At 66.6% G+C, this 54,226-nt stretch carries 61 protein-coding genes and 1 tRNA gene (1 of these 62 cut by a window edge); 27 read left to right on the forward strand and 35 right to left on the reverse strand.

Translation table 11 applies throughout. The annotated features are described in order from the left end of the window. Positions 1–150: 150 nt before the first annotated feature. The 5 genes from ACFPOB_RS15825 to ACFPOB_RS15845 all read left to right on the forward strand — a co-directional run bounded on the left by ACFPOB_RS15825 (position 151) and on the right by ACFPOB_RS15845 (position 2,501). A complete protein-coding gene (locus ACFPOB_RS15825; RefSeq protein WP_377799374.1) occupies positions 151–1,257 on the forward strand; it encodes a tyrosine-type recombinase/integrase in 1,107 nt (368 codons plus the stop codon). A gap of 119 nt (positions 1,258–1,376) precedes the next feature. Further along, positions 1,377–1,649: a hypothetical protein gene (locus ACFPOB_RS15830; protein WP_377799375.1), complete on the forward strand. Its 273-nt coding sequence runs from the start codon at positions 1,377–1,379 to the stop codon at positions 1,647–1,649. Further along, positions 1,646–1,942, forward strand: coding sequence for a hypothetical protein (locus tag ACFPOB_RS15835; protein ID WP_377799376.1), 297 nt, complete (start codon positions 1,646–1,648; stop codon positions 1,940–1,942). Before ACFPOB_RS15830 ends, ACFPOB_RS15835 begins: the two co-directional genes overlap by 4 nt. Beyond that, complete coding sequence (locus ACFPOB_RS15840; protein WP_377799377.1) at positions 1,939–2,190, forward strand: hypothetical protein; 252 nt, start codon at positions 1,939–1,941, stop codon at positions 2,188–2,190. Before ACFPOB_RS15835 ends, ACFPOB_RS15840 begins: the two co-directional genes overlap by 4 nt. Continuing rightward, the gene (locus ACFPOB_RS15845) at positions 2,187–2,501 is read left to right on the forward strand and encodes a hypothetical protein (protein ID WP_377799378.1); all 315 of its coding nucleotides are present in this window, start codon (positions 2,187–2,189) and stop codon (positions 2,499–2,501) included. Before ACFPOB_RS15840 ends, ACFPOB_RS15845 begins: the two co-directional genes overlap by 4 nt. Positions 2,502–2,599: 98 nt before the next feature. On the opposite strand, the gene ACFPOB_RS15850 is transcribed toward ACFPOB_RS15845, so the two are convergent. The 18 genes from ACFPOB_RS15850 to ACFPOB_RS15935 all read right to left on the reverse strand — a co-directional run bounded on the left by ACFPOB_RS15850 (position 2,600) and on the right by ACFPOB_RS15935 (position 15,977). Continuing rightward, the gene (locus ACFPOB_RS15850; protein ID WP_377799379.1) at positions 2,600–2,932 is read right to left on the reverse strand and encodes a hypothetical protein; all 333 of its coding nucleotides are present in this window, start codon (positions 2,930–2,932) and stop codon (positions 2,600–2,602) included. Then, positions 2,929–3,681 carry a hypothetical protein gene (locus ACFPOB_RS15855; protein ID WP_377799380.1) on the reverse strand — a complete coding sequence of 251 codons (753 nt, stop codon included), beginning with the start codon at positions 3,679–3,681 and terminating at the stop codon, positions 2,929–2,931. The genes ACFPOB_RS15850 and ACFPOB_RS15855 overlap by 4 nt, the downstream gene beginning before the upstream one ends. Next, positions 3,678–5,933, reverse strand: coding sequence for a phage tail length tape measure family protein (locus ACFPOB_RS15860; protein ID WP_377799381.1), 2,256 nt, complete (start codon positions 5,931–5,933; stop codon positions 3,678–3,680). Before ACFPOB_RS15860 ends, ACFPOB_RS15855 begins: the two co-directional genes overlap by 4 nt. A 2-nt stretch (positions 5,934–5,935) precedes the next feature. After that, positions 5,936–6,337 carry a phage tail terminator-like protein gene (locus tag ACFPOB_RS15865; RefSeq protein ID WP_377799382.1) on the reverse strand — a complete coding sequence of 134 codons (402 nt, stop codon included), beginning with the start codon at positions 6,335–6,337 and terminating at the stop codon, positions 5,936–5,938. Between the two features lie 3 nt (positions 6,338–6,340). Next, a complete protein-coding gene (locus tag ACFPOB_RS15870) occupies positions 6,341–6,916 on the reverse strand; it encodes a hypothetical protein (protein ID WP_377799383.1) in 576 nt (191 codons plus the stop codon). Continuing rightward, positions 6,916–8,511 carry a terminase large subunit gene (locus ACFPOB_RS15875; protein WP_377799384.1) on the reverse strand — a complete coding sequence of 532 codons (1,596 nt, stop codon included), beginning with the start codon at positions 8,509–8,511 and terminating at the stop codon, positions 6,916–6,918. Before ACFPOB_RS15875 ends, ACFPOB_RS15870 begins: the two co-directional genes overlap by 1 nt. After that, positions 8,486–8,899: a phage terminase small subunit P27 family gene (locus ACFPOB_RS15880; RefSeq protein WP_377799385.1), complete on the reverse strand. Its 414-nt coding sequence runs from the start codon at positions 8,897–8,899 to the stop codon at positions 8,486–8,488. The genes ACFPOB_RS15875 and ACFPOB_RS15880 overlap by 26 nt, the downstream gene beginning before the upstream one ends. A gap of 20 nt (positions 8,900–8,919) precedes the next feature. Next, complete coding sequence (locus ACFPOB_RS15885; protein ID WP_377799386.1) at positions 8,920–9,402, reverse strand: endonuclease; 483 nt, start codon at positions 9,400–9,402, stop codon at positions 8,920–8,922. Further along, entirely contained in the window at positions 9,402–10,340 is a 939-nt protein-coding gene (locus tag ACFPOB_RS15890) for a hypothetical protein (protein WP_377799387.1), read from the reverse strand. Before ACFPOB_RS15890 ends, ACFPOB_RS15885 begins: the two co-directional genes overlap by 1 nt. Before the next feature lie 6 nt (positions 10,341–10,346). Beyond that, positions 10,347–10,706, reverse strand: a complete 360-nt coding sequence (locus ACFPOB_RS15895) for a hypothetical protein (RefSeq protein ID WP_377799388.1) — start codon at positions 10,704–10,706, stop codon at positions 10,347–10,349. After that, on the reverse strand, positions 10,706–11,311 hold the full coding sequence (locus tag ACFPOB_RS15900) for a head-tail connector protein (RefSeq protein ID WP_377799389.1): 606 nt from the start codon (positions 11,309–11,311) through the stop codon (positions 10,706–10,708). Before ACFPOB_RS15900 ends, ACFPOB_RS15895 begins: the two co-directional genes overlap by 1 nt. Positions 11,312–11,411: 100 nt before the next feature. Continuing rightward, a complete protein-coding gene (locus tag ACFPOB_RS15905; protein ID WP_377799390.1) occupies positions 11,412–12,587 on the reverse strand; it encodes a phage major capsid protein in 1,176 nt (391 codons plus the stop codon). Between the two features lie 9 nt (positions 12,588–12,596). Then, positions 12,597–13,097, reverse strand: coding sequence for an HK97 family phage prohead protease (locus ACFPOB_RS15910; RefSeq protein WP_377799391.1), 501 nt, complete (start codon positions 13,095–13,097; stop codon positions 12,597–12,599). Continuing rightward, the gene (locus ACFPOB_RS15915) at positions 13,094–14,296 is read right to left on the reverse strand and encodes a phage portal protein (protein ID WP_377799392.1); all 1,203 of its coding nucleotides are present in this window, start codon (positions 14,294–14,296) and stop codon (positions 13,094–13,096) included. Before ACFPOB_RS15915 ends, ACFPOB_RS15910 begins: the two co-directional genes overlap by 4 nt. 75 nt (positions 14,297–14,371) lie before the next feature. After that, the gene (locus ACFPOB_RS15920; RefSeq protein ID WP_377799393.1) at positions 14,372–14,641 is read right to left on the reverse strand and encodes a hypothetical protein; all 270 of its coding nucleotides are present in this window, start codon (positions 14,639–14,641) and stop codon (positions 14,372–14,374) included. Further along, positions 14,638–15,012, reverse strand: a complete 375-nt coding sequence (locus tag ACFPOB_RS15925) for a hypothetical protein (protein WP_377799394.1) — start codon at positions 15,010–15,012, stop codon at positions 14,638–14,640. The genes ACFPOB_RS15920 and ACFPOB_RS15925 overlap by 4 nt, the downstream gene beginning before the upstream one ends. Continuing rightward, entirely contained in the window at positions 15,009–15,749 is a 741-nt protein-coding gene (locus ACFPOB_RS15930; protein WP_377799395.1) for a hypothetical protein, read from the reverse strand. The genes ACFPOB_RS15925 and ACFPOB_RS15930 overlap by 4 nt, the downstream gene beginning before the upstream one ends. Before the next feature lie 3 nt (positions 15,750–15,752). Next, positions 15,753–15,977: a helix-turn-helix domain-containing protein gene (locus ACFPOB_RS15935; RefSeq protein ID WP_377799396.1), complete on the reverse strand. Its 225-nt coding sequence runs from the start codon at positions 15,975–15,977 to the stop codon at positions 15,753–15,755. A gap of 132 nt (positions 15,978–16,109) precedes the next feature. Between ACFPOB_RS15935 and ACFPOB_RS15940 the strand changes: the two genes are divergently transcribed. From ACFPOB_RS15940 to ACFPOB_RS15960, 5 genes are read left to right on the forward strand one after another with little or no spacing between them, the layout of a single operon-like run. Further along, on the forward strand, positions 16,110–16,811 hold the full coding sequence (locus ACFPOB_RS15940) for a helix-turn-helix domain-containing protein (protein WP_377799397.1): 702 nt from the start codon (positions 16,110–16,112) through the stop codon (positions 16,809–16,811). 42 nt (positions 16,812–16,853) lie between these two features. Continuing rightward, positions 16,854–17,240, forward strand: a complete 387-nt coding sequence (locus tag ACFPOB_RS15945; RefSeq protein WP_377799398.1) for a hypothetical protein — start codon at positions 16,854–16,856, stop codon at positions 17,238–17,240. After that, the gene (locus ACFPOB_RS15950; protein ID WP_377799399.1) at positions 17,237–17,680 is read left to right on the forward strand and encodes a hypothetical protein; all 444 of its coding nucleotides are present in this window, start codon (positions 17,237–17,239) and stop codon (positions 17,678–17,680) included. Before ACFPOB_RS15945 ends, ACFPOB_RS15950 begins: the two co-directional genes overlap by 4 nt. A 2-nt stretch (positions 17,681–17,682) precedes the next feature. Further along, positions 17,683–17,940, forward strand: a complete 258-nt coding sequence (locus ACFPOB_RS15955) for a helix-turn-helix transcriptional regulator (RefSeq protein WP_377799400.1) — start codon at positions 17,683–17,685, stop codon at positions 17,938–17,940. Then, positions 17,930–19,018 (forward strand): tyrosine-type recombinase/integrase, encoded by a 1,089-nt coding sequence (locus ACFPOB_RS15960; protein WP_377799401.1) that lies wholly within the window; start codon positions 17,930–17,932, stop codon positions 19,016–19,018. Before ACFPOB_RS15955 ends, ACFPOB_RS15960 begins: the two co-directional genes overlap by 11 nt. Before the next feature lie 21 nt (positions 19,019–19,039). Here ACFPOB_RS15960 and ACFPOB_RS15965 read toward each other — a convergent pair. Continuing rightward, positions 19,040–19,115 (reverse strand) — tRNA-Glu (locus tag ACFPOB_RS15965). 117 nt (positions 19,116–19,232) lie between these two features. Beyond that, entirely contained in the window at positions 19,233–20,351 is a 1,119-nt protein-coding gene (locus ACFPOB_RS15970; protein ID WP_377799402.1) for an alkene reductase, read from the reverse strand. A 224-nt stretch (positions 20,352–20,575) separates the two neighbouring features. Here ACFPOB_RS15970 and ACFPOB_RS15975 point away from each other — a divergent pair, with 224 nt between their 5' ends. From ACFPOB_RS15975 to ACFPOB_RS16005, 7 genes are all read left to right on the forward strand, one after another. Further along, positions 20,576–21,331, forward strand: a complete 756-nt coding sequence (locus ACFPOB_RS15975) for a ComF family protein (RefSeq protein WP_377799433.1) — start codon at positions 20,576–20,578, stop codon at positions 21,329–21,331. 45 nt (positions 21,332–21,376) lie between these two features. Next, positions 21,377–21,637, forward strand: a complete 261-nt coding sequence (gene grxC / locus ACFPOB_RS15980; RefSeq protein WP_377799403.1) for a glutaredoxin 3 — start codon at positions 21,377–21,379, stop codon at positions 21,635–21,637. A 10-nt stretch (positions 21,638–21,647) separates the two neighbouring features. Continuing rightward, positions 21,648–22,511: a carbon-nitrogen hydrolase family protein gene (locus ACFPOB_RS15985; RefSeq protein WP_377799404.1), complete on the forward strand. Its 864-nt coding sequence runs from the start codon at positions 21,648–21,650 to the stop codon at positions 22,509–22,511. Between the two features lie 66 nt (positions 22,512–22,577). After that, entirely contained in the window at positions 22,578–23,069 is a 492-nt protein-coding gene (locus ACFPOB_RS15990; RefSeq protein ID WP_377799405.1) for a DUF1178 family protein, read from the forward strand. Between the two features lie 203 nt (positions 23,070–23,272). Next, complete coding sequence (locus ACFPOB_RS15995) at positions 23,273–23,671, forward strand: MarR family winged helix-turn-helix transcriptional regulator (protein WP_377799406.1); 399 nt, start codon at positions 23,273–23,275, stop codon at positions 23,669–23,671. Between the two features lie 47 nt (positions 23,672–23,718). Further along, on the forward strand, positions 23,719–25,032 hold the full coding sequence (locus ACFPOB_RS16000) for an MFS transporter (protein WP_377799407.1): 1,314 nt from the start codon (positions 23,719–23,721) through the stop codon (positions 25,030–25,032). 14 nt (positions 25,033–25,046) lie between these two features. After that, complete coding sequence (locus tag ACFPOB_RS16005) at positions 25,047–25,739, forward strand: SDR family NAD(P)-dependent oxidoreductase (RefSeq protein ID WP_377799408.1); 693 nt, start codon at positions 25,047–25,049, stop codon at positions 25,737–25,739. Between the two features lie 7 nt (positions 25,740–25,746). Here ACFPOB_RS16005 and ACFPOB_RS16010 read toward each other — a convergent pair whose 3' ends face one another. Continuing rightward, positions 25,747–26,418 (reverse strand): RraA family protein, encoded by a 672-nt coding sequence (locus ACFPOB_RS16010; RefSeq protein WP_377799409.1) that lies wholly within the window; start codon positions 26,416–26,418, stop codon positions 25,747–25,749. A gap of 31 nt (positions 26,419–26,449) precedes the next feature. Continuing rightward, complete coding sequence (locus ACFPOB_RS16015) at positions 26,450–27,682, reverse strand: aminotransferase-like domain-containing protein (protein WP_377799410.1); 1,233 nt, start codon at positions 27,680–27,682, stop codon at positions 26,450–26,452. A gap of 191 nt (positions 27,683–27,873) precedes the next feature. Here ACFPOB_RS16015 and ACFPOB_RS16020 point away from each other — a divergent pair, with 191 nt between their 5' ends. Together ACFPOB_RS16020 and ACFPOB_RS16025 are read left to right on the forward strand one after the other, a co-directional pair. Next, positions 27,874–29,859, forward strand: coding sequence for a methylmalonyl-CoA mutase family protein (locus tag ACFPOB_RS16020; RefSeq protein ID WP_377799411.1), 1,986 nt, complete (start codon positions 27,874–27,876; stop codon positions 29,857–29,859). A 318-nt stretch (positions 29,860–30,177) separates the two neighbouring features. Then, the gene (locus ACFPOB_RS16025) at positions 30,178–31,182 is read left to right on the forward strand and encodes a trypsin-like serine peptidase (protein ID WP_377799412.1); all 1,005 of its coding nucleotides are present in this window, start codon (positions 30,178–30,180) and stop codon (positions 31,180–31,182) included. 182 nt (positions 31,183–31,364) lie between these two features. Here ACFPOB_RS16025 and ACFPOB_RS16030 read toward each other — a convergent pair whose 3' ends face one another. Both ACFPOB_RS16030 and ACFPOB_RS16035 read right to left on the reverse strand, forming a co-directional pair. After that, positions 31,365–32,234: an urea carboxylase-associated family protein gene (locus ACFPOB_RS16030; protein WP_377799413.1), complete on the reverse strand. Its 870-nt coding sequence runs from the start codon at positions 32,232–32,234 to the stop codon at positions 31,365–31,367. A 72-nt stretch (positions 32,235–32,306) separates the two neighbouring features. Next, entirely contained in the window at positions 32,307–32,990 is a 684-nt protein-coding gene (locus ACFPOB_RS16035) for a J domain-containing protein (protein ID WP_377799414.1), read from the reverse strand. Between the two features lie 287 nt (positions 32,991–33,277). On the opposite strand from ACFPOB_RS16035, the gene ACFPOB_RS16040 reads away from it, so the two are divergent. Beyond that, positions 33,278–33,541: a BolA family protein gene (locus tag ACFPOB_RS16040; RefSeq protein WP_377799434.1), complete on the forward strand. Its 264-nt coding sequence runs from the start codon at positions 33,278–33,280 to the stop codon at positions 33,539–33,541. A gap of 15 nt (positions 33,542–33,556) precedes the next feature. Here the strand turns inward: ACFPOB_RS16040 and ACFPOB_RS16045 are convergent, their stop codons facing one another. Then, complete coding sequence (locus ACFPOB_RS16045; RefSeq protein ID WP_377799415.1) at positions 33,557–34,402, reverse strand: LysR family transcriptional regulator; 846 nt, start codon at positions 34,400–34,402, stop codon at positions 33,557–33,559. A gap of 101 nt (positions 34,403–34,503) precedes the next feature. Between ACFPOB_RS16045 and ACFPOB_RS16050 the strand changes: the two genes are divergently transcribed. After that, positions 34,504–35,406, forward strand: a complete 903-nt coding sequence (locus tag ACFPOB_RS16050) for an alpha/beta fold hydrolase (protein ID WP_377799416.1) — start codon at positions 34,504–34,506, stop codon at positions 35,404–35,406. Here ACFPOB_RS16050 and ACFPOB_RS16055 read toward each other — a convergent pair. The 5 genes from ACFPOB_RS16055 to ACFPOB_RS16075 all read right to left on the reverse strand — a co-directional run bounded on the left by ACFPOB_RS16055 (position 35,369) and on the right by ACFPOB_RS16075 (position 40,333). Further along, positions 35,369–36,574 (reverse strand): MFS transporter, encoded by a 1,206-nt coding sequence (locus ACFPOB_RS16055; protein ID WP_377799417.1) that lies wholly within the window; start codon positions 36,572–36,574, stop codon positions 35,369–35,371. The two genes, ACFPOB_RS16050 and ACFPOB_RS16055, sit on opposite strands and share 38 nt — an antisense overlap. 61 nt (positions 36,575–36,635) lie before the next feature. Continuing rightward, the gene (locus ACFPOB_RS16060; protein ID WP_377799418.1) at positions 36,636–37,805 is read right to left on the reverse strand and encodes an acetyl-CoA acetyltransferase; all 1,170 of its coding nucleotides are present in this window, start codon (positions 37,803–37,805) and stop codon (positions 36,636–36,638) included. A 220-nt stretch (positions 37,806–38,025) separates the two neighbouring features. Next, entirely contained in the window at positions 38,026–38,397 is a 372-nt protein-coding gene (locus ACFPOB_RS16065; protein ID WP_377799419.1) for a DUF4087 domain-containing protein, read from the reverse strand. Between the two features lie 11 nt (positions 38,398–38,408). Further along, on the reverse strand, positions 38,409–39,362 hold the full coding sequence (locus ACFPOB_RS16070) for a glycoside hydrolase family 19 protein (protein WP_377799420.1): 954 nt from the start codon (positions 39,360–39,362) through the stop codon (positions 38,409–38,411). A gap of 68 nt (positions 39,363–39,430) precedes the next feature. After that, entirely contained in the window at positions 39,431–40,333 is a 903-nt protein-coding gene (locus ACFPOB_RS16075; RefSeq protein ID WP_377799421.1) for an EamA family transporter, read from the reverse strand. A 186-nt stretch (positions 40,334–40,519) separates the two neighbouring features. Between ACFPOB_RS16075 and ACFPOB_RS16080 the strand changes: the two genes are divergently transcribed. The 4 genes from ACFPOB_RS16080 to ACFPOB_RS16095 all read left to right on the forward strand — a co-directional run bounded on the left by ACFPOB_RS16080 (position 40,520) and on the right by ACFPOB_RS16095 (position 45,367). Next, positions 40,520–42,079 (forward strand): D-alanyl-D-alanine carboxypeptidase family protein, encoded by a 1,560-nt coding sequence (locus ACFPOB_RS16080; RefSeq protein WP_377799422.1) that lies wholly within the window; start codon positions 40,520–40,522, stop codon positions 42,077–42,079. A 29-nt stretch (positions 42,080–42,108) separates the two neighbouring features. Next, entirely contained in the window at positions 42,109–43,026 is a 918-nt protein-coding gene (locus ACFPOB_RS16085; RefSeq protein WP_377799423.1) for an EamA family transporter, read from the forward strand. A gap of 6 nt (positions 43,027–43,032) precedes the next feature. Beyond that, positions 43,033–44,148: a CobW family GTP-binding protein gene (locus ACFPOB_RS16090; protein ID WP_377799424.1), complete on the forward strand. Its 1,116-nt coding sequence runs from the start codon at positions 43,033–43,035 to the stop codon at positions 44,146–44,148. 121 nt (positions 44,149–44,269) lie between these two features. Continuing rightward, entirely contained in the window at positions 44,270–45,367 is a 1,098-nt protein-coding gene (locus tag ACFPOB_RS16095) for a GNAT family N-acetyltransferase (protein WP_377799425.1), read from the forward strand. Here the strand turns inward: ACFPOB_RS16095 and ACFPOB_RS16100 are convergent. The 3 genes from ACFPOB_RS16100 to ACFPOB_RS16110 form a co-directional block, all read right to left on the reverse strand. After that, on the reverse strand, positions 45,339–46,955 hold the full coding sequence (locus ACFPOB_RS16100) for an acyl-CoA synthetase (protein WP_377799426.1): 1,617 nt from the start codon (positions 46,953–46,955) through the stop codon (positions 45,339–45,341). The genes ACFPOB_RS16095 and ACFPOB_RS16100 overlap by 29 nt on opposite strands. A gap of 250 nt (positions 46,956–47,205) precedes the next feature. Continuing rightward, positions 47,206–48,264: an ABC transporter substrate-binding protein gene (locus ACFPOB_RS16105; RefSeq protein WP_377799427.1), complete on the reverse strand. Its 1,059-nt coding sequence runs from the start codon at positions 48,262–48,264 to the stop codon at positions 47,206–47,208. 186 nt (positions 48,265–48,450) lie between these two features. After that, positions 48,451–48,924 (reverse strand): Lrp/AsnC ligand binding domain-containing protein, encoded by a 474-nt coding sequence (locus ACFPOB_RS16110; RefSeq protein ID WP_377799428.1) that lies wholly within the window; start codon positions 48,922–48,924, stop codon positions 48,451–48,453. A gap of 113 nt (positions 48,925–49,037) precedes the next feature. On the opposite strand from ACFPOB_RS16110, the gene putA reads away from it, so the two are divergent. Further along, on the forward strand, positions 49,038–52,190 hold the full coding sequence (putA, locus tag ACFPOB_RS16115; RefSeq protein ID WP_377799429.1) for a bifunctional proline dehydrogenase/L-glutamate gamma-semialdehyde dehydrogenase PutA: 3,153 nt from the start codon (positions 49,038–49,040) through the stop codon (positions 52,188–52,190). Between the two features lie 141 nt (positions 52,191–52,331). On the opposite strand, the gene ACFPOB_RS16120 is transcribed toward putA, so the two are convergent. Together ACFPOB_RS16120 and ACFPOB_RS16125 are read right to left on the reverse strand one after the other, a co-directional pair. Beyond that, on the reverse strand, positions 52,332–52,595 hold the full coding sequence (locus ACFPOB_RS16120) for a hypothetical protein (RefSeq protein ID WP_377799430.1): 264 nt from the start codon (positions 52,593–52,595) through the stop codon (positions 52,332–52,334). A 319-nt stretch (positions 52,596–52,914) separates the two neighbouring features. Beyond that, complete coding sequence (locus ACFPOB_RS16125) at positions 52,915–53,259, reverse strand: hypothetical protein (RefSeq protein WP_377799431.1); 345 nt, start codon at positions 53,257–53,259, stop codon at positions 52,915–52,917. A gap of 819 nt (positions 53,260–54,078) precedes the next feature. On the opposite strand from ACFPOB_RS16125, the gene ACFPOB_RS16130 reads away from it, so the two are divergent. Next, positions 54,079–54,226, forward strand: the 5' end (the start) of a protein-coding gene (locus tag ACFPOB_RS16130; RefSeq protein WP_377799432.1) for a hypothetical protein. The gene runs 593 nt beyond the window's last position; 148 of the gene's 741 nt are visible here — the first part of the coding sequence; the start codon lies at positions 54,079–54,081; its stop codon lies off the right edge, out of view.

Consider the following 54,226-nt stretch of genomic DNA (forward strand, 5'->3'; position numbering starts at 1 on the left):
CCGATGATCTGCTCTTCCGTGAATCGTGAGGGGCGCATCGTCCGTCTCCGTGAGTGACGGACTCTACTCAAATCTGGAGGAAGATCAGGGTCTCAGGTCACACGTCCGAACCCGCCCCGGCTCAGCAAAGACGTCGACCGGCACGGCAACGTGCGGTGGTATGTTCGCGTGCCAGGTAGGCCGAAGGTCCGCCTGACGCAGGAATACGGCTCGGATGCCTTCTGGAGCGCCTATCGCGACGCGCTCGCGGGCAAGCCAGCAGCCAGCGTGACTGGCCTAGAGAAGGTCGAGAAAGGCAGTTTCCGCGAGCTCTGCGGGAATTACTACGCCAGTCCGGAGTTCAAGCTGCTAGACACATCCACTCAGTCCTGGCGCAAGCGCGCGCTCGATCTCGTTTGCCAGACGAAAGGCAATCTGCCCGCCGATCGTATGGAGTCGAAGCATGTCCGCCGACTGCGGGACGAATTGGAGAAAAGGGGCGCCGCCAATCAGCGCTTGAAGGCTCTCAAGGCGCTGTTCAGCTGGGCAGTTGAAGCCGAAGAGGTTCCGACCAACCCGGCGCGTGATGTGAAGCTGGTGAAGTACAAGACCAACGGCCACCACTCATGGACGGTCGACGAAGTCCTGAAGTTTGAAAAGCGTTGGCCGCTCGGCACAAAGCCCCGGCTCGCGATGATGCTGCTCTATTACTCCGCAGGCCGTAGAGAGGACGCGGTTCGGCTCGGCCCATCCCATATCCAAAATGGCCGACTGCGTTTCCAGCAAGCCAAGAACGAACATCGCTCACCGGTTGATATCGACATGCCGGCCGATCCGCGATTGCTTGAGGCAATCGAAGTCACCCCCCACGGCGAGGAAGCTTTTCTCGAGACGCAGTATGGCGAGCCGTTCACGCCGAACGGCTTTGGCAACTGGTTTCGCGAACGCTGCAAGGATGCCGGCGTGCCTGGGCGCGCCCACGGCTTGCGCAAGGCTATCGCGGCAAGGCTGGCGGAGAGCCAGGCAACGCCGCACGAGCTCATATCGGTGACCGGCCACAAGACGCTTGAGGAGGTCGAGCGCTACGCCCGCGCAGCGCGTAAGCCGCTAATGGCGGATTCAGCGATGATGAAGCTTCAGGCTGGATCGATAATTGTCCCACCGGTTTCTGAGGTGGGACGGGAAGAAGAAAAAAGCCTTATAAAACAGGCTCATTTGGCCGCAATGGCGCTCCCTAGGGAAGCGCGGCTTTTAAGCGAATTCAACGACTTAGCTTAAGGTTTGGGGCGAAACCGCCTCATTGAAAAGTAAAGCGTTTTGGCGACGCACCCCAAACCTTTCCGGGGCCATGTAACCGCCCCTCGCCTGCTCTGAATCCATAGCACGAGGACACCACCATGACGACGAGCACCAGTTCGGCGGCCGGGATCGGCTTGCCGGAACCACTGACAGACATCGCGAATGACCTGATAGCCCGAGCGGGCGATCTCCGGCTGCTCGGGGAGATCACCTACTGCAAGGTGGCCGAACTCAGCGCCAAGGCCGGCACGCACGAGCATGCGATGCTTGCCCATGCCACGGTGCTGATCCGGATCATGGAGGAGTCCGCCGCGCGGTTGGAAGCCAGGGCAGCAGAGATGCATGCTGCAGTCAGCGCGGTGCGGTCATGAGCACCGACGCTTGCAGAGCGAACGCGTTCGACGCGCTGGAGGCCGATATCGCCGAGCTGAGCGGCGCTGAAGCGGTGCTCGGCATTGTGCACCGGGGCGTCCTTGAGCGGGTCACTGCTGAGAGAGCCAGTCACTTCCAGATCCCGAACGGCATCGCGTCGGCTTACCGCGTCTACCTGCTGACTGAGGAGCAGGACGAGGCGCTGCACCACGCGCTGCTGCACCTCGGCGACGCGGTGCGCCAGCTCGATCGCAACTATCGGGCGGTCGCGCAGCAGGAGCCGCTGTCATGAGCGCGACCTTCCAGCCCGGCTACCACCGCGTCCGCGATATCGTCCCGGTCGGTTCGCCACCGTCGACCCGTGTACTCTGGATCGCACCGCTTCCTGAGGACGCGGAATGGCCGATGCCGCGCCCCTGGCTCGGCGCCTGGCTGACCGAGGCTGATGCTCGGTTCGCCTCTCTCGCGGTGATCCGCGGCGAGCCCGAGCTCATCACCAGCATGATCATCGAACGCATCGAAACGGCGGTGGCGTCATGACCAGCGCCATCGTCCGCGCGCAGATCGAGCACTGCGCGGTATGGGTAGCTGCGGAGATCGGCGACGACGACGTGGCGGCGCAGGAGGCGTTTGACGACGCCTTTGCGGTGCTGACCGAAACGCACCCGGCGAGCATGGAGGAGGCCGCGGCTCGCCTGCGCTTCCTCGCCTATGTCGGCAACGTCTATGCCGGCTGCGAGGGCATAGGCGCCAAGGTGCGCGCTGGGATGCTCATGGTCGCGGCTTGGCTGGCGCTTGCGGCGACGGCTCGCTCGTGCGATAACACCTCATCGCGCGAGCGGGCTTCCTGAGCCAGCGCCAGCGTCCACGGCATCAGCCACCGGACCAGAGCCGAATCAGGCCGCGAAGCAGGGCCCCGGACGCGGGGCCTTTTGCTTGTCTGGCCCCTTCAATGCAGCCCCTTCCTCGCCGCGCGGCGGGCCTTGCGGTTGCCCGGTGGCGGAGCAGGCGGGGGAGACGCTGCGGCAAGCCGAGCGTCCAACGCGATCTCTGCGACGGCCTCCGCGAACCGCCTGTTGACCGCCTCGCCATATGCCGCGAGATCGTCCGGCGTGGCCCCGTCCGCGTGCAGCGCGGCCATCCGCTCGACGATGAGCTTCAGCCGCTCGACTTCGAACAGCGCAACAACCGCCGGCTCCGCGCCGAGGCAGTTGGCGAACATCGCCTTCGCGTGGCCCGCGCCCTCCAGCCGGCCGAGCGCGGCGTAGTCTTCGACGTTCATGCGCCGGCCTCCTGGCTGAGTTCGTCGTCGTTCGCGGGCTGGCTCAGCGTCGTGTAACTGAACCCGGCCTCCGGATCGATCGGCTTGCCGATCTCGTCATGCCAGCGGAGCACTATTTGCGACGAGAGGTTGTCTTTCTGAAACTGGGTTAGCTGGCAGATTCCGCCCACGCCGTAGCCCATGAGGTCGCGGCCATGGTGGAGCGGCATGGGAGACTTCCGCTGCGCCAGCATCAGCTTCAGGCCGAAGGTGGCAGGATGCTCGGTGAATGGCTCGCGCGGGTCGATCCCCTGTTCCCGCAGCGCCGCTTCAGATGCCTCCGGCTTTGCGTAGGCAGATATCGGCATGAGCGAAAATGCCTCGTAGCCATCCCAGCCGACGGTTGCGAGCTGATACCCCTCGTATCGCTGCCGCTCATCTGAATAGCCGCCGATCAGCCAGATAAACTCATTGGCTGTATGTTGGGCGTCGCCGAGCTCGAGCTGCTCCTTCACGAAGCGCGCAGCGTCCGGAAGATGCTCTAGCAGTTCGTCGAAGCCCTGCGGCGGATCGCGTGGCGCAAGCTGGAAGAATATCTGGAGGTACATGAGTGTCGAGCCAGCGCCTGACGCAGCGACGACGCCGCCCCAAGTCGGTTCCAGCAATTGCTTCTGATGTATCTGGCGAACGATCCCATCGGCGTCATAGGCCACGCCGTCAGACAGCATCGTGATGCCATCGTTCCTCACCCACATCATGATTGAGGTCATGCCGCAGCCCTCTCGCAGATCATCGGCTTTCCGCCCATCCCGGAGGGCGACATTCCAGCCCCCTCCATCGCCCCAACGTACCCGCCCTTGTCGAAACCAGGCAGGGCGCTGCGATGCAGGCGATCGAGGTTGCCGACGCCAAGCCAGTCCGTGGCCGCTTTCGAAAACACGAACTCGCCGCGGTGCACGATACCGGCAGGGTCGAGCCGCCCGCCGGGGCCGGTGTAACCGCCCTTGTCGAAGTATGGCCCCTGACCGGAATAGCCGCCGGCGCCGAAACTGAAAGGGCCGCCAGCAGTGCCGAAGAAATTGTAGCCCCCGCCGCCGAAGCCTCCCATGATGCTGCCGAACAGCCCAGTGATGGCCTTATTGAGCGCGGCTTGAAGCAGCGTGTCGACGATCCTGGTGGCTTGGTTCTGCAACGCCTCGGCTGCGGTCTTGCCGGCGCGCATGTCCTGCAGGAAGCCACTGCCGGCCGTGGTGAGCAAGTCCTTCGTCTCGCGCAGATAGTCGTTCATCCGCATTGTGTCGGCGAGCGGCGAGGACATGTCCAAGCCGAGCGGCCGGAGCCGCTGCGCGATCCTGGCCTCACCATCCGTCCTGCCGATCTGCGCGCGCTCAAACTCAAGGTCATAGGCGAGCTTGGCCTCGCCGAGCGCCTGTGCGGCCTGCCGACGTGCGTCGACCTCTTTCTGGATCGATGCCGACATTTCCGCGCTGATATCGAGCCCGCGCTTCTTCGCGGCCGTCTCCAGCTCGATCGCCAGCTTGGACGCCTCCAGCGCCGCGCCGCTCTGCCCGACCAGCCGGAGCTCTTCCTGCAGCTGGCGGGTCCGGCCTTCCGCCGTGACCAATGCGCGCTGGAATGCGTCCTCGCTTGCGGTGCTGGACCGGCCGCCGCCGCGCGAAGCTTTCTTGGCCGCTTCCTCTGCCTCGCGCTCGCCGATCCGCTTCAGGGCTTTCTCGTATTCGCGCGCCGCCGCGGTGCGCTCCTCAAAGCCGCCCGACTGGTCGACGGCGCTCCTATAGGCCTGCGCCGCCTTCTCCCGGTCGCTGAGGTTCGGCAGGCCGAGCCCGGCGAGATCCGACAAAGCCTTGCCATAGGCCGCCAGATTGCCGATGCCGGAGCCGGCCGCCGCGCTCATAGCGCGCACCGCGCGTTCCGAGGCGCCAAGGGCTTGCTCGACCTTGAAGGCGTCGTTCGTCAGGTTCAGCAGCTCGCCGGAAAGCTGGCGCACCTTCGCGTCGCTACTGGACGAGCCGATCGCCGCAACCTGATCGCGGAAGGCGCGAATGCTTGGCGTGCCGGCTTCGAACTCCTGCCGGAGCTGCACCACGGCATCCGAGAACGCCTTGAACTTCGGCGCCGCCAAGAACTCCCACTGGACCAAGTCCTGCGGCACGCCGAACTGCGTGGCGCTGCTCGGCATGGCGTTCGTAACCGAGCGCGACAGATCGCCGGCGAGCCGCTTGAAATCCTCGCGGAGCTTGTCAGTCGTGGCGCGAAGCTGCGTCTCCAGCACTCGGCTGGATTCTCGGCCGAAGAGCTCGGCGCCGCTCGCCGCCTCGCCATAGGCATCCCGGATGCTTTTGATGATCTCCGCGTGCGTTTCGAGCCGATCATTGACGGTCTGCGTCTGGCCGATGGCGCTGCTGGCATACTGGACGATGGCGCCGAATGCTGCGATGCCCCCGATGGTGATCAGCGAGAGCGGCGAGACCAGCGAGGCGAAGGCGGCGCCGAGCGCTGAGACGCTGCCACCGGCCTGCTGCATCGCGCCCGTCAATTGGGTGCCTTGTTGGAGCGCGATCAGCATCGGCGACTGGCCGCCGGCGAGCTGGACGCCGATGTCCTGGAACTGCGCGGCGATGTTTCCGACGGCGCCGGAGCCAGGCCGGTTGGTCGACACGGCGAGGTTGTCGTTGGCCTTCGTCAGACCGATTGTGCGCTGCTCCAGCAGCCGCATGGCATCGGCGCGCTTCTGGACATCGATCAGGCCCTGAGCATATGCACGATCGAGCGTCCGCACACCCTGTTCGTAGCGCGACTGAAGCCGATAGTTGTCATCCACGGATCGGAGCAGGCGATCATATGCTCCGGCTGCGCTGAGCTGCCGCTTTTCGAGCTTGTCGGTTGCGACGGCGAGCCCGTCCTGAGCCGCGCCGAGCTGCTTCAGTTTCGCGGTGGTCTCGGCGATGCCTTCCGACACGCCGCGGATCCTGATGACAGAGATTTCCTCTGCGGCTGCCATGGTCAGGCCTCCTGGAAGGTGAAGTGATAGGGGCAGGTGAAAGCGGCGACGTGGTATCCCCCTTCGCCGTCATCGATCGTCGCGGGCGAGCCTGGCGCCTGGCACGTCACACCGTTAAAGCTGACATCGCGGAACAGGGCGGAGAGCTCTTCGCCCCATGTGCGCAGCGCGGCCTTCCCGGTCCCGGTCGGAACGCTCATCACCAGCCGGAAGCGGCCCTCCTCGCGATACATGCGCTGTCCGAGCGGCCAGCGCTTCGTCTCGCTGAACGGAAACTGGACCGTGACGAAGGCAGACCCATCGCCCGGCGTCGTCTCCTGATCGTTCTCGGCATGGATCGCGGCGCCGGACCAGTTCGCCCGCAACCGCGCCTCCACGGCTTCTTCAACCTGCCTGTGCGCCATGGCTCACCTCGGAATGATCGTGATCGCGGGCTGGCGATCGGCCTTGGCCCGGCCGCTGGTGACGGATCGGAACGTGAAGCGGACCCGCGCGACATTGCCGAAGCGCTTGGCGGCGATGTCCGCGACGGCCTGATAGACGCCTTCGGGTGCGGCCTTGCTGATCCCTGCCTCGATCCGGCGCGCGTAGGGCGTGACGTTGACGAATGCGAATTCCTGCGCGGCGGCCGGGGCGCTTTCGGGCGTCGTTTCTTGGCCGTCGGCGAACAGGATGTGCGAGCGCCGATACTCACCAGTCAGCACTGGTGAGGCCTGCGCCAGCATGTCCGCGATGCTGAGCAGAGTGGTGCGGATCAGCTCGAATTCGAAGACGATCTCACCATCCGGCTTGACCGAATCCACCGAGGCGCCGCGTCGATGGTCGACAATCGTTTCATGCGGCGGCACGGTGCCCCGTCGCGCCCGGTGCGCCGCCTGCGCCTCCGCCAGCTTCTCCTTTGCGAAGGCAGCCAGCTTCGCCGCCCGCGCCTCCGGCGACAGATGGCGTGCGATCACCACCTCTATGATCCGATCGCGCGCCATCAGATCACCAGCAGGCCTTCCGGCCTGTCCTCGGTCTCATAGACGCTGCCGCCGGCGCCGGCCGATGCCCGGTTCACCGCCATGGCGGAGGCCACGGCGCCGTCGATCGAGGCATGGCGCTTGCCCTTGGCCAGGCGCGTCATGTGCCCGTGCGAATTCGTCTCCACCTCGACGTTCATGAAGGTCCACCGCAGCACCGGGTGTCCGCCGTGCCGGAACCGCTTTGCTGTCAGGGCGCGGTCCAGTTCCGCAATGGCCGGCATCATGGAGAGCGAGCCCTGCCGGTGCTCGACTGCTGGGAATCCGTCCTCCGTGAGGTTGTTCAAGGTGTTCCGTGCCAGCGCCGGATCGATCGCGATCTCGCGCACGTCGTACTCGTCGCATAGGTCGCGGATGCGCTGCTCTACCCGCCGGAAGTCGACGACATTGCCCGGCGTCGCTTCGATCAAGCCATCGGCAGCCCATCGGACATAGGGCGCGCCGGATTGCTCCTGCCGTTGGCGCAGATTGTCGCCAGGGCAGAAGAAGAAGGGCAGGACCGTGTAGCCGCCGGCCTCGTCGGGGAAAGCCGCAACGATAACGGTGAGGTCTCCCGACGATGACAGGTCGACGCCAAGCCAGCATGACCGGCCGCGAAGCTCGTCGAGATCGATCGGCTCGGCCCCGGCATCATAGGTGTCCGAATCCACGAACGGCGCGGCGGAATGATCGAGCCGGATCCCGAGGTGGAACTGCTGGAAGGCCTCGCGGTCCGAAGGCCGATGCAGGGCCTCCCGCGCCTCCTGCCGGAGCCCGGGGAGATCAGGATAGCCATGAACCATTCCGGGATTGGTAGCGTGCCAGACAGCTTCATCCTGCCAGTCCGAGCCCTTCGGCGCCTCGAAGATGATCGGCAGGAAGCCATCGTCTACGATCTCGCCGGCCGCTACCTTCTTCGCATAGTCGAAGATCGGGAAGTCCGGCGTGGCGTCGCCTCTGCCGGCTGTGGTCGTGATGACGAGGAGCGTGCCGGGCACCTTGCCCATGGCCGATCGGATCGACTGCCAGAGCGCATCCTTCTTGTGCGCCCAAAGCTCGTCAATCAGGGCAAAATTCGGCGAGCGGCCATACTGCGTCGCCGCGTCCGCGCTGATCGCCTCGTACACGCTCCTGCTGGTGGTATGCACCAGCCGGTTCCGTGAATCCTGCGGCTGCGCCTTCGCGGCGAGCTGCGGCACGGCCTGGACGATCGACATGGCTTCGACGTAAGCGATGCGAGACTGCTTCCGATCCGCCCCCGCGCTGAGCACCTGGCCGCCGGGGATGCGCTCCGGGCCGAATGTATGCAGCAACGCCAGCACAGCACCGAGGCTGGTCTTTCTGTTGCCGCGGCCGACCTGCAGATAGACCACGCGCGTCTTCCGCTGGCCGTCCGCATGGGCCGGGCCATAGATGCGGCGCACGATCCGCTCCTGCCATGGATCGAGCTGGAATGCCTTGCCCGGCGCCCGGCTCTTCGGGTGCTTCAGCAGCCGCAGGAACTTCACCGCCCGCTCGCCATAGCCGAACGGATCGGGGATGTCCGACCCGTCATAAATCCATGTCGGACCAGTCATCGGCGCCTCCCTGCGGTTCCGGGGCGGCCTTGAAATGCGCACGGGCGCGAGCGGTCGGGCTCAACCCGAGCTCGGAACCAAGCCGCACGATGAGCTCGTGGCTCTTCGACATAAGTTGCTGAGCCGGATGCACCCGCATCTCGCCGGCCTTGCCTTTGATGAAAGAGCCATCCCGCTTGATCGCCCGGACGCAGAGCGCCACCTGCCAGATGGCGAGCACGTAGCTCGTCACCAGCGGCAGCGTAATCTCCGAGAGCAGGCCGCGCGCCGCCAGATCGGCGCACACCCGGTTCCATTCGGCGCGGGCCGGCGGCGGGACGTGCGACGGCGGGGTGAAATCGGACAACTTGTCCGTTTTTCCATCCTCCTCCGCCGGCGGAACCAGCATCAGGTTCGCTTTTCTCCCTCTCATCGTGACTTATCCCTGCGATCCGAATTCGGGCTGATGTCGCGCGCTGGCCCCCAAGCGGTCTCACCCCCCTGGCCGAAAGTCTCGACCCGCCCCGGGGTGTCTGGCCGGCATGCACGCGGCTCGTGCATGGCCATGGGCCTCCCGAAGCCTCCTTCGCTCCTGATGGCCTTCCGCCTGTTGCAGTCGACGTTGAAGGGCTGCCAGTTCGATCGGTCCCAGAACAGCGCCTGATCGCCCTTGGGTGCTCGGATGTGGTCGACCATGTTGGCCACGCGACCGCAGCCGCAGGCGCAGCGCTCGTGCCCTGGCAGGGCGAGGAAGGCCTTGCTCTCCTTGCGCCAGTTGCCGGTGTAGCCGCGGCTCGCGGCGGAGCCACGCTTGGCGTCGTGCGCCTTGGCCTTCGCGCGCTGGCAGGCGCAGCGCTGGCCTGACGGCACGACCTTGCCGCAGCTACAGATACGAGGGGCACGCATCGGCATCAGGTCACCGCCTCGCAGATGATGCCTGCCGCACCGAGGCGGCGGGCGGTGATGGAGCAAGGCAGGGAGCAGAACTTGCGGCGGTCGCTGACAGAGCGCAGCCGGAAGCCCGTGAAGCAGACGGGGCATGACCGCTCTAGATCAGTGCGACGCCGGGCGAGGCCGCTGCATTCGTTGGAGCAGTAGCGGCCCAGCTTCTCCCCGCCATTGGCCGGCTTGAACTCAGTCCCGCACATCTCGCATTGGCGCGGGTGCAGATAGACCTGGCCAGCGTGATAGCAGGCCTGCGAACAGTACTTGATATCGGTCCGACGTGTCAGGAAGCGCTTGCCGCAATGAGCGCAGTCGGTGGCTCGCTCCTCCAATGTACGCTGCGTTGCGACCGAGCAGCGCGCCAAATGCTCCGCCCTCGAAACGCGCTCGCCTGATTTATTCTTGAGGATGGTGCGAGCGACGTGGCCGCATTCGTCGGAGCACCATTTGACCGGCGTTCCATTGGAAGAGACCCGATCCGGCGGGATCCTCATGCCGCAGTGAGCGCAGAAAACGCGCTCGATCATCGGATCTATCGCGAAGTCGGCTTGCGCCTCTGCCCAGGTTGGGCGAATCGCTCCGATCCGGTTCAGCGCCGTCTCTACGACTATTGCCGCCGCCCGATCGGCTTCTCGCCATGACCAGCCTTCTTCACACAGGCCGGATCTGATGCCGCTCCTGCAAGCTCCCTCGAACTCGAAATGGCTTGGCGTGCCGTCGCCCATGATCGTCACGCAGTTGTCGACGAAGCGCGCTTGCCTATCCCGATTGAGCTTGCGAGGCTTCGCCTTGGCGGGTTGTGGGCCGGCGAGCGTGATCTTCCCGCGCTGCCGCCATGGGTCACGGAACGCTCCGCCGAGCGCCGCCCAAATCAGTTTCCTTCCCTCGGGGGTGATTTGCAGCATGGCCGGTCACCCGCTGATCCGACCTTCGATGCGCACGACGGCGTCACCGATCACCACGGGCTGCACCTGAGCGATAGCGCGCTGTCGTCCGTTGACGACGAGCCAGTCACCGATCACCGGCCATTGGCTGCCGCCGGCAGCGCCAGGCCAGGCAGCACCTGCGGCGACGATCGGCGTGGGACTGGCAATGAATGCGGAGTCGGTGACCTTCACGCCGCTGTTGAGATCAGCAGTCCCGTAGCCGGAGACGCGCGCCCTGATCGGCAAATCAACGAACGTGTTCCCCGTGCCGATTCGACGGCGCAGGGTGACGTTCTGGCCTCGACTGGCGAGGTGGCGATCGAGGGCGGCAGTCAGGGCGTTCATCACGCCACCGCCGGGAGCTGATACGGCGAGAGCAGCGCCTGCGCCTCAAGAGGGACGGCTGCAGCACCAGCGGCGAAGTAGGAGAAGGAGGCAACGCCGTCGGTGTCTTCGCTGCGAAGGAGAGGATCGCGGCCGGCGCCCATGTGCGCCTGGCGCACCATGAGAATGGCGGCACGCTGGATGTCCGCAGGGAGATCGTCGGGCAACTCGTGGCCGGCCGCGTACTCAACCACCGTCTCGCCGGCAGGCCACCATGGGCCGCAGCGCGTCGGGCTCCGGCGGTGCACGATGCCGGTGGCGAGGTCGACCCGGTAGCCTTCGGGATCGATGTCAGCACCATCCACCCCGACCGAGGCGATCGAAGCGACCGGGAAGCGGGAGAGGATCAAGGAGTCGGATGCGAGCCGGGAGAACACGGTCTCGCGATAGGTCTGGCGCGCCAGGGGCTGGCCGATGAACGCGACTGTGGCCGCGCTCGCCTGATCGATCAGCGGCTCCAGCGCTGCGTCCTGGCTGGCGTCGTCATCGGCAAGACCGATCGCGACGCGCGCCGCCTCGATCGAGATCAGGCGCGTTTCTGTCGCGGGCGTGATGATCTCGAGCATGCGGGCAATCCTGATGGCGGGAAGGGTTCGGGGCGCAGCGGCCGGAGAAGAAACTGCTGCGCCCCGTCAGCACCGGCGTGGAGCCGGCGCCGGTGCTTCGTCAGGAGGCCGCGATCTTCAGCTTCACGAAGCGGTCGGGGTTGGTGACATCGCCACCGACGCGCTTGCGGGCATGGAAGACGTTGATGCCGTTCTTGGCGCGGCTGTACGGATCGCTGAGAATGCTCATGTCGACGCGATCGACGATCCGGTATCCCGACCAGTCACCGAACACGATCGGATAGGCGCCAGCCGCGATATCCGGGAAATCGACCATCTCCAGCACCGGGCGGCCCAACAGCGTCGACGGTGCGCCCTCACGCAGCGACGGTTGCCACAGGTACTGGCCGGTCGTGTCCTTGATCTTACGGATTGTGGCGAGCGTGTTGCGGTTCATGGCCCAGGCGCCATTCTGGGCATGCGCCGTGGGGATCGCGGAGAACACGCCGATCAGGGTATCGCCGGGAGCCGTGCCGAGCGTTGCGGCGGCGCCGGAGACGACTTCCGCGATGCCGGTGGCGGCGAGGATGCCCTTCGGCTTGCCGGTGCCGTTGCCCGTGGCGAAGGCGGTGCCCTCCGCGATGGCGAAGCTCTCCGCCAGGTCCGACGCCAGCTCGCCTTCGAGGTTGTAGGCGTTGTCCTCCAGAAGCTGGCGGGAGACCTCGACGAAGGTCGCGAGCTCATAGGGGGTGAGCGTCACCTGCTCGTAGGACGGCGCCGACTCGGTGCGGTTGGCGACCTCATCCACCCACGTCGCGGCGGTCGAACCGATGCGGCGCGGATAGCGGACATCGCGCCCGCCGATCTGGATCACCTTGGCGTACTGCCGGATCGGCGAATACTCCCGCAGCGCCTTCAGGATCTCATTGCCGAAGGTCGTGGGAGCGAGGAAGCCGGCGGTCGCATCCGTCGCGACGACCAGCGCCTTGCGCTCTTCTGCGCCAAGGCCAGCATCGCCACGGCGCAAGTAGACGTTGAACGCCTTCCGCTCTTCAGCAGCACCAGCGTCCTCGTCGCCAGCGTCACCGCCGGCCGGGCGATTCATCTTCGCCTCGATGGCGTCGAGCCGCGTGGTTAGCGCGGTGGTGTCCGCCTTGGTCTCGACGGCCTTCAGGCGATCGTCCACCGTCTTGGTCAGATCGCCGAGCGCCTTGGTGACGGACGCGACCGGATCGTCATCGTCGCCCTTGAGTTCGATTGCACCGGCCATCAGGGCGCGGCGGGAAACGTGCTTCACGGGAAGCTCCTATGCTCTGAGCGCCGCAGAGGCGCGGTTGATCGCTTCGGCAATGCGGATTGCCTCTGCGGCGGTCTTGGCGCTGCTCACGCGGGCGCTAGGATGGGCAGGAACGCTGACGAGCGAGATTTCGACGAGCTCGACGGCCTTGATGGTCCGGCCGCCACCGCGACGGGCGGTGGCGCTCTTGGTCATAAATCCGATCGAAAGCCCGGTGACGGCGCCAGACTTGACCAGCGCGCGGACCTCGCGGGCTCGGGCCAGGTCGTCGACCAGAAGTCGGCCGGAGACCGCCAGGCCCTTCGGGGTTTCGGTGATCGACTCCCACACGCCGATCGGATCGTCGGGACGGTGGAAGGCCAGCAGCGGCAGCGGCGCCTTCGCGCTCTTGAACGCGCCGGGCATGATCTCATCGCCCATGCGATCGGGCGTGCCAAAGGGCCACGCCATGCCGGTGATGGCGCCGGCCTCGTCGACCGAGACAGAGGCTTTCAGCTCGAGCGCGATCACGCGGCATCCTCCACATCGTTCTTCGCGGGAACGATGTTCGCGCCGCTGGTGGTGTTGGGGTTTTCGAAGCGATCGCCGCCTGGATAGGGCGGGCGGTTCTCCATCGACCTGACCTCATTGGGGTTCAGGATCTTGCTGGAGATTGCGGAGGCGTAAGCCGCAAAGCGCTTGGCGATGTCCGCCATAACGATGCCATCGACCACGAACTCCGGCACGAGCTCGCGCTGTTCCTCGGGGGAGAGCAGGCGGGAGACCGCGCCGCACCACAGCCGCAGACGGGCCAGGAGCGTGAAGGTCAGGAAGGCCTGCGCCATCTCGGCGGCGTTGGCCCAGGTGGCGCGACCAAGGTCGAAAATCAGTGTCGGCGGCACACCGAGCGCGCGGGCGATCTCCGTGACCTGAAACCCGCGAAGCTCATGAAATTGGTTGTCGACCGAACTAAAGGACAGCGCCTGCCAGTCCATGCCGTCTTCGAGGATGGCCGTGCCGCCGCTCTCGTCACCGGCATGCGCCCGGCTCCATGACGCCTTAAGCCGGGCGATGACATCCGGGCTGAGCTTTCGCGTCGCCTTGAGCACGCCAGAGGGCCGGCCGCCGTTGGCGAAGATGCGCCCGGCATGGCCTTCCATCGCGCGGAACAGGCCGATCGCCTCCCGCGCCTGTTTGATCGGGCAGACGCCGCCGATGTTGGGGATGTGCAGGATGTCCTGCCAGCGATAGGTCCGCTGCCCGCCGCCTCGCTGGCTGACGAGATACCGAGGCTCGCCGCCGAAATCCGTCTCCACCGTCACCGTCTCGGGCTTCAGCCGGATCAGTTCGTGGATGCGCCCGCCGTCGACCCGATTCGCCACCGCGAAGGCGCCGGCATCGTTCAGGAGCGTGTCCCGCTCCATCTCCATCAGGAACTGCGGGGCGCTGGTCCAGCCGTTCGGGCGGTTGCTCAGCAGATCCGCGAGCGGATGATCGGCGCGTTCCTTCCCGCCGTCCTCAAGCCGCCGGTACAGGTGCAGCGGCAGCACGCCTAGCGTCTCGGATCGAACCGAAACAGCGCGAGCGACCGGCGCGCATTCAAGCGCTTTCAGGGGCGTGACGGCGATGGCGGAGGACGTGGCGCCAGCCGCGGCGAAAAACTCCGCAAGCGCGTCCAGCGACTTAGCGTCGTCAGCAGCAGCGTCTTTGCGCGAGGTCCATGGCCACATGGCCGGACAGAATCACGTTTCGTTCTGATTTGCAAATCTGCAAGATTTACGGGCATTTTCATGCATCAATGCAAATCAGAGCAGACGGTGTGATTCGACCCGCTGCCGCCACAGCCAGTCCGTCTTCTCCTCCTGAGGGCTGACCGGCTGGCGCTCGATCCGGTCCAGTGCGCGCCACGCCTCGGCGTTCGTCGCGAAGGGGCCGGCGAGCACCACGCCATCCGGGCTCCGCACGACATGGCCAACGTCGATCTGCACCACGACAGGAGCGGTTTTCCGTGCGGCGCGGATAACCTCCTGCTTCGCTGCCAGACGGCGACGAACGGATTTCGGCAGCTTCGTCATGACAACCTCGCTGGCAGCTTCGCTTGGTAGCGGTTGCTCTCGCCGTATTCGACGCGCTCGCTGACAAGCCAGCCACCTTCCACGGCCTGCCGAACGGCCGCACGCACGGTGCGATCCGACCAGCCAAGCACTGTCGCGTAGTGCTTCTGTGGCATCCGATCCATGCCGTAGCGAAAGTGATAGGCCATCTCCGCCAGCAGCACCTTCGTGCTCTCGCTCAACGCCCGATCTCGCCGAGACTGCAACTGCCAGAAATCCAGATCCACCGTCGGCATGATCACCTCTTCATCGGAAAGAAAATGGCGCGCAGCGCCGCCAGCTCGACGCTGGGGCAGAGCGATGTTTCGGAGCGCTGCAGGTGAGACCGTCATGCCGCCGCCTCGTCGGTGTTCGCGGGGCGTTCCGGTTCGTGAGACAGGTTTGTTGCCGTCCCTTTATCTATAGATACGCATGGCAACACACTTGTCTCACGCTGGCGGCGGTACCAGGTCGCGCGGCTGATACCTTCGACCTCCCACGGCTTTCGGGCCGAAAGGGATTGATCAAGATAGACCGCTCGGGGCTTGTGCTTGCCCGCTCGCTTCGTCCTATTCCGCTCCCGCTCGCGTGTGTTCTTGTCAGTCCTGGCGCGGGCCTCGCGCTCTTGGGCTGTCTCGTCGATCGCCCCGATGGTCGTGATGCGGCAAAGCCATCGCTCTTCAGCAGTGACCGAGAGCATGCGCGCGAGAACATCAGACCTGATCAGGGTGAACCCGTTGCGCTCTCGCCAACGCTCCACCGCGGCCATGATGGTCGTGACCTCTTCAAGGCTGAAGCGGCCTAACCGACACTCCTCAATCCAATAGAACAGGGAGGCGCCGTCTAAGCCGTGCCACTGATAGGATTGCCCTCGTTTTCCATACCGGACCTTTTCAGCAGGGGCGCTCGCGAGGGTCGCAGCGAGAGCGAAAGCCCATTGATCAGGCGATAAGCTGACACCGAACTGGTGGCGGAAGATTGCAAGGCGGTAGAGCTCAGCCATCCGGATAGACGCGCGCCGACGAACGGTCATTCGGCGGCGCGGGATACGCGCCACCTTGCCGCTCGACTGGTCGGGCGCCGACGGCACTTATCAGGCCGCCTTCTCGCGCTGCGTCCTCACCATCTCCCACGAGCGTGCAGTGACCTTGCCCTTGCTGATTCGTTCAACGGCGACGATCACATTCGGCCGGGGCTGGCGCTCACCCGTCTCGTAGCGCTGCCAGGTACGTGACGGGTTTTTGCCCTCGAGCCCAAGCAGCTTTGCAACTTCGGCCTGGGATAACCCGGATGCCCTTCGCCATTCTTGAGGCAGCATGCCAATCTCCTGCACGATATAACCTAATCGGCTATATACGCATCTGGCGCGGCGATCAATCTGAACTTAGCCATTTAGGCTGTGCAGCCGTGGCCCCGTTGGCTTACAAAAGCGGAAGCGAACGAGGTACCTGTGGCTGACCTAACCAACCGAATTGCCGCCGCCCGCAAGTCGGCAGGCCTAACCCAAGCCCAACTCGCGGAGCGCGTGGGCTCACACTGGATAACGATCTCAAAGCTTGAACGCGGGAAAATAAAACTCACTGTCGAATGGGCGGAGAAGCTTGCAGACGCTTTGAAGGTTCCCGCCAGCGACTTATTCCTTCACAAAGAGAAGCTGAACATCGTCAAAATATCTGGATGGCTGTCTGATCGCGGCGAGATCAACTCCTTTGAGAAGTGGTCTGACGATCGTCGGGAACGGCAATTCGAACTAGACGCTGTAGATTCTGAAAATTCAATTTGGGTTGAGATCAAGACTGATGATTTCTATCCAATCATACAAGTAAATGATCTCATAAAGATTATTATAATGCCTACGGATACAGACCCTCGTTCACTTATAGACAGGATGGTTCTGGCTTTAATTAGAGAAGACGGGTCATTGCAAGAGCGGTTTGGCATACTTGGGACTGACACCAAGGAAGGACTTTTCACCCTTCGCCCATTGTCGGGCAGTCCTATCCGCGGCCTCAAGGTGGAGCGCTTGGGCAGAGTGTCGACCGCGATATTCGACCCTGGTCAGATCCGATTTAGCGAAACTCTGGTCGATAAGCACCCGGACCACTGGCGCGAGAAATGGAAACGCCGCGCTAACCATGTTGACACATACTAAGCCGATATGGCTATATGTCTCCTACCACCAACGGAGACCGCCATGACACACAAGCCCGCCAACGACCCGAATCCACTTGATCCCCGCCAGCTAGAGCGCGACGCGCTCAAGGCTACCGTCGCTATGCATGCGGGGCCCAAGGCCGAAACCCACGACGACCTCGCTGCACGAGTTGCCGCTGAGATAGCCGCTGACCCGGCCATCGCCACATGGAAGGCCGAGTTCACCGACCGCATCCTCGCCGCCGCGCAGGACAACCCGCTGGCCTATCTGGAAATGCTCTGCGCGAACGCGCGGCACTTCCCCCAGGCGATCCCGCTTTTCGCCCACGCTATGACCGACATGGCCGACGTGTACTTCGACGAGGCCTGCAAGCTCGACATGCTCGCAGAGCTCAAGCGGCAGCAGGGATCGGAGGCGCAGTCGTGACCTCCAATCTCATATCCGCACCGCGCAAGGCGCTGTTGGAGCATCTGGTTGATGCCCCCGAGGCCCCGGACCACGAAATTCCTGAGATCGCCGGGATCTCCCCTCGAAGCGTCCCGAACTTCGTGACAGCGCTGGTTGAAGAAGAGCTCGTCACCAGGATTCCGACGCTGAGGGGCTATGTCCTCTTCATCACCGATAAGGGCCGGGAGGCGCTGGCGAACGCCATCGTTCCCGACGCCACCGAGAGCCGCAAGGTCGATGACCGCAGCGCCGAGCTGGCGAAGATCATCGCCAATCCCGCTAGCGTCCGCGCGAACGTGGCTGACCTTCACGCGCATCTCGTGCTGGACCAGCCGCCCGAGGTGGCGAAGCGCAACATCGCCCATGTCGAGCAACTACTGGCGCTGCTCAACGGCGTCGCCCGCAAGGCGGCGGCCTGACGATGGCCCGGCAGACCGCGCTCCCTCCAACGCTTGCTCCCCGGCTGATCGGCCGGGAGGCTGCTGCGGCCTATTGCTCGGTCTCGCCCGCGCTGTTTGATGATCTGGTGCGGCGGCGCATGATGCCGTCGCCCAGGCTGATTGGGGAGCGGCGGAAGGCTTGGGACGTGCGGGCGCTGGACGCCGCGATCGACTGCCTGCCGGTCGAAGGTGGCGAGGCCGTTGCCGACGACACATGGAGCGATGTCGATGCCGCGTAACCGCCCGCTCTATGTCGAGAGCTTCGACGATCGCCACGGCAAGCAGCGGCTCTATTTCCGCCGCGGCAAAGGCCCGCGCACTCCCCTGCCCGGCCCAATCGGCTCCGACGAGTTCCGCGAGGCCTATGCGAACGCGCTGTCCGGCGAGGTGACTGCGGCGAAGCCCGCCCCGACTAAGGATGCCCCCGGCACCATCGGCGCGCTGATCTCCTCCTACATGCGCTCAGAATCCTATGCCAGCCTGCGCCAGACCACGAAGGCGGGCTACATCTCTCGGCTCGACGGTATCCGCGAGAAGCATGGTCATCGCACCGTCTCGGGCCTGACCCGCGAGCGCGTGGTCACCGCTTTCCTGCAGCCGTTGGCGGAGAAGCCCGGCGCCTATCTCGACACGCTGAAGAAGCTCCGCATCCTGATCAAGCACGCCATCCTGCTCGGCTGGCTGAAGTCCGATCCCTCCTTCGGGATCAAGCGCCCGAAGTCGAAGGAGATCCCGGCTTGGACCGATGACGAGATTGCTCAGTTCGAGAAGCGCTGGCCGATCGGGACGAAGCAGCGGCTCGTGTTCGCGCTGATGCTATTTACCGGCCAGCGCCGTAGCGACGTGCACCGCATGACATGGGCGGACACCGGGCCGGGCTGGATCAAGGTGGTGCAGCAGAAGACAGGCGCGAAGCTGACGATCGCCCTGCACCGCGACCTCGCCGCCGTACTTGCCGCCGCACCTCGCGAGCACATGGTGATCATCTCGACCGAGTACGGCCAGGGTCACACCGTCGATGGTTTCAGCGGCTTCCTACGGGACGCCATCACCGATGCTGGCCTTCCCCTGCGCTGTCAGCCGCATGGCCTGCGCAAGGCCGCCGGCCGCCGTCTCGCCGAGGCGGGGTGCAGTGCCAATGAGATCATGGCGGTGCTTGGTCACAAGACGTTGGCCGAGGCCGAACGCTACACCCGCGACGCCGATCAGCAGCGCCTCGCGCGTGCCGCCGTCACTCGGCTTGAGCACGCAGCACGAACAAACATTCCCAAACCCAAGCCGAGAGGTTTGGGAAAAATCCAGAAAAAGAAAGGATAATCAATGCGCTAGCCAGACGGATGGCGCTCCCTAGGGGACTCGAACCCCTGTTTTCGCCGTGAGAGGGCGACGTCCTAGACCGCTAGACGAAGGGAGCAGAGCGGCAAGGCCGTCCGTATAGTCGCCAGTCGCATGCGCCGCAACCCCTTCCGTGCAGTCGACGGCGAAAAAGCTGCGGACGGGTCGAGCCCGTCCGCATGTGGTCGCTGTCCGCCTATTCCGCGGCCTGCACGGCTTCGCCCGGCGCCAGCGCCGGATAATCGGTGTAGCCCTTGGCGTCGCCGCCATAGAAGGTCGCGACATCCGGCGTGTTGAGCGGGGCGTCGAGCTTCAGCCGCTCCGGCAGGTCGGGATTGGCGATGAAGAGCCGGCCGAAGGCGATGAGATCGGCCTCACCCTTCTCCACCGTCTCGATCGCGAGATCGCGGGTGAAGCCGTTATTGGCGATGTAGGCGCCGCGAAAAGCCTTGCGCAGCGCCTGATAATCGAAGGGCAGGTAGTCGCGCGCATCGCGCGTCGCACCCTCGACGACATGGATGAAGGCGATGCCGCGCTTGTCGAGTTCGCCGACCAAATGGCCGAACAGCGCCTGCGGATCGGAATCACGGGCGTCGTTGGCCGGGCTCACCGGCGAGATGCGGATGCCGACGCGCTCCTTCGGGAATACCCTGGTCACCGCGTCGATCACCTCCAGCGTCAGCCGCACCCGGTTCTCGATCGAGCCGCCATAGGCGTCCTGCCGCTGGTTCGAGCCGTCGCGCAGGAACTGGTCGAGCAGGTAGCCATGGGCGCCGTGCAGCTCGATGCCGTCGAAGCCGGCCGCCTTGGCGTTCTCGGTCGCCCTGACGAAATCCGCGATGATGCCGGGGATCTCGTCGAGTGCCAGCGCGCGCGGCTCCGAGACCTCGGCGAAGCCGCTTTCGATGTAGGTCTTGGTCTTGGCCAGCACCGCCGAGGGCGCGACCGGCGCCTGGTTGCCCGGCTGCAGCGAGACATGGCTGACGCGGCCGACATGCCAGAGCTGCGCGAAGATCAGCCCGCCGGCTTCGTGCACGGCGTCGGTCACTGCCTTCCAGCCAACGACCTGCGCGTCGCGATAAATGCCGGGCGTCCAGATATAGCCCTGGCCCTGCTGCGAGATCTGCGTGGCTTCGGTGATGATCAGCCCGGCGCCGGCGCGCTGGCGGTAATACTCGACATTGAGCGCGTTCGGGGCATCATCATGCTTATTGGCGCGGTTGCGCGTCAAAGGCGCCATCACGACGCGGTTCTTCAGCTCGAGATCGCCGAGGCGGAACGGCGTGAACAGCTTGGCGGAGGAGGCATGGCTCATCGTGGCGATCCTTGTCGCGAAACGGCCGCAAGGCCGGGGGAAGCATCCATGGCCCCGGTCGCCGTCAAGCGGGCCGGAGCCGTCGCAAGCAAGATAGGCAAGATGGCAGGGAATGGCAGGGGCCGCCTTGCCCCGCTCACGAGAAAGCGAAGATGCGCTCTTCGCGATCGCCGCCGCGCATGAGCCTTTCCGAAAATCCAGACAAGACGGGAAAAGCCCTCTCCATGCGCTGGCTGCAGCGCGGAGGCGGCTGGCTGCGAACTGGCGTCACCAGCGCCATAGGCCTGGTTTACCCGCCCTCATGCGTCGGCTGCCGGGCGGCCACAAGCGAGGCGCAGGGCCTGTGCGCCCGCTGCTGGGCCGGGCTCGGCCTGATCGAGCGGCCCTATTGCGAGCGGCTCGGCACGCCCTTCGAGGTCGATCTTGGACCGGGGCTGGTCTCGCCGGCTGCGATCGCCGACCCGCCCGTCTTCGCAAGGGCGCGCGCTGCCTGCCGCTTCGACGGCACGGCGCGCGAGCTCGTGCACCGGCTGAAATATGGCGATCGCACCGAGCTGTCGCTGATGCTCGGGCGGATGATGGCTCAGGCCGGCCGCGAACTGATCGCCGATGCCGATCTCATCGTACCCGTGCCGCTGCATCGCTTCCGCCTATGGACGCGGCGCTTCAACCAGGCGGCAGCGCTGGCCGCGACGATTTCCCGCCAATCCGGCCGCCCTTTCGCGCCGCAGGCGCTCGCCCGCGTCAAGCGCACCAAGCAGCAGGTCGGGCTGACGAAAGCGCAGCGCGCCGAGAACCTGCAAGGCGCCTTCAAGGTGCTGCCGGCGATGCGTCCGCTGATCGAGGGACGGCGCATCCTGCTCGTCGACGACGTGCTGACCACCGGCTCGACCGTCAATGCGGCGTCGCGCGCCCTGCTGCGCGGCGGGGCGAGCGCGGTCGACGTGCTGACCTTCGCCCGGGTCGTGACGGAAGCGTGACGGCTCCCTATATTGCTCGTCGAAGCATTCTTTCAGGATAGGCTGATGCCGCAGGTCACGATCTACACCACGGGTTGGTGCCCGTATTGCCATGCCGCCAAGGCCCTGCTGACGAAGAAGGGCGTCGCCTTCGATGAGATCGGCGTCGACGGCAAGCCGGAGCTGCGCCAGGAGATGACGGCCAAGGCCGGCGGGCGGACCAGCGTGCCGCAGATCTTCATCGACGGACGCCATGTCGGCGGCTCCGACGATCTGCACGCGCTCGATGCCCGCGGCGAGCTCGACCCGCTGCTGAAGGCCGCCTGAGGAGAGCCCGATGACCAGCCCGCGCTTCACCGCCGCTTGCGTCCAGATGCGCTCGACGCGTGATCCCCTGCGTAATCGCGACGATGCGGTGCGCCTGATCCGCGAGGCGGCGGCGGCCGGCGCGCAGTTCGTCCAGACGCCGGAGGTCACCAATCTCTGCGAGCGCGATACGAAGCGCCTGCGCGAGATCAGCCAGAGCGAGGGTGAGCACGAGGTATTGGCCGGCCTGCGGCAGGCGGCGCGCGAAACCAAGGTCTGGCTGCAGATCGGCTCGCTCTCGGTCAGGGCCGGCGAAAAGATCGCCAACCGCGCCTATATGATCGATCCAGCCGGCAAGATCGTCGCGCGCTACGACAAGATCCACCTTTTCGACGTCGACCTGCCCAATGGCGAGACCTGGCGCGAATCCAACACCTTCACCGGCGGCGACCAGGCAACCCTGGTGGAGACGCCCTGGGGGCTGGTCGGGATGTCGATCTGCTACGATGTCCGCTTCCCCTATCTTTACCGGGCCGAGGCCGAGGCCGGCGTCTTCATGCTGACCGCGCCGGCTTGCTTCACCCGCCAGACCGGCGAGGCGCATTGGCAGGTGCTGCAGCGGGCCCGCGCCATCGAGAACGGCGCCTTCATGGTCTCGGCGGCGCAGGGCGGCCTGCACGAGGACGGCCGCGAGAGCTATGGCCACTCGATCATCGTCGATCCCTGGGGCCGCGTGCTGGCCGAGGCGGGCAACGAGCCCGGGCTGATCATGGCAGAGATCGATCTTGCTCTGGTCGCGGACGCCCGCCAGCGCATTCCGACCTTGCGCCACACCCGCTCCTTCGCGGTCGCGACGCGCAAGAGTGAAACGCCGCAGCTCGATGCGGCCGAATGAGCGTGAAAGTTGCCGGTGGACGGCTGCGTCCCTATCTGCCGCCCTCACCGCCGGCTTTGAGTTGAGATGATCCGTTACACCCTGATCTGCGACAATGCCCACGAGTTCGAGAGCTGGTTCGCGAGTTCCACCAGTTTCGACGAGCAGGCGAAGCGCGGCTTCGTCACCTGTCCGGTCTGCGACAGCGCCAAGGTCGAGCGCGCCGTGATGGCGCCTGCCGTGGCGCGGACGGATCGTGGCCCGCGGCTGGCAGCGCCAGCGCCGGAGGCTTCGGCCCCCTCGCCTGCCCCCGTCCCCTCCCCGGCACCGCAGCCAGCAGCCTTGATGGGCGAGAAGGAGATGGCGTTTCGTGCCATGCTGACGGCGTTGCACGAGCATGTCGCCGCCAATGCCGAGCCTGTCGGCAAGCGCTTCGCCGAGGAGGCGCTGAAGATCCATCACGGCGAGAGCGAAAGCCGCGCCATCTATGGCGAGGCCAGCGCTGAAGACGCCCGGATGCTGCACGAGGAAGGCGTCGAGTTCCTGCCGCTGCCGCGCCTGCCGGAAGGGCGGAACTAGCTCCCTGTTACAATTCTAGAATCGAGTCATCCCGCGCGACCGAAGCGAGACCCGGGATCCATTCTGGAACAGATCCGATGAAGGTTCCGGCATGGATCCCGGATCGCAGCCGCTGCGCGGCTCTTCCGGGATGACACCCGAAGGCTCATGTATTCGTCGCTCGCCCCTTGCGTTCATTCCGTAACGGGCATATACCCGCACCAATGTCGGTTCCCTGCATCTGCACCACGCTGCGCTCCGCCTCCCGCCGGATGATCGCCTTCTACGACGAGACGATCGCTCCGGTCGGGGTCAACATCGCGCAGTTCAGTCTGATGCGCTCGATCGCCCGCGTCGAGCCGGTGACGCTGACCGCGCTCGGCCGCCGCGTCGAGCTCGATCGCTCGACTGTCGGCCGCAATGTCCGCGTGCTCGAAAAGATGGGTCTGGTCGAACTCGGCCGTGGCGAGGACCAGCGCGAGGCCACGGTCTCTCTGACCGAGGCCGGCCACAAGGTTCTGGAAGACGGCGCCCCCCTCTGGGACGCCGCCCAGAAAGCCCTCGACGACCGCCTCGGCGCCGACTTCATGCGGCAGCTCCACGCCGCGCTCGATTCGCTGTGATTTTCTGAAACATATACGGGTATATACCCGCAACAGAGGAACGCCCGATGCCGACTGACTTCGCAGACCAGCAAAAGCCCATCGGCCTCGCCGCCGCCTTCGCCCGCCGCGGCATCCATTACGGCTGGGCCGTCGCAGCCGTGACCTTCCTGACCATGCTGGTCACCGCCGGCGCCGTCGGAGCGCCTGGCGTCTTGATCCTGCCACTGCAGAAGGAATTCGGCTGGGCGACCTCCGAGATCTCCTCGGCGCTGGCGGTCCGGTTGCTGCTGTTCGGACTGATGGCGCCCTTCGCCGCCGCCTTCATGAACCGCTTCGGCGTCCGCCCCGTCGCCATGGTGGCGCTCAGCCTGATCGCGGCAAGCATCATCGGCTCCTTCTTCATGACGCAGCTCTGGCAGCTGGTGCTGCTCTGGGGCTTCGTGCTCGGCTTCGGCACGGGCCTGACCGCCATGGTGCTCGGCGCCACCGTCGCGACGCGCTGGTTCGTGCAGCGCCGCGGCCTCGTCGTCGGCCTGCTCACCGCCAGCACCGCGACCGGCCAGCTCGTGTTCCTGCCCTTGCTCGCAGCGCTGACGGAGCAGGTCGGCTGGCGCGCAGCCATGACCTTCGTGCTCGGCATGATCGCGCTTGCGGCGGTCGGCATCCTTGCTCTGATGCGCGACCGACCTGCCGATGTCGGCCTTGCCCCGTTTGGCGGAACGCAGATCGTGCCGGCGCCGCCGCAAGCCGCCAGCCTCGGGGCAATGCTCGCCTCGCCGATCGTCGCTCTGCGCGACGCGGCGAAGACCAGCACCTTCTGGATTCTGTTCGGCACCTTCTTCGTCTGCGGCGCCAGCACCAACGGGCTGGTCCAGACCCATTTCGTCGCGCTCTGCGGCGATTACGGCATGGCGGCGGTGACGGCGGCGAGCGTGCTCGCAGTCATCGGCATCTTCGACTTCCTCGGCACGGTCGGCTCCGGCTGGCTCTCGGACCGCTATGACAGCCGCTGGCTGCTGTTCTGGTATTACGGCCTGCGCGGCCTCTCGCTGCTGTTCCTGCCCTTCACCGACTTCTCCTTCTACGGCCTCTCGATCTTCGCGATCTTCTACGGGCTCGACTGGGTCGCGACCGTGCCGCCGACGATCAAGATCGCCGCCGACCGCTTCGGCGAGAAGGCGACGCTCGTCTTCGGCTGGGTCTTCACCGGCCACCAGCTCGGCGCCGCCTTCGCCGCCTATGGCGCCGGCTTCAGCCGCACCGTCTATGACAGCTACCTGCCGGCCTTCTTCATCGCCGGCGCGCTCTGCCTCTTCGCCGCCGGCTTCTGCATCATGATGCGCGGCGGCGAGGCCAAGCCGATCCCAGCCACCGCCTGAACGGAGACCTCGCAATGACCTCCCTGCCCTATCGCAGCGCCCTGATCGTCGGCGCCGGCTCCGGCATCAGTGCGTCTGTCGCCCGCGCCCTGGCGGCGCAAGGCGTCAAGGTCGGCCTCGCCGCTCGCAATACCGAGAAGCTCGCCGCGCTCGCAGCCGAGACCGGCGCTGCGGCCTTCCAGGTCGATGCGTCCGATCCGACTGCCGTCGCCAATCTGTTCGAAGCGGCGGACGCTAAGATCGGCGAGCCCGACGTGGTCATCTACAACGCCAGCGGTCGCCTGCGTGGGCCGATCGCCGAGCTCGATCCCGCGGCGGTCGCGCAGGCGCTCGCGGTCACCGCCTATGGCGCCTTTCTGGTAACGCAGCAGGCGGCGAAACGCATGCTGCCGCATGGCCGCGGCGCCATCCTGCTGACGGGCGCGACCGCCGGCATCAAGGGGTTTGCGCTGTCGGCGCCCTTCGCCATGGGCAAGTTCGCCTTGCGCGGCCTTGCCCAGAGCGCTGCGCGCGAACTCGGGCCGAAGGGCATCCATGTCGCGCATTTCGTCATAGACGGCGCCGTGCGCAGCAGCCGCCACCCCGATACGAGCGACAACACGCTCGATCCGGACGCCATCGCCCAGAGCTATCTCGACGTGCTCCGGCAGCCGCGCAGCGCCTGGTCGCTCGAGGTCGAGCTCAGGCCCTGGGTCGAGAGCTTCTAGAGGCCGGTCAGGCCTTCTCCATCGGCGGCACCTTGAAGGTCTCGACCGTCGAGGCACCGCCGGCGAGCAGCACCTCCCATTCGGCCTCGGCCTTCACCCGCGCCAGGCAGGGCGCAAGCTTGGCCTCGACCAGCCCATGCGGCACGAAGACGAGGCCGTCATCGTCGCCGACGACGAGGTCATGCGGCTGGACGGCGACGCCGCCGAAGACGATCGGCCCGTTGACGATCCCGCGCTCCATGGAGGACGGGCCGCGCGGCATGATCCAGCGCGAAAAGAAGACGAAGTCCGGCCATTGCGATACCGGCCCGACATCGCGCACCGCGCCGTCCACGACGACACCGGCAATGCCCTTGCGCCTTGCGGCACCGCCAAGCAGGTCGCCGATCATCGCCGCATCCTTGCGCCCGCCAGCCGCGACCACGATGACATCGCCGCGCTCGGCCACGCTGATCGCATGATGCACGGGCCCGTAATCGGCCGGTTCGCACCAGGCGGTGATCGCCTGGCCGACCAAACGCTTGCCCGGCGCGAACGGGCGCGTCGGCCGGATCGCCGGATCGGCGTGGCCGGTGCCGTTAAGCTGATCGGCGATCACCGAGCTCGGCACCGCCTGCCAGGCGTCGATCAGGGCTTGCGGCAGGCGCGGATGGGCGGGCGTGGCGAGACGGGTCGGCATCGGCGGTTCCTCGGTTTTTCTTTGATCTAGTTCAGGCTGCCCGGCCGGGCCGCTCGGCGAGCAGGCGGCGCACCGCGCGTTCCAGCCGGCGCACGCCTTCGACCAGCACCTCCGGCGGCGAGCGCGTGAAATTGACCCGCATCGCGCTCTTCAGCGCCCCAGTCGGATCGAACACGCTCGACGGCACGAAGGCGACGTTCTCGGCCAGCGCATGGGCATAGAGCGCGTCGGTGTCGATTGCCTCGTCCTTGGCCCGCATCCAGACGAACATGCCGCCCGGCGGCACCTCCCATTCGAACCAGTCGGAGAGATGCGTCGTCGCGGCGGCGCAGAGCGCATCGCGGCGTTCGCGATAGGTCTCGACGATCTTCGGGATGTGCTGTGCCTCGAAATCGCTCTCGATCATCTCGAGCGCGATCGCCTGCGTCAGCAGGCTGGAGGCGATGTCGGTCGACTGCTTGGCCAGCGCCAGCGTCGCGATCAGCGAGGCTTCGGCTACGACCCAGCCGACACGCAAACCCGGCGCCAGGCTCTTCGACAGCGTGCCCAGATAGATCACCGGCCCGGCATAGGCGCCGCTCGGATGGCGCTGCCCATGATGGGCGAGGATGCTCGGCCCGGCCGGCCCATCGAATTGCAGCGGCAGATAGGGGTCGTCCTCGAGCAGCCAGGTCCCGGCCGCCTCGACCTTGTCGAGCAAGGCGGCGCGCTCGTCTTGCGGCACCAGCACGCCGGTCGGATTGGAGTAGTTCGGCACGGCATAGACGAATTTGGCCTGTCGCAGCGCCGCATCGTGGCCCGGCGCCTGCAGGCTCCAGTCGAGCCTCTCATAGCGTGGCATGCGCGGGCGCCAGGCATCGAGCGCACCGAGATAGGTCGGGAATTGCGACAGGATCAATTCGCCGGGATCGACCAACGCCTTGCCGACGAGGTCGAGCCCCTGCATCGCACCGGTGGTCAGGAGCACATTCTCCGGCCCGAAGCGGCGTCCGGTGGCAGCGCTGAAGCGCTCGGCGATCGCGGCGCGCAGCGCTGGCAAGCCTTCGATCGCGCCGTATTCGAGGATCTGCGTGCCCCAGCGCGTCAGCGCGCGCTCCTGCGCCGCGGCAATCGCCTCGACCGGGTAGAGCTCGCTCGCCGGCAGACCACCGGCGAGGCTGACGACATCCGGCCGCCCGCCGATCGCCATGAACTGCTGGGTGATGCTGTTGCCGGTCGAGAGCCAACTGGCGAAGGCTGGCCGCGGTGGGAAGGATTGCGTCATCGGATTCTGCTGAAGATGAGGTCGAGCGACGCTATACGCCTCCGCCCCGCCGAGAAACCCGGCCTGGCGCATGACCGCGCGCATTATCCGAACGTCTGACACGACCTTTGCCAACCTCTGGCGTTATCTTCGCTGCAGTGCAACAATCGAGATTGCACGAGCACATCAAGACGGCACGGCAGGGAGCGACCATGAACGCGATCGATCCGCTCGGGAAACAGATCCAGCGCGACAAGCCCTGGATTTTCCGGACCTATGCCGGTCATTCGGACGCGTCCGAGTCGAACAAGCTCTACCGGACCAATCTCGCCAAGGGCCAGACCGGCCTCTCCGTCGCCTTCGACCTGCCGACCCAGACCGGCTACGACCCCGACCATGTCCTGTCGCGCGGCGAGGTCGGCAAGGTCGGCGTTCCCATCACCCATCTCGGCGACATGCGGGCGCTGTTCGACCAGATTCCGCTGGCGCAGATGAACACTTCGATGACGATCAATGCGACGGCGGCCTGGCTGCTCTCGCTCTATATCGCCACCGCCGATGAGCAGGGTGCCGACCGCGCCGCCTTGCAGGGCACGACCCAGAACGACCTCGTCAAGGAATACCTGTCGCGCGGAACCTATGTCTTCCCGCCGCGTCCCTCGATGCGGCTGACCACCGACATCGTCGTGTTCACGGCCCGCGAACTGCCGAAATGGAACCCGACGAACGTCTGCTCCTACCATCTGCAGGAGGCCGGCGCCTCCCCGGTGCAGGAGCTCTCCTTCGCCTTGGCGACCGCGATCGCCCTGCTGGAGTCGATCAGGGCCCGGCCGGAAGTGGCTCCGGAGGAGTTCGGCAGCGTCGTCGGGCGCATCTCCTTCTTCGTCAATGCCGGCATGCGCTTCGTCACCGAGCTCTGCAAGATGCGGGCTTTCGTCGATCTCTGGGACGAGATCACGCTGAAGCGCTTCAATGTGCTGGAAGAACAGCACCGCCGCTTTCGCTATGGCGTCCAGGTCAACTCGCTCGGGCTGACCGAGCCGCAGGCCGAGAACAATGTCTACCGCATCCTGATCGAGATGCTGGCGGTGACGCTGTCGAAGAAGGCCCGCGCCCGCGCCGTGCAGCTCCCGGCCTGGAACGAGGCGCTAGGACTGCCACGCCCCTTCGACCAGCAATGGTCGCTGCGCATGCAGCAGGTGCTGGCCTATGAGACCGACCTGCTCGAATTCGGCGACATCTTCGACGGCTCGAAGGAGATCGACGCCAAGGTCGAGGCACTTAAAGTCGCCGCGCTGGCAGAGCTGGCGAAGATCGACGCCATGGGCGGCGCGCTCGCCGCCGTCGAGAGCGGCTATATGAAGAAGGCGCTGGTCGAGAACGGCGCCCGCCGGATCGAGGCGATCGAGCGCGGCGAGCAGGTCGTCGTCGGCGTCAACAAGTTCACCACCAGCGAGCCCTCGCCGCTCTCGGCCGGCGACGGCGCCGTCGTCACCGTGCCGGATTCGGTCGAGATCGAGGCGGTCGGCCGGCTGAAAGCCTGGCGCGCCGCGCGGGACGGCAAGGCGGTCGAGATCGCGCTCGCCGAGCTCGCCAGCGCGGCGAAAGAAGACCGCAACGTCATGCCGGCCTCGATCGCCTGCGCCAAGGCCGGCGTCACCACCGGCGAATGGGCCCAGACGCTGCGCGAGATCTTCGGCGAATATCGCGCGCCGACCGGCGTCGACACCACCAAGCTCGGCGACGACGCCGGGCTCGCCACCGTCAAGGCCGCCGTTGCCAAGGCAACCGAGCGCCTTGGCCGCCCACCGCGCTTCCTCGTCGGCAAGCCCGGCCTCGACGGCCATTCGAACGGCGCCGAGCAGATCGCGGTGCGCGCCCGCGACGCCGGCATGCAGGTCTCCTATGGCGGCATCCGCCAGACGCCCGAGGAGATCGTGACGCAGGCCAGGGAGACGGAGGCCGACATCATCGGGCTCTCCATCCTCTCCGGCTCGCATCTGCCGCTGGTGCGCGACGTCACCGCCCGCCTGCGCGTCGCCGGCATGGACGTGCCCGTGGTCGTCGGCGGCATCATCCCGCCCGATGACGAGAACGCGCTGAAGAACATGGGCGTGGCGCGCATCTATACCCCGAAGGACTTCGCACTCGACGGCATCATCGCCGACGTCGCCGGGCTCGCGGCGAAGAAGGGCTGAGGGCGCGAAAACCGCAGCCCTCATCCTGAGGAGGCCCGCAGGGCCGTCTCGAAGGATGACCCAGATGGCTCCGAGCTAGCTGAACCATCCTTGGAGACGCCGCTTCGCGGCTCCTCAGGATGAGGGCTGAGGGAGTTTTGACCGTGCCACATTCCCCAGCCCTCCGCAGGCGCGAAAAGAGCTCAGGCTTCCCCAAGCGCGTGCGGATGACTATCGTCCCGAAACCGCTCGATTGTCGCCACAGTGTCGGCGCCGGTCGCGCTGTATGGCGGCAGCCGGCAGGGCCGCAAGGGATTCGCTGAGGAGAGGAAGAAGCGCATGCCCGCTTGGCTGCAGACCCATTTGACCGCAAGCACCATCCGCGCTGCCTTGATCGGCGCCACCTGCCTTGTCCTCGCAGCGCCCGCCGCTGCCCAGGTCTCGGGCTTCGACCCCAGCGATTTCGGCAAGATCAGCATGCCGCGCCGGCAGAGCACCGGCGACGCCGCGACCCATATCGAGAACAACAAGGGCGCCTTCGAGCCGATCGCGGAACTCGACCAGCGCGATCCGCTCGCCAGGATGGCCAAGCCCGTCGGGCGCATCGACATTCTCCTGAAGGACAACAAGACCGGCAAGCAGTCCGGCGCCCATTGCACCGGCGAGCTGCTGCCGGGCGATTATGTCCTCACCAACCATCACTGCCTGCCGCAGAGCGGCGAGATGACGCCGATGCGCGCCATCATCGTCATGGATTTCCTGACGCAGGACGGCAAGGGCGCAAAGGTATTCGAGCTCGACCCCAAGCCGGTCGAATTCAACGCCAATCTCGATTACGCCATCGTCAAGGCGAAGGGCAATCCGACAGCGACCTATGGTTCGGTGAAGCTCGCAGCGACCCCGACCGGCGGCGCGCCCTCGCTGATGGTGATCCACCATCCGGCCGGCCGGCCGAAGGTGATGAGCCGCTTCCGCTGCATGGCGACGCGCCAGCAGGGCGATGCCGCCGAACTGCGCCATCGCTGCGACACGCTCGGCGGCTCGTCCGGCTCGCTGCTCTACAACGCCGGCAATGCCGGCATCGCCCTGCACAAGCAGGGTGGCCTCGCTCCGAACGATCCGAACAGCTACAACACCGCGACGAGCATGACCGCGCTGCTCCAGGCCAGCGCCCTGCTGCGCAAGATGGCAGGCGCGGGCGGGCAGGCCCCGGCGTCGGATGGCGGCGGTTCGGTCGCCTCGGGCGGCGGCCAGGACGACCAGCCGAGCTCGACCGAGCGCAGCAGCCTGCGCGGCTCCGACAATCTCGACACCGACGGGATGAACTCGCTGCTGAAGAACTGAGGCGGGTTCGTCATTCCGGGGCGCCGCAAAGCGGCGCGCCCGGAACCCATGAACACGACGCTATTCCAGCGCGGCATGCTCGCCCTTGTGGCGAGCATCGACGTCTTGAACGCCGAGTTTGATCAACGAAGCGTAGACGTGGCTGGTCGGGACAAGCCCGACCGTGACGGAAAGGGCAGGCGTCAGCCCTGCTCGCCGTGACTGCGCCCGTAAGGGCTTCGCTGCGGCGAGCGCCAGCCCGCGAGCGTGGCAGGGTCGGCCTCGTAGATCTCGACCTTGAGCGGGTGGCAGATGGCGACGTCGCTCGAATGGGTCTGGCCGCAATCGCCGCCGGGACAGGCCGAGATCGCCCCGAGCAGGTCGATCTCGGCGAAGAGCTCAAGGAAGTCGCCCGGCCGGACCGGGCTCGCCTTCATGAAGTATTGCTGCGTGTCCCGGGTGAAGCCGGTGCACATGAAGACGTTGAGCACGTCGTGAACGTGATGCTCGACCTCGCGCGCCGGCAGCCCCCGCGCCTGTCCCAGCGCCCGGGCGAGGTTGGAATGGCAACAATGATGGTAGTCGCCGCCATCGCCGAGCAGCCGGTGGGTATAGGGATCGCAACGCGTGCCGATCACGTCGTGCACGCCGGCGCCGTCCTGGTCGAAGCCGTACCAGCCGAGCGTGTCATGGGTGATCGTCGCCATCGGCCTGAGGTACGGCAGGTTGCTCCAGAGCCGGTCGCCCAGCCCGACATGGGTCGCGTGCAGGGCGCGCGTCTTGCCGCTGAAGAAGCGCTCGTCGAGATCGTCCGCGTTCCATAGATTGAGGTCGCCGACCTGCGGCCCCTCGATGCTGACGACCCGAAAGAAGTGGCCCTTCGGCACCCGGAAACTGCCGGCCTCGCGCGGCGGCACAATGATCTCGTCGCGCTTGGTCAAGGTCTGGCGGGCACGCGCCAGCATCGCCATGTCGGCACCCGGCAGGCTACCATTGGGATAGACGACGACCGGCGGCTTGCGTCGGCGCTCCTCCGCATCGGCGGGGGCGATCACCTGCGAATCCATCGTCATGACGTGCTCCGCCGACTGATATGTCCGCGGTTTTCTATCGGGACCGACGAGCCCGGTCCAGACTGCGACATGTCAGGCCAGCCCGTTGCTCTTCAGCGTCTGGTAGGCCTTGAGGATTTCCTGCAGCCGGCCTTCGCGTGAGCGGTCGCCGCCATTGGCGTCGGGGTGGAAGCGCTTCACCAGTTCCTTATAGCGCGCCTTGATCGCGGCGCGGTCGGCGCTCTCGTCGAGGTCGAGCGTCTCCAGCGCCTTCTTAGCGAGGACACCGACTCTGGGCTCGGCCCGTTCCTGCTCGCGGCCGGCGCGGCCACGGAACAGGTTGAAGGCATCCTGCATCTCCGGCCCGCCGGCTTCGCGCCCGCGCTGTGCCATCCGGGCTGCGCTGGCATTGACTCCGAGCTTCCAGGTCGGCCGGTGGCCGATCTCCTCCTGCTTGGCATAGGCCGCCAGCGCCTCGTCGTTCATGCCGGCGAAGTAGTTGTAGGTGGCGTTGTAGGCCTTCACATGCTCGAGGCAGAACTGGAAGAACTTGCCTTCCTTGCCCCGTCCCATCGGCGCCCGGAACTCGCCCGCCTTGGTGCAACCGGGATGATCGCAAAGACGCGCATCGGCCTCGACCACCTCTTCCGCCTCGGAAGGGCCGATCCTGATCCGGTCGAAAAGGCGCGAGCTGAAGTTCATCGTCTCATGGTTATGCGGGTTGAACGCTGCGCCGACAAGCCGACCGCCGCGCGGATCGCTCCGCGCCTGCAGCAAGCCGATCGCCTTGGCGGCAGCTTGACCCTGATTGCTTAAGGAACCCGGTTCAGCCGAAGCGGCCGGGACGCCCCCTAGATAGTATTTCCACGCTTCGAACTCAACGGCCGCACGCCGCATCGCCCCCGGTCGCGAGTGCGGGCTTCGACATGAGAGCCGGGAGAATCCGGCTCCAATGAGGCAGCGCTGCACAAGCTCGATCTTGACCGTCGAGCGCGAATGGGTGTTCTCGCCACCAAGGGGCGTCAGCGCTCCATCTCCTCACGAAAGAAGCATCCATGCCGACCATGGCCGACCGGATCGCCGGCAAGCTCACCGCGCAGCTGGCACCGGAGCATCTCAGGGTGATCGACGAATCCCACCAGCATCATGGCCATGCCGGCTGGCGCGAGGGCGGCGAGACGCATTTCCGCGTCGAGATCGTCTCGCCCGCCTTCGCCGGCAAGAGCCGGCTCGAACGCCATCGCCTGGTCAACGCAGCGCTCTCCGAGGAACTCGCCGGTAGCGTGCACGCCCTGGCGATCTCGGCGCGGGCGCCGGGCGAGGCTTGAGGCGTCAAGGACGACCTACAAACGCCAGTGCTCTCGCAACAGGTGAACCAGCGCGTCGGCGGCCGGATCCTTCGCATCGGCGTTGCGATGCAGCACGATTTCGACCAGGCCGAGATTCGGCAGACCTGATTCTGCGCCGATTCTCGGACCTTCCTGGTTGAGCAGATCGTTTGCGAGAGGTGCGATGCCCAGTCCCGCAGCGAGCGCCGCACGGATGCCTGCGAGGCTCGGGCTGGTGTAGACGACGCGGCTGTCCCGGCCGGCCTCGCGCAGCACTGCCATGGCGCGGTCGCGATAAGCGCAGGGAGCTGGGAACAGGACCAGCGGCAAAGGCTCCATGCGCGCCATTTCGGCACGGCCTGCCCAGACCAGCTCGCTGCGCCACAACACCTCTCCACCACCATCGGCGCGGCGCATCTTGGCCAGGGTGAGATCGAAATGGCCGGCCGCCACACCGGCCATCAAATCGAGACTGTTCGCGATTTCGACCTCCAGCCTTATCGCGGGGTGCAGCGCGGCGAAGCCCGCGAGGACACGGGTCAGTCCGCGCCCACTTGCGAAGTCGTCCGACATGCCGATGCGCAAGCTGCCATCCAGATTCACGCCCGAGAGCCGCCGGCGCGCACCTTCCTGCAAGGCAAGGATCTGGCGCGCGTAGCCGAGCAGTATCTCGCCCTCTTCCGTTGGTCGTGGCGAGCGGCGAGTCGAGCGTTGCAGAAGGCTGCAGCCGACCTGGACCTCCAGCCGCCTGATATGTCCGCTGATCGTCGACTGGGTGGCATTCAGACGCTCCGCGGCACGGGTGAAACCGCCGTGGTCGATCACCGCGACGAGGCTCTTGAGCAGCTCGATGTCGTACATGAGCCGGATTTATCGCAAATCTCACTCTCTGGCATCTGATTTATCCGTTTCTATTCTGTCGCGCTTGTCGACATTTTGCGTCACCCGATGGAACGCGAGCCATGCTCATGCAACGGAAAGTCGAAACGGCCGATCTCGCCATCGCCTGCGAGATCAGCGGCCCGGAAGACGGTTCTCCCATCATCCTGTTGCATGGCTGGCCCGACGATCCGCGCACCTGGGATGGCCTGCTTCCCGATCTGCACGCAGCGGGATGGCGCACGATCAGTCCGTATCTGCGTGGGTTCGGCCCGACGCGCTTTCGGCGGGACACCGGCTTGTGCACTGGCCAGTTGGCGGCGCTTGGTCAGGACGTGCTCGATCTAGCCGATGCCCTCGCCCTGCGACGCTTCGCCGTGGCAGGACATGACTGGGGGGCACGTGCTGCGTATATCGCCAGTGCCCTTGCGCCCGAGCGGATCACGGCCTGCGCCGCGATCTCGGTCGGCTGGGGCACGAACGACCCCGGCCAATCGCTCGAACTGACGCAAGCCCAGAACTACTGGTACCAGTGGCTGATGGCGCTGGAGCGCGGCGCCGAACTCGTTCAGCGCAAGCGGCGCGAATTCACGCGTTACATTTGGGATATCTGGAATCCAGGCTGGACATTCCCCGAGGCCGATTTCGCCGTCACCGCAGCCTCCTTTGACAACCCCGACTGGGCCGACGTCACCCTGCATTCCTACAGGGTGCGCTGGGGCCTGGCGGAGCGCGATCCGGCCTACGACGCCATCGAAACGCGTCTTGCCGCCGACCCGGTCATTCGCGTGCCGAGCCTCGTGATCCACGGGGCAGCCGACCCCTGCAACGCACCCGCCACGTCCGAAGGCAAGGAGCATCTGTTCGCTGCCTCCTACAGACGCAGTGTCCTGGAAGGCCTGGGCCATTTCCCGCAGCGGCAGTCATCGCCATCCACTCTTGCGGCGCTCATGCCGTTTCTGGGCGAGGCTTCGCTTCGGGTGTGAGGAGATAGATCGCGGTCGAGATCAGCAGCAGCGCGGCGAAGCCCCAATGCATGTTGGCGAAGGCAGTCGCAGCGCTTTGCCCCGCAGCCCGCTGCGCCGCGACGAACCAGCCGGAGCCCCACTGGATAAGCCCTGCCCCGGCGATGAACAGGAAATTGACGAAAGTCATGCCACGCCCGACCAGATGCGCCGGGAAGAACTCGCGCGCATGCGCCATCAGGATCGCATAGGTGAAGCCGGTCGCGCCGACCAGCGCGAACAGGGCAGCGGCCCCGAGCATCGAGCGCTCGCCGAACAGAGCGAGCAGGCAAAAGCCGATCCCGGTCACAACCGTTCCCCAGGCGACCAGTGCTTTGCTGCGCCTCGCCCGCTTCTGCAGCCCGCCATAGACGAAGGCGCCGACGATCATGGTCGTCGCCATGCCCAGCGTCGCATGGCCGGCGGCGATGCCGTCGAGTCCATGGACTTGGGTCATATAGGGCGCGATCCACAGGCCCCGCGCCGTCGCGATGATGGCGTAGCCGACGAGTGTGATCGGCGCGAGCAGCCAGAGCGGCCCGATCGCGACGATGCTCCTCAATCCCTGCAGCAGGCCCTGATGCTTGCCCGTGGCGTCGGTGACCACAGGCGGATCGCGCACCAGCGCGGCCGCGAGCACCGTCGCTAGCAGGAAGGCTGCGGCAAAGGCGAGCATGGTCGGACGCCAGCCGTAAGCCTGCGCCGCCAGCGCCAATGGCGCCGCGCCGACCAGATTGCCGAGTGAGCCGAGGCCGATGAAGATCGAGGTCAACAGGCCGAAGCGTGCCGGCGCCTGCGTCCGCGCGAACAGATAGAGCGACGACATGAAGATCGGCGAGCAGCCGATTCCGACCAGCGCCATCGCGGCTGTGGCGGTATTGGCGCTGCCGGCCTGCGCGAACAGGAAGGCGCCGACGCTGCCGACCGCCATGGTCACCGCCACCGTCCGGCGCGGCCCGAGCCGATCGAGCGCCCAGCCGACCGGGAACTGCGCCAGCGCGAAAGCCATGAACCAGGCGGCGCCGAGCATGCCGAACTCCGCTGGCCCGATGCGCAGGTCGCCCATCACCGGCGCGGCGATCACGCTCAGGAAGGAGCGATAGAAGATCGACAGCACATAGGCAGGCAGCAGCGCGAAGAAGATGATCACGCCGCCCCTCCGGCCAATTTCTGGATGACCGCCGACGTGAGTTCGCCGGCAGCCCCTCGCCTCACTTCACCCGCTCGAGCACCGAGACGTAGTTGGCGACGGCAGCGCCACCCATGTTGAAGATGCCGCCGAGGCGGGCATCCTTCACCTGCATGCCCTCCGGCGCCTCGCCGACGAGCTGCATAGCGGAAAGCACATGCATGGAGACGCCGGTCGCGCCGATCGGATGGCCCTTGGCCTTGAGGCCGCCGGAGACGTTGACCGGCAGCTTGCCGTCCTTCTGGGTCCAGCCTTCCTTGATGGCGCGGGCGCCATCGCCTTCCTTGGTCAGGCCCATCGCCTCGTATTCGATCAGCTCGGCGATGGTGAAGCAGTCATGCGTCTCGACGAAGGAGAGATCGTCGAGCGCGACGCCAGCAGCGGCCAGCGCCTGCTGCCAGGCGCGCGCGCCGCCCTCGAACTTCAGGATGTCGCGGCGCGACAGCGGCAGGAAGTCCTGGACATGGGCGATGCCGCGGAAACCGACGGCGCGGCGCATGCTCTTGGCGGTCTCCTCGTCGGCGAGCACCAGCGCGGCGGCGCCGTCCGAGACCAGCGAGCAGTCGGTCCGCTTCAGCGGGCCGGCGACGTAAGGGTTCTTCTCGCTCTCCTCGCGGCAGAAGGCGTAGCCGAAATCCCTGCGCATCTGGGCATAGGGGTTGTCGACGCCGTTCTTGTGGTTCTTCGCCGCGATCATGGCGAGCGCATCCGACTGGTCGCCATGGCGCTGGAAATAGGACGAGGCGATCTTGCCGAAGACACCGGCAAAGCCACCCTGCACATCGCTCTCCTGCGCGAGATAGGAAGCCTTCAGCAGGTTCTTGCCGATCTCCGGGCCGGGCGTCGTGGTCATCTGCTCGACGCCAACGACCAGCACGACCTTGGCCGCTCCGGCCTTGATGGCACGCACGCCCTGATGGACGGCTGCCGAGCCGGTGGCGCAGGCGTTCTCGACGCGGGTCGCCGGCTTGAAGCGCAGCGCCGGGTCGGCCTGCAGCACGAGCGAGGCAGTGAAGTCCTGGGCCGAGAAACCGGCGTTGAAATGGCCGAGCACGATTTCGTCGACCTGGTCGGCGGTGATGCCGGCATCGATCAGCGCGTCGGTGGCGACGCGCACGATCAGGCTCTCGACGGTCTCGGTATCCTGCTTACCGAAAGGCGTGTGGGCCCAGCCGACGATTGCAGCGCTCATAGCCATCTCCTGGTTAATGTGCAGATACACTACATCTGCCTCCACGCACCCGTGGCCACAAGCCGTCAAGCGCGCATTCCTCCTGTGCGAGGAAAGGCCAACGAAACCGGGCGAAGTCAAGCGGATCAAGAGCCCGCGGCGAGCGAGCGCCGACCGGCCCTGCGGTCAGGACATGACGAGATGTCGCGCGACCCCCTCGCGCGACTTCCGACCCGCAAGGCTAGCGCAGCGTCTTTTCGACCTCCGACAGTGCCTTGTCCTTCCGGCACGCAGCCAGCGGGCGCGCCTTGGCCGAGACGATCTCGATGACGTTCTTCTCCTCGACGTCCACCTTCACCGTCATGCAGGCGCAGCCATAGCCATAGCTGCCATTGCCGCTCTTGCGCCATTCGCCCGCCTTGTAGGGCGGCGGCCAGTCGCCCTTCGCCTGATGCCCGCCCTGCACGGCGATCGTCCACTCGCCGTCCCTGTCGTAGAGCGAGGCATTGCCCGGGCTCGGATTGTCGAGCCAGCCGCAGCGCTGCGCGCTGCCTGGCTGCTGCGCCATGGCGACGCCGGCCGCAAAGATGAGGGTGGCCGCAGCAGCGGCCACTGACCGGCCGATCATTGAAAGAACCTCGACTGGCTGGTGAACCGGGCTCCCGGCAGCGGCATGCCGGCGAGGCTGGAATCGATCGGTGGCGCGAAGGTGATGGGCCGGTTCGGTCCGGCCGCCAGCAGCACCGCCTCGAACACTTCGGCGATCGCAGCGATGTCCTTGGCGTGGTCGGATCCGTTCACCATGGCGCGCGCGCCGACATAGTTGCGGGACTTGCCGCTGAAATAGGTCGAGAACTTCCGGCCATTGGCGAACCCATCACCGGTGAGCATGCCATGCGACATCACCGCATAGGCGATGGCGGGGGTCTTAACCAGTTCCGGGTCGAGCAGCAGATTGAGCCCCTGCCCGATCGCGGCGCCGGTCGTGGCATAATTCGACCACCAGGTCAGCTGGACATAGCCGCGCCCGAAATAGGCGAGCTCGGTGCCCGTATCGTCATTGTAGGCCTTGACCGCGGCGCCGCCATCGACAGTGCCCATCTTGGCACCCTTGGTCAGCTTCGAGATCGCACCGCTTGCGGTGATCTTGAACTGGTCGCCATCCTGCTCGGTGACGCGGACGCTGCCGTCGGCGAGCGTCGCGACCTTGACCGGCTCGTGATATTTGCGGCCCTTGCCATGGCCGACCTCGTCGACCGGCGCCATCGTCATCAGCCAGGCGCGACGCTTGAGCATCACCGCATTGCCGGCCTTGTCGATCAGCGGCTTGCCCTTCTTGTTCTTGGCCTGGACGAACTGTGTGACCGGGCTCGTCGTCTCCCAGGCGACGGTCGCCAGCATATAGGCCGCCCAGCGGACATCGGTGATGCTGGTGTCCCTGTTGATCAGGCGGAGCAGCACCAGCAGGTCGGGAATCGCGTTGGCGTTGTAGCGCGGCTTCTTGCCGAAACGGTCCCGGAATTCCCGCTCGAAGATGCGTTCGTCGTAGGTTCCGACGTAGTGATAGGTAGCCGCCATCATCCATCTCCATAGGCCCGTCGGTTCGGGCGTAAGGAGCGACTGCGACAAATAAGTGGCTCGGTTTTTTAAATCGCCAGCAGCAGTAGAGCACCAACGCCGGCGACGATCATCGCCATGCCGGCAAGCTCGCGCCAGCTCGTACCTTCCGAGAAGATCCGGCGCGAGGCGATCTGCGCCAATGGCACCTCCACCAGACCGAGTGTGCGCACATTGGCCGCAGTGGTCAGCGAGAAGCCGAGGAACCAGCACTGCGAGGCGGCGGCGCCAAGGAAGCCGGCGGCGAGCGAACGGCGCCAGTTGCGCAGACTGAGGATCAGCGCCGGACGGTTGGCGACGAGCATGTAGAGCGTCAGGAGCAGGGTCTGCAGCGCCAGGCCGAGAGCGAGGATCGTCGTCGCCCGCATCAGGAAGTGGCCGTCCAGCAGGGCCTGGATCGCGCCGCGGAAGCCGATGGCCGACAGCGCGAAGGCCGCGCCGGCGCCGATTCCCAGCGCCGCCGGACGCAGGCCCGCGGCGCTCAGCTTGTCGCCCGGCTTCCACGACATCAGCACCACGCCGGCGGTGGCGACGACGATCGCCGCGAATTTCGGCCAGCCGAGCGCATCGCCGAGCAGCACCGTGCCGAACAGCGCGACCTGCACCGGCTCGGTCTTGGTGTAGGCGGTCGTCACCGCGAAGGAGCGCTCGCGCATCGCCGCCAGCATCAACGCCGTGGCAAGGATCTGGGTCAACGCGCCGAACACGGCGAAGCCGAAGGAGCGCAGATCCGGGAGCGGCGGCAGGCTGCCGCTCCCGAGGCAGACTAGGACGAGGAAGATGAGCGCGAAAGGCAGTCCGAACAGGAAGCGCACCTGCGTCGCGCCGACGACGCCAATCACCTCGGTCAACGAACGCTGGGTCAGGTTGCGTGCGGTCTGCAGCAGCGAGGCGGCAAGCGTCACCGGTATCCACAAGAGGGTGAAACTCACGCGCCGAAACTCCGAGAGAAAACCTGTCCCATTGCTTTGGACTGCCATGCAGCGCTAGGCAAATCACCCGACAAAGGGTAGGTATGCGTCATCTGCGAGGCAGGATTGTCGTCCACCGTCTCGAAAATGCCGCAAGCGTCGCGTTGAAGCCCCAGGCCCCGCCAAGACAGGTTCAGACCTCAGCCGATGATCTCGTTTCGCCTCGCCGCCGGCGCCACGCTCGCCACGTTCCTCGCTGCCGCCGTCCCGGCTGAGGCCGGCACGAGCATCGTCGTTGACGCCGCGAGCGGCGCCGTGCTGTCGAGCGAGAACCCGACGCAAGCCTGGCATCCAGCTTCCACCACCAAGATGATGACGCTCTACCTCGCGCTCAAGGCCGTGCGCGACGGCAGGCTCGGTCTTGAGACCGCGATCCCCGCCTCGAAGCTCGCCGCCAGCCAGCCGCGGGTGAAGGTCTATATCCGGGCCGGCCAGGAGGTTACGCTCGACAACGCCATGCGCATCATGATGGTGAAGTCGGCAAACGACATCGCCTATGTCATCGCCGAGGGCGTCGGTGGCAATGTCGAGACCTTCGTCTCGATGATGAACGCCGAAGCCCGGCGCCTCGGCATGAACGACACCCATTTCGTCAATCCGAACGGCTGGCATCATCCCGACCAGCAGAGCAGCGCCCGCGACCTCGCCGTGCTCGCTATGGCGCTGATGAACGAGTTCGGCCAGTACTCCGACTACTGGAACACCGGCGCGGTCCAGCTCGGCAAGCAGGTGCTGAACAACACCAATGGCCTTGTCGGCCGCTATTACGGCATCAACGGCATGAAGACCGGCTTCGTCTGCGCCTCCGGCTTCAACGTCGTCACCACCGCGACGCGCAATGGCCGCACGCTGATCGCCGTCGTCATGGGCGCCAGCTCAGGGGCGGAACGCACCGTCAAGGCGGCGCAACTGCTCGATGATGGCTTCGGCAAATGGGGCGGCTTCGGCGGCGGCAACATCGCCAGCATGCCGGCCGGCAATGGCGGCCGCGCCTACAGCATCTGCGACAGCGTCCGCCGCGGTGGCCACGCCCTCGGCGACGATGTCGATACGTCAGGGCCGATCAGCTTCGTCTCGGTGAACAACGGCGTCGGCGGCAATGCCGAGGGCACCTCCGATCGCTTCGCCGTGGCCGCGCCCCAGGCCGGCGCGTCCGGCTCGGTGCTGACGCGTGCGCCCTCCGGCCGCATCACACTCGGCCCGCGCGCCAAGTTCGATCCGTACCCGGTCTCCTTCGGCCGCACGCCCGGCTCGGCTTCGGCGCCGCTTGCCGCCAACGCCGTGGCCAAGCCTGATACACAGGTCGCGCGCGAGACGATCCAGCCCGGCGCGCCGGTCGCCGCCGGCCTCACCGCCGGCAATCGCACCTTCTCGCGCAACGGCGCGATCCCGCCCTCCTCCTCGGCCTTCGCGCCGGTCTCGCCGACCCCTGAGGAGCGGCCCGCTGCCGCCGCGCTCGATTCCAGCCCGATGCGCCTGCAGGGCGCGATCCAGCCCGGCGCCGCGACGCCAGCCAGCCTGCGCCCGGGCGCGGCCGCCGGCATCAAGGCCGCGAACAAGCCGGCCGCCAAGCCGCTGCTGACCAAGCCGAGGCAGGAGAAGGCCGCTCCGGCCAAGACCAAGCCGAGCCAGGCCCAGGCCAAGCCGCTGGCGAAGCCGCCGGCCCGGCCGGGCGCGAAGCCGACTACCGCCAAGCCTGACGCCTGATCTCGAGACCTAAGACTGAGGACTGCGACGTGCAGGAGCGCAGTGCATCCTCGGTCCAGCAAGGCCTTGCCCTGGCACTCGCCTCCGCAGCGGCCTTCGGCACCAACATCGTCAGTGCCCAGCTCGCCAGCCAGGCGGGGCTGAGCGGCCCCCTCATCGTCTTCTACCGCGTCTTCCTGATGCTGGCGCTCGTCGTCGGCGCCGCTCTTCTTTGGCGCGCCAGCCTCGCCGTGCCGCGCCATCGCTGGCCGGCCCTCGCCCTGTTCGGCCTCAGCACGGCACTCACCGCCTGCGCCTATCTTTCCTCGGTTGCCTTCCTGCCGATCACGGTGGCAGCCGTTGTCTTTTACACCTTTCCGATCCTTATCGTGCTGGCCGAGCCGCTTGTCGCCACGGCCCGCTTCAGCCTCGACCGGGTGGTGATCGCCCTCGTCGCCTTTCTCGGTGTCGCCATGGTGGTCGGGCCCGACTGGCATGGGCTCGACCCGCGCGGCCTTGCACTCGCCCTCGCTGCGAGCGTTTTTGCCGCGGTGCAGTTCTTTTCGGCAGCACGCTGCGGCGACACCGGGACCGTGCCGAAATTGTTCTGGTCGCATCTCGTCATCCTGCCAGTGACACTGGCGATCCTCGCCCTCACCAAGCTGTTCCAGTCCCCGTCGGCCCTGATGCTCGCGCCTGTCGCGGTCGCGATCACGATCGGCGGCTACCTGATGGGCTTCCTGCTTCAGGTGATGGCGCTCGCCCGCGTCGCCCCCGGCCCGGCAGCGCTCGCCTTCTGCGCCGAGCCGGTCTTCGCTGTCGCGATCGCCGCTGTCTTCCTCGGCGAGCGCGTCGGCTCGCTGCAATATGCCGGCGGCGCCCTTGTTGTCGCCGCGATCATCGCCAATGTAATATTGGAACAAAAGCGAGCCCGTCGATTGCCGGCGGTGGCCGCGCCCGGAACCTGAGCCCCGATGCCCGAGCAGCCTGTCCGTCCCGAGCCGATCCCGCTGACACTGCTGACCGGCTTCCTCGGCTCCGGGAAGACCACCCTGCTAAACCGCCTGCTCAAGGATCCTGCGCTGTCAGACACGGTGGTGCTGATCAATGAGTTCGGCGAGATCGGCCTCGACCACCTCTTCGTCGAAGGCATCGAGGACGGCATGATCCTGCTCGCCTCAGGCTGCCTGTGCTGCACCATCCGCGACGACCTGATCGTCACGCTGGAGGACCTGCTACGCCGCCTCGACAATGGGCGCGTCGCGCCGTTCCGGCGGCTGGTGATCGAGACAACCGGCCTCGCCGACCCCGCGCCCGTCCTCAACGTCCTGATCAACCACCCCTATCTCGCCATGCGCTTCAGGCTCGACGGCGTCGTCACGCTGGTCGACGCGGTCAACGGCATGGCGACGCTCGATGCTCATCCCGAAGCGCTTCGGCAAGTGGTCGCCGCCGACCGGCTGGTCCTGACCAAGACCGATATCGCGACAGATGCGCAGGCCGTCGAAGCACTGCGCAAGCGGCTCAGGAAGCTCAATCCCGGCAGCCCGATCCTGTCGCCCGAGGCCCCGGCCGAGGCGATCGTCGGCGCCGGCCTCTACGACATCGCCGCGCGCCCGGACGAACTGCGGCGCTGGCTCGCGGCCGAGACGCCGCAGGGTCACGATCACGACCACCATCACGATGCCCCCTACGGCCATCACCATCATGGCCATGGCCACCATCACCACGACGTCAATCGCCACGACGCCAGCATCCGCGCCTTCACCCTGACCGCCGAGGCGCCGATCCGCGAGGCGACCTTCGACCTATTCTGGACGCTATTGCGCTCGACCCACGGCGCCAGGCTGCTGCGGCTGAAGGGTCTGGTAGCCCTCACCGAACACCCGGAAGGGCCGCTGCTCGTCCATGCCGTCCAACAGATCCTGCATCCGCCGGTGCTGCTTCCGGCCTGGCCCGATGCTGACCGGTGTTCCCGACTCGTCCTGATCGTCAAGGACCTGGAGGAGGAGACCGTCGCTCGTCTCTGGTCGGCCTTCCTCGGCCGTCCTGCGCCGGCCCAATCCGAACCTCATCATTATCACGCCTGACCGGCCCCTATCGGCCCGCTTCTTGGTTCGTCAGAGGCAGACCCCTGCTCCACCCCGTGCGCGCGTGCCGATCCGGCACGAAAGTGCGCCGAAGCGGAGCGAGCCGCGAAAGGGCTGCGCCATGCCGAACCTCGCCGCGTCCCTGATTGCACCGGACGAGACGCCGCCGCAGCGGAGTCGTGCCGTCGCCTCGGGCCTGGCCGGCCTCTCGATCGAAAGCCGCCCGCTCGCCGCCTGTGCCGCCATCGAGGCCGAATGGCGCGATCTCGCCGCCCGCGCCATCGAGCCGAACCCGTTCTTCGAACCCGACTTCGCGCTTTCCGCCGCACAGCATCTCATCGACTTCCGCGGCACAACCGTCCTGCTGCTCTGGGACGGCGCGGCTACATCGCGGCGCCTGCTCGGCTTCGTCCCAGCCCGCCTCCAGCGCCGTTTGCTCGGCCATGACGTCTTGATCGGCTGGAGCAATTCGCGCCTCGGCCTCGCCGCGCCCCTGATCGACACGGAGCAGGCGGAACGCATCATCGCGGCGCTGCTGCATGCGCCGGGCCGCTGGGGCCTCGCCAGCACGCAGAACCTCCAGCTGCATCGCCTCGATCTCGACGGGCCGCTCCTCGACGGCATGCTGCGGGTCGCCGAGCTCACAGGCCACGCAGCGGCGCTCGAGCCGGCACCGACGCCGACGGCCAGCACCGGCGGGCCAAAGCTGGCTGCGCTGCGCCATGGCCTGTCGCGTCACGGCAAGCTCGCCTTCGCCGAATCCCGCTCGCGCCAGGAGTTGCGCGACATGGTCGAGCTCCATCTGGCATTGGAGGCGTCCGGTTCGCTGGGACGCGCCGGCGGCGCCGCGCTGCAGGACATCCGCGAGAGCGCCTTCCTGCGCGCCATGACGCGCAACCTTGCCCGCAGTCATCGCTGCCGGGTCGGCCTGCTGAGCCTCGACGACGCGCCGGTCGCCAGCGCGATCCTGATCGGAAAGGGCCCGCGCCTCTGGCTCTATCGCGGTGTGGAGGACGACCGCTTCGCCAGCTTCGCGCCACTGGCCCAGCTCGTCGCCTGGCTCGGCCGGCGCAGTCGCCAGCGCGAGATCATCGGCGAACTCCCGGGCCCGCATCTCGTCACCGTGCCGCAGCGGCTCGGCGATATCCGCCTCACCGTCACGGCAACCGCCATCCGCCGCGCGCCCCTCGTCATCCGGCGTCGCGCAGCAGCCGCCTGATGATCTTGCCGGTGGTGGTCATCGGCAACTCCTCGCGGAATTCGATCTCGCGCGGATATTCATGCGCCGCCAGCCGCTCGCGCACGAAGCCCTGGATCTCGGCGACGAGCTGCGGCGAGGCCTCGTGGCCGGCCCTCGGCACGATAAAGGCCTTGACGATCTCGGTCCTCAGCGCATCGGGCTTGCCGACCACCGCCGCCAGCGCCACGGCAGGGTGGCGCAGCAGGCAGTCCTCGATCTCGCTCGGCCCGATCCGGTAGCCCGACGAGGTGATGACGTCGTCGTCGCGGCCGACGAAGCGGATATAGCCGTCGGCGTCCTGCAGGCCCTGGTCGCCCGTCGTCATCCAGTCGCCGATGAACTTGGCCTGCGTCGCCTCTGGCTTGCGCCAGTAATGCAGGAACATCACCGGATCAGGCCGCGTCACCGCGATCTGGCCTTCCTCCTCCGGCTCGCAGACGCTGCCGTCCGGCCGGATCACTGCGACCTCATGGCCCGGCACCGCCTTGCCGATGAAGCCCGGCTTGACCACGCCGATTTCGGCGCAGGAGGCGAGCACGAGATTGCACTCGGTCTGGCCGTAGAACTCATTGATGGTCAGCCCCAGCGCCTCGCGCCCCCAGGCCAACGTCTCGGCGCCGAGCGATTCCCCGCCCGAGGCGACAGTGCGCAGCTTGAGGTCGTAGCGTCCGCGTGGGTTCTCCACAGCTCGCAGCATGCGCAGCGCCGTCGGCGGGATGAAGCAGTTGCGCACGCCGAGATCGGCCATCAGCCGGAAGGCCTCGTCGGGATCGAACTTGGCCGTCGGTCGCGCCACGATCGGCACGCCATGATGCAGCGCCGGCAGGAGGTTGTTGAGCAGGCCGCCGGCCCAGGCCCAGTCCGCCGGCGTCCAGATCAGGTCGCCCGCCTGCGGCAGGAATTCATGCGGCATCTCTACCCCCGGCAGATGGCCAAGCATGACCCGGTGCCCGTGCAGCGCGCCCTTGGCGTTGCCGGTGGTGCCGGAGGTGTAGATCATCAGCGCCGGATCGTCGGGCCCGCTGTCGATCGGTGCGAAATCTTCAGCCTCGGCTTCGAGCAGGCGTGCGAGCCCCTCGGCCTTCCCATCCGGCCCATCGGCCGAGATCACCAGTTCGAGATCGGGCAGCTTCTCCTCGATCTGGCCGAGTTTTGATAGGCCGGCGGCATTGGTGACCAGCGCCTTCGCCCCGCAATCGCGCAGGCGATAGGACAGCGCGTCCGCGCCGAACAATGCCGCCAGCGGCACCGCGATCGCGCCGAGCTTGTAGGCCGCCATATGCGCGATCGGCACCAGGCGCCCCTGCGGCAGCAGGATCGCGACCCGGTCGCCCTCGCCGACACCGCGCTTGCGCAACGCATTCGCCAGGCGGTTCGACTGCGCCCGCAATTCGCCATAGCTGACCGGAACGACCGACCAATCCGGCTCGACTTCCAGGATCGCGACCTTGCCGGGATCGACCGCCGCCCAGCGGTCGCAGCAATCGACGCCGATATTGTAGCGCTCCGGAATCCGCCAGCGGAAGGCAGCGCGCAGGCGCTCGTAGTCACGGATGTCGGGAAGCATGCGGCAGGCCCTTGCTCGGAATCTGTTCGCCCTCTTCAAGCCCTCATCTTGAGGAGCGATCGCAGATCGCGTCTCGAAGGATGCTCCAGAAGGCTCTGGAACCGACTGGAGCCCTTCGAAACGCAGCCTGATCGCTGCTCCTCAGGATGAGGGCTGAGAAAGTTCAAACGTGCTCTGTCTCAGAGGGCGCGCACGATAAGCGAAGGCCAAACGCATTGTCACCTTGGCCTAAGGTCAACTGCTCAGCCGGTCAGAACGCGCGCTCGGCCTCCGCCGGCAGGAAGCCCTCGGCGAAGGCGTTGCCTGCCTTCGCCTTGTCCTTGAAGGAAAAGGTCAGCCCGATCTGGTCGAGCCCCTTCTGCCAGCGCGCCTTGTCGATGCCGCCGAAGCCGTGCGCCTTGACGGTCGGCGTCATGACATAGTGGTCAAGCGCCATCTTCAGGCGCTCAAGCTCGATCCCGGGGCGGGCGCCCTCATTGCGCTGGAGCACGCCGGCGATCGCCGCCTCCGGATCGGCCACGACGTCGCGGACGCTGCGCGTGATCGCGCGCAGCAGGCCGCGCACCGCCTGCGGCTTCTCAGCCAAGAGCTTCGGCGAGACGATGACGGCGTTGCCGTAGAGCTCAATGCCGTGATCGGCCATCAGCAGCGTGACGATGTCGTCGGCCGGCACGCCGCGCGCCTTCAGATTGATCAGGGAGGTGTGGGCGAAGCCGAAGATCGCGTCGAGCTCGCCCGACGCCAGCATCGGCTCGCGCACCGGGAAGCCGACATTCTCAAGCTTGATCTTGGCATCGTCGATGCCGTTGATCTTCTTGAACACCGGCCATTGCGCGAAGGCGCCGTCGGCGGCAGGCGCGCCAAGCTTCTTGCCTTCGAGACTCCTGGGGTCGCTGCTTATGCCGCGGCTCTTGCGCCCGACGATCGCGAAGGGCGGCCGGTCATAAACCATCATCACCGCCTTGAGATCGATCGTCGGCTTCTCGTCACGGAAGCGGATCAGCGAATTCACGTCGCCGAAACCAACCTCGAACTCGCCGGTCGCGACGCGCGGTATCGCTTCGCGCGAGCCTGTCCCCGGCTCGATCGTGACGTCGAGCCCCTCCTCGCGGAAATAGCCCTTGTCCAGCGCGGTCAGGAACAGCGCCGCCGGTCCCTCGAGACGCCAATCGAGCGTAAACTTGAGCGGCGTCGCAGCTATGGCGGTGCGGGCAAATCCCGCTGATGCGGCGAGCCCGCCTCCGACGAGAATACGCCCGAACCCGCGCCGGGACGGCGGCGCGCCAAACGCGAGCGAGAAAGCGGACATGGCAAGCTCCGGAACGACGATAGCCGGTACGGGCGGCAGCGACCCGGATGGTGTTCCAGCAAACATCATGCCGGAGAAGCTTCCACAACCAAGAACCCGAGTAACCGGCAGGTCAAGCGCCAACACGGCAAGATCGCGGCGAAATCGCGGAAATGGTTACGTTTTTCTGCGGCAGTGCTGCAGGAGTCACAGAGGCAGCGCCCCGTCTGTCTTGACCTCCTCCATCACCGCATAGGTGCGCGTCTCGCGCACGGCCGGCAGCGCGAGCAGCACATCGCCGAGGAAGCGGCGATAGGCGTTCATGTCGGCGACGCGGGTCTTGACCAGATAATCGAAGCCGCCGGCGACCATATGGCATTCCAGCACCTCCGGCGCCCGCTTCACCGCCGCGGCGAAGCGCTCGAAGGCATCGGGTGTCGTCTTGTCGAGATAAACCTCGACGAAGACCAGCAGATGCAGGCCGAGCTTCACCGGATCGAGGGTGGCGCGATAGCCCGTGATGTAGCCGTCGCGCGCCAGCCGCTTCAGCCGCTCGCCTGTCGCGGTCGGCGACAGTCCGACCTTCTCAGCCAGCTCGACACCGGCGGCGCGGCCATCGTTCTGGAGCAGGGCGAGCAGGCGCCGGTCGGTTCGATCCAGGGCCGGAATATTCTCTGCCATATCAGAATTCCACGGGAATCTTCACTGCATAATTGCTGAAATCTCCGTTGATATCCAGCTCGGTTGCGATGATCCTGCAGATCATCCCGCCGCCGAGATCCGGAGCTCTTGCCATGGCCGCCCCCGCCCCGCGACCTGCCGCCGATACCGCACCCGTCTTCCACGCGCCCTATGCCGAGGACGATGCCGCGATCGCCGGTCGCCTGCTCGCCAGCAGCCGTCGCGACCCGCTGGCCAAGGCGAGGATCGATGCCCGTGCCACCTCGCTAGTCGACGCGATCCGCACCCGCAAGGTCGGCTTAGGGGGCATCGAGGAGTTGCTGCGCGAATACTCGCTCTCGACCAAGGAAGGCCTCGCGCTGATGGTGCTGGCCGAGGCGCTGCTGCGCGTACCCGACGCCGCCACCGCTGACCGGCTGATCGAGGACAAGCTCGGCCAGGGTGACTTCGCCCATCACGCATCCAAATCGGACGCCTTCCTGATCTCGGCCTCGTCCTGGGCGCTCGGCATCACCGCCCGCATCATCCAGCCCGGCGAGACCCCGACCAGCATCATCGGCAATCTCTCGAAGCGCCTCGGCCTGCCGGCCGTACGCACCGCGACGCGCCAGGCGATGCGCGTCATGGGCAACCATTTCGTCCTCGGCCAGACCATCGAGGAGGCCCTGAAGCGCGCCCGCTCCGGCTCGGGCAAGCTCTACCGCTACTCCTTCGACATGCTCGGCGAGGGCGCACGCACGCAGGCAGACGCCGACCGCTACTACGCCTCCTATGCCGACGCGATCGACGCCATCGGCCGCTCGGCCGGCAATGACAGGCTGCCGAACCGCCCGGGCATCTCGGTCAAGCTCTCGGCGTTGCATCCGCGCTACGAGGCGACCAATCGCGAGCGCGTCCTCGCCGAGCTCACGCCAAAGGTGATCGAGCTCGCCCGCCAGGCCAAGACATACGATCTCAACTTCACCGTCGACGCCGAGGAGGCCGACCGGCTCGAGCTCTCGCTCGACGTCATCGCCGCTGTGATGGCCGAGCCTTCTCTCGCCGGCTGGGACGGTTTCGGACTCGCCATCCAGGCCTATCAGAAGCGCGCCTCGGCGGTGATCGACCACATCGCGGCCCTCGCCGAAGCTTACGACCGCCGCCTAATGGTCCGCCTGGTCAAGGGCGCCTATTGGGACACCGAATTGAAGCGCGCCCAGGAGCGCGGCCTGCCCGACTATCCGGTCTTCACCCGCAAGGCGATGACCGACCTCAACTACGAGGCCTGCGCCAAGCAGCTCCTCGCGCTGCGCCCGCGCATCATCCCGCAATTCGCCACCCATAACGCGCTGACCGTCGCGACCGTCGCCGAGCTCGCCGGCGCCCAAAAGGCCGCCCGGCCGGACGGCCGTCTTGCTGAGAACATGGATTTCGAGTTCCAGCGCCTGCACGGCATGGGCGAGGCTCTGTATGAGCGCCTGCTGCAATCGGATGCCGGCTTCGCCTGCCGCACCTATGCGCCGGTCGGCGGCCATCAGGACCTGCTCGCCTATCTCGTCCGCCGCCTGCTCGAGAACGGCGCCAACTCCTCCTTCGTCTCGGTCTCCGGCGATCCCGACGTGCCGGTCGCGACGCTGCTGGTGCCGCCGGCCGACATCATCGGTTCGCCGAGCGCAGCCCGCCATCGCCGCATCCCGCTGCCGGCCGAGCTCTTCGGACCGTCGCGCCGCAACTCAGCCGGCGTCGAGCTCGGCGATGCCGCCAGCCTCGCCAGCCTGCTCGCCGAGATCCACGCCGCTGCGGCGAAGCCCGTGCCCGAGGCCGTGCCGCTGATCGACGGCAAGCCCGGGACCGGTACCGCCCGCGACGTGCTCTCGCCGATCGACGGCAAGCCGGTCGGCCGCGTCACCGAGGGCGATGCCGCCAGCGCCGAGAAGGCGATGGCCGCAGCCAAGGCCGGCTTCCACGCCTGGAACGCGACGCCCGCCCGCAACCGCGCCGCCTCGCTGCGCCAGGCCGCCGACCTGATGGAAGCGCGCCGCGGCCCGATCCTGGCGCTGCTCCAGTCCGAGGCCGGCAAGACGCTGGACGACGCCATCGCGGAACTCCGCGAAGCCGTCGACTTCCTGCGCTACTATGCTGCCGAAGCCGAGGCCAAGTTCGCCGTGCCGACCACCCTTCCCGGCCCGACCGGCGAGGACAACCGCCTGATTTTGCGCGGCCGCGGCCCCTTTATCTGCATCGCGCCCTGGAACTTCCCGCTGGCGATCTTCACCGGCCAGGTCGCCGCTGCGCTCGTCGCCGGCAACAGCGTCGTCGCCAAGCCGGCGCCGCAGACCCCGCTGATCGCCGCGCTCGCCGTGCGCATCCTGCACGAGGCCGGTATCCCCAAAACCGCGCTGCACTTCGCCCCCGGCGACGGCAAGCTCGGCGCGGCGCTCGTCGCCCACAAGGACGTCGCCGGCGTCGCCTTCACCGGCTCGACCGCGACCGCCCGTGCCATCAACCGGGCGCTGGCCGCCAAGGACGGCCCGATCGTCCCGCTGATCGCCGAGACCGGCGGCCTCAACGCCATGATCGTCGACGCGACCGCTCTGGCCGAGCAGGTCGCCGACGACGTCGTCCTTTCCGCCTTCCGCTCGGCCGGCCAGCGCTGCTCGGCTTTGCGCCTGCTCGTCGTGCAGGAGGACGTCGCCGACAAGATGGTCGAGATGATCGAGGGCGCCGCCCGCGAGCTCACCCTCGGCGACCCCCGCGCCATCGAGACCCATGTCGGCCCGGTGATCGACGCCGCCGCCAAGGAGCGCCTCGACGCCCATATCGCCGCGATGCGCTCAGCCGGCCGCGTGACCTATGCCGGCAGGACGCCGGATTTGCCCGGCACCTTCGTCGCCCCGCACATCATCAGGCTCGACAAGGTCGCCGACCTCTCCGCCGAGCATTTCGGCCCAATTCTGCATGTCGTGCGCTGGAAGGCGGGCCAGCTCGACACGATTCTCGCCGAGATCGAGGCGACCGGCTACGGCCTGACCTTCGGCCTGCATTCGCGCATCGAGGCCACGGTCGAGCGCGTCATCGACCGGCTCTCGACCGGCAACATCTATGTCAACCGCAACATGATCGGCGCGGTCGTCGGCGTGCAGCCTTTCGGCGGCCACGGACTGTCGGGCACCGGCCCCAAGGCCGGCGGCCCGAACTATCTGCCGCGCTTCGCCACCGAGCAGACGGTGACGATCAACACCGCGGCGGCCGGCGGCAATGCCTCGCTGATCGCGATGGGGGAATAGCCTCCTTCTCCCCTCGGGGGAGAAGGTCCGGCAGGGGATGAGGGCGCCTCGACCCGGCGAGCCTTCCTTCCCTCATCCGTCAGCGCTTCGCGCTGCCACCTTCTCCCCCGAGGGGAGAGGGGTTCTCCGCGCCTCCCTTGCCTACTCCGCCGCCCTTGCCGCCGCCTGCTTCAGCCGCGCCAGCGCTTCGTCGGCGCCGGCCTTCACCGCCGGGTCCGTCACCTGCCCCTCCTGCGCGACGCGCTCGGCCAGCGCCGCGACGCTGAACTCAGCCCCGCTGGCGACGAGCTTCAGCACCGCGTTCGACAGCACGTTCGGCCAATAGGCCGCGCCGCCCTTGGCCAGCCCCTTGGCCTTGCGGCCCTCGAATTCCTTGGTGAGCTGTTCGGGTGTCTTCCTGGCCATGGTGTCGGGCTTCCGGTGAATCAGGTCTGAGCCGAGCTTATAGCAGCCTGCCGGCAAAGAGCGCGGAACCTCGACGCAAACTCCCTTCCCCCTTGTGTGGAAGGGCCGGGGATGGGGGTGGTGCCGCCTGGCGATCGCTCGCCGGAAAGACGGCTGGCAGCGGCGACAGCACTGTCTTGTTCGAGAGATCGCTCCAGCTTTGCGACCCCCACCCCTGCCCCTCCCCACTGATCTCGGGCCTGCCCGAGATCAGGACTCAGAGTGGTCGAAGTCGGGTAGACCCGACTTCGACGCGGGGGAGGGGTTCGCGCCTCGCCTTCTACCCCTCGCTCTGCAGCGGAATCGCCTCGAGCTGCGCCTTGTGCCTGGCGATGCGCCTCTCGGCCTCGTACCAGGCCTCCCTGCCCTCGACGCCTTCGAGGCGCAGGCGGATCGCCTCGCGGAAGGTTGCGCGCATCTCGTCGGACAGGCCTTGCATGAACTCGCCCGAGCATTGCGCACCATCCGGGCCGGTGCAGGCCTTGGCCCGCCGGCAATCCTTGCGGCCGCAGAAGCGCCAGCACTGCATCAAGGTCGCGATCCTGCGCAGCATGATCGGCCGCTCGCGCTGGAAGCGCTCGAATTCCTCTTTCGTGGCGCCACGATGGTCGGGATTGCGGGGCATGGGGTGTCCTCCGATTAGCCTCCTTCTCCCCTCGGGGGAGAAGGTCCGGCAGGGGAGGAGGGCGGCACGACCGGGTGAGCGTCTGAGCGTCGGGCTGGACTTCCCTCATCCGTCAGCGCTCCGCGCTGCCACCTTCTCCCCCGAGGGGAGAAGGGTTCGCGCTGCGCTTCCCGCGCCCAAGCGTCGTCCCCGCCCGCAGGCTGATCCTGCGGGCGTTGTCGCATGTGAGGGGCAGCGGAGCGCCGCGAGGCGCTGGATAGTGATCCGCTTCCATTGAGCCAGGAAGCGGCGCGGATGGATCCCCATCCGCACGCCCCGTGGCGCTCCGCCAGCGGCGATTTGAAAGCTCCGGGCCGCGCTTCTGTCACGCCGGCCTGAGCCGACGCAGTCTAGCGAGCTCCTCGCGCAGGGATCGTAATGTCCCCAGGTCGGTTCCCGAAGCCTCCCGGGAGCGAGGCGCAACCCTCGCCCGCAGGCGCCGCACCCACCCCGCCAAACGACATGCCTCCGGTCGGCCGCCCCTCGGGGATGGGATGCGCGGCATTATACGGGAGGTTGAGAGGGCGGGGATAAGTTGGCGCCTTGTCCGCTCCGATACGGTTCCGATCTCTCAGGGGAAAGTTGCTGGGAAATGTGCAGCCGACGCGATGGCCACAGATCAATCCAACGCCAGTCCTGTAGCGAAACACGCAACGCACAGCACAACTTCCAGTCACGATCGATTTATGTTTTGTTCTCTGTCGGGCAGCTGAGTCGGGCTTTCGCGCCTCAGACTTGGGGCCGCCAAAATTCAAAAATTAATTTTCGGGGGACGAATAAGTGGCCGACAACTCTCAGCAAATACTCGATGAAGTTGTATCACAGCAAAGATCAGATATTGCACCGACCATGTCTGAACAGGATTTTTTTGAAATATTTTGTTCGTCCCAAATTTTGAAAGACTTTGATCTATCTTACGATGAAATTG

This window comes from Allobosea eneae, assembly GCF_042657265.1.
In the GTDB taxonomy this organism is placed as follows: Bacteria; Pseudomonadota; Alphaproteobacteria; order Rhizobiales; family Beijerinckiaceae; genus Allobosea; species Allobosea eneae.

Coding starts and splice junctions, on each gene's coding strand:
- ACFPOB_RS15995 (WP_377799406.1), top strand. CDS start 23,273: ATGTCGGTTCCCTGCATCTGCACCACGCTGCGCTCCGCCTCCCGCCGG.
- ACFPOB_RS16100 (WP_377799426.1), bottom strand. CDS start 46,955: ATGCTTCCCGACATCCGTGACTACGAGCGCCTGCGCGCTGCCTTCCGC.
- ACFPOB_RS16030 (WP_377799413.1), bottom strand. CDS start 32,234: ATGACGATGGATTCGCAGGTGATCGCCCCCGCCGATGCGGAGGAGCGC.
- ACFPOB_RS16010 (WP_377799409.1), bottom strand. CDS start 26,418: ATGCCGACCCGTCTCGCCACGCCCGCCCATCCGCGCCTGCCGCAAGCC.
- ACFPOB_RS15920 (WP_377799393.1), bottom strand. CDS start 14,641: ATGACGAAGCTGCCGAAATCCGTTCGTCGCCGTCTGGCAGCGAAGCAG.
- ACFPOB_RS15830 (WP_377799375.1), top strand. CDS start 1,377: ATGACGACGAGCACCAGTTCGGCGGCCGGGATCGGCTTGCCGGAACCA.
- ACFPOB_RS16105 (WP_377799427.1), bottom strand. CDS start 48,264: ATGTCCGCTTTCTCGCTCGCGTTTGGCGCGCCGCCGTCCCGGCGCGGG.
- ACFPOB_RS15935 (WP_377799396.1), bottom strand. CDS start 15,977: ATGCTGCCTCAAGAATGGCGAAGGGCATCCGGGTTATCCCAGGCCGAA.
- ACFPOB_RS15840 (WP_377799377.1), top strand. CDS start 1,939: ATGAGCGCGACCTTCCAGCCCGGCTACCACCGCGTCCGCGATATCGTC.
- grxC (WP_377799403.1), top strand. CDS start 21,377: ATGCCGCAGGTCACGATCTACACCACGGGTTGGTGCCCGTATTGCCAT.
- ACFPOB_RS15925 (WP_377799394.1), bottom strand. CDS start 15,012: ATGACGGTCTCACCTGCAGCGCTCCGAAACATCGCTCTGCCCCAGCGT.
- ACFPOB_RS15890 (WP_377799387.1), bottom strand. CDS start 10,340: ATGCTGCAAATCACCCCCGAGGGAAGGAAACTGATTTGGGCGGCGCTC.
- ACFPOB_RS15850 (WP_377799379.1), bottom strand. CDS start 2,932: ATGAACGTCGAAGACTACGCCGCGCTCGGCCGGCTGGAGGGCGCGGGC.
- ACFPOB_RS16060 (WP_377799418.1), bottom strand. CDS start 37,805: ATGAGCGCTGCAATCGTCGGCTGGGCCCACACGCCTTTCGGTAAGCAG.
- ACFPOB_RS15915 (WP_377799392.1), bottom strand. CDS start 14,296: ATGTGGCCATGGACCTCGCGCAAAGACGCTGCTGCTGACGACGCTAAG.
- ACFPOB_RS16110 (WP_377799428.1), bottom strand. CDS start 48,924: ATGGCAGAGAATATTCCGGCCCTGGATCGAACCGACCGGCGCCTGCTC.
- ACFPOB_RS15870 (WP_377799383.1), bottom strand. CDS start 6,916: ATGGCGCGCGATCGGATCATAGAGGTGGTGATCGCACGCCATCTGTCG.
- ACFPOB_RS16020 (WP_377799411.1), top strand. CDS start 27,874: ATGAACGCGATCGATCCGCTCGGGAAACAGATCCAGCGCGACAAGCCC.
- ACFPOB_RS16070 (WP_377799420.1), bottom strand. CDS start 39,362: ATGGCGGCTACCTATCACTACGTCGGAACCTACGACGAACGCATCTTC.
- ACFPOB_RS16125 (WP_377799431.1), bottom strand. CDS start 53,259: ATGCCCCGCAATCCCGACCATCGTGGCGCCACGAAAGAGGAATTCGAG.
- ACFPOB_RS15960 (WP_377799401.1), top strand. CDS start 17,930: ATGCCGCGTAACCGCCCGCTCTATGTCGAGAGCTTCGACGATCGCCAC.
- ACFPOB_RS15855 (WP_377799380.1), bottom strand. CDS start 3,681: ATGACCTCAATCATGATGTGGGTGAGGAACGATGGCATCACGATGCTG.
- ACFPOB_RS15885 (WP_377799386.1), bottom strand. CDS start 9,402: ATGCCGATGCGTGCCCCTCGTATCTGTAGCTGCGGCAAGGTCGTGCCG.
- ACFPOB_RS16080 (WP_377799422.1), top strand. CDS start 40,520: ATGATCTCGTTTCGCCTCGCCGCCGGCGCCACGCTCGCCACGTTCCTC.
- ACFPOB_RS15975 (WP_377799433.1), top strand. CDS start 20,576: ATGCGCTGGCTGCAGCGCGGAGGCGGCTGGCTGCGAACTGGCGTCACC.
- ACFPOB_RS16015 (WP_377799410.1), bottom strand. CDS start 27,682: ATGACGCAATCCTTCCCACCGCGGCCAGCCTTCGCCAGTTGGCTCTCG.
- ACFPOB_RS15845 (WP_377799378.1), top strand. CDS start 2,187: ATGACCAGCGCCATCGTCCGCGCGCAGATCGAGCACTGCGCGGTATGG.
- ACFPOB_RS15955 (WP_377799400.1), top strand. CDS start 17,683: ATGGCCCGGCAGACCGCGCTCCCTCCAACGCTTGCTCCCCGGCTGATC.
- ACFPOB_RS16050 (WP_377799416.1), top strand. CDS start 34,504: ATGCTCATGCAACGGAAAGTCGAAACGGCCGATCTCGCCATCGCCTGC.
- ACFPOB_RS15895 (WP_377799388.1), bottom strand. CDS start 10,706: ATGAACGCCCTGACTGCCGCCCTCGATCGCCACCTCGCCAGTCGAGGC.
- ACFPOB_RS16005 (WP_377799408.1), top strand. CDS start 25,047: ATGACCTCCCTGCCCTATCGCAGCGCCCTGATCGTCGGCGCCGGCTCC.
- ACFPOB_RS16025 (WP_377799412.1), top strand. CDS start 30,178: ATGCCCGCTTGGCTGCAGACCCATTTGACCGCAAGCACCATCCGCGCT.
- ACFPOB_RS15880 (WP_377799385.1), bottom strand. CDS start 8,899: ATGCTGGTTCCGCCGGCGGAGGAGGATGGAAAAACGGACAAGTTGTCC.
- ACFPOB_RS15860 (WP_377799381.1), bottom strand. CDS start 5,933: ATGGCAGCCGCAGAGGAAATCTCTGTCATCAGGATCCGCGGCGTGTCG.
- ACFPOB_RS15835 (WP_377799376.1), top strand. CDS start 1,646: ATGAGCACCGACGCTTGCAGAGCGAACGCGTTCGACGCGCTGGAGGCC.
- ACFPOB_RS15985 (WP_377799404.1), top strand. CDS start 21,648: ATGACCAGCCCGCGCTTCACCGCCGCTTGCGTCCAGATGCGCTCGACG.
- ACFPOB_RS15970 (WP_377799402.1), bottom strand. CDS start 20,351: ATGAGCCATGCCTCCTCCGCCAAGCTGTTCACGCCGTTCCGCCTCGGC.
- ACFPOB_RS15945 (WP_377799398.1), top strand. CDS start 16,854: ATGACACACAAGCCCGCCAACGACCCGAATCCACTTGATCCCCGCCAG.
- ACFPOB_RS16090 (WP_377799424.1), top strand. CDS start 43,033: ATGCCCGAGCAGCCTGTCCGTCCCGAGCCGATCCCGCTGACACTGCTG.
- ACFPOB_RS15900 (WP_377799389.1), bottom strand. CDS start 11,311: ATGCTCGAGATCATCACGCCCGCGACAGAAACGCGCCTGATCTCGATC.
- putA (WP_377799429.1), top strand. CDS start 49,038: ATGGCCGCCCCCGCCCCGCGACCTGCCGCCGATACCGCACCCGTCTTC.
- ACFPOB_RS16000 (WP_377799407.1), top strand. CDS start 23,719: ATGCCGACTGACTTCGCAGACCAGCAAAAGCCCATCGGCCTCGCCGCC.
- ACFPOB_RS15990 (WP_377799405.1), top strand. CDS start 22,578: ATGATCCGTTACACCCTGATCTGCGACAATGCCCACGAGTTCGAGAGC.
- ACFPOB_RS15865 (WP_377799382.1), bottom strand. CDS start 6,337: ATGGCGCACAGGCAGGTTGAAGAAGCCGTGGAGGCGCGGTTGCGGGCG.
- ACFPOB_RS16120 (WP_377799430.1), bottom strand. CDS start 52,595: ATGGCCAGGAAGACACCCGAACAGCTCACCAAGGAATTCGAGGGCCGC.
- ACFPOB_RS16040 (WP_377799434.1), top strand. CDS start 33,278: ATGGCCGACCGGATCGCCGGCAAGCTCACCGCGCAGCTGGCACCGGAG.
- ACFPOB_RS16045 (WP_377799415.1), bottom strand. CDS start 34,402: ATGTACGACATCGAGCTGCTCAAGAGCCTCGTCGCGGTGATCGACCAC.
- ACFPOB_RS15875 (WP_377799384.1), bottom strand. CDS start 8,511: ATGACTGGTCCGACATGGATTTATGACGGGTCGGACATCCCCGATCCG.
- ACFPOB_RS16095 (WP_377799425.1), top strand. CDS start 44,270: ATGCCGAACCTCGCCGCGTCCCTGATTGCACCGGACGAGACGCCGCCG.